The sequence below is a fragment of the Ignavibacteriales bacterium genome, assembly GCA_016709765.1.
In the GTDB taxonomy this organism is placed as follows: domain Bacteria; phylum Bacteroidota; class Ignavibacteria; order Ignavibacteriales; family Ignavibacteriaceae; genus IGN3.
In genome coordinates this window covers 1,211,102-1,268,772 of record JADJMD010000013.1, presented here as the reverse complement: position 1 = coordinate 1,268,772, position 57,671 = coordinate 1,211,102, and the positions used below count along the sequence as shown (strand labels likewise).

The 57,671-nt window shown below is 35.0% G+C and carries 45 protein-coding genes and 1 pseudogene (2 of these 46 running past the window's edge); 29 read left to right on the top strand and 17 right to left on the bottom strand.

Translation table 11 applies throughout. The features are described 5' to 3' along the window. A protein-coding gene (locus tag IPJ23_15240) for an ATP-dependent DNA helicase RecQ (GenBank protein MBK7632030.1) crosses the window boundary here: on the top strand, window positions 1–951 show its 3' portion. It extends 516 nt beyond the left edge of the window; the window shows 951 of its 1,467 coding nt (coding positions 517–1,467); its start codon lies beyond the left edge, outside the window; it ends in the stop codon at window positions 949–951. Between the two features lie 14 nt (window positions 952–965). Here the strand turns inward: IPJ23_15240 and msrA are convergent, their stop codons facing one another. Both msrA and IPJ23_15230 read right to left on the bottom strand, forming a co-directional pair. Next, window positions 966–1,631 (bottom strand): peptide-methionine (S)-S-oxide reductase MsrA, encoded by a 666-nt coding sequence (msrA, locus tag IPJ23_15235; protein MBK7632029.1) that lies wholly within the window; start codon window positions 1,629–1,631, stop codon window positions 966–968. Window positions 1,632–1,680: 49 nt separating this feature from the next. Beyond that, on the bottom strand, window positions 1,681–2,325 hold the full coding sequence (locus IPJ23_15230) for an NAD(P)-binding domain-containing protein (GenBank protein ID MBK7632028.1): 645 nt from the start codon (window positions 2,323–2,325) through the stop codon (window positions 1,681–1,683). A 241-nt stretch (window positions 2,326–2,566) separates the two neighbouring features. On the opposite strand from IPJ23_15230, the gene IPJ23_15225 reads away from it, so the two are divergent. The 14 genes and pseudogenes from IPJ23_15225 (at window position 2,567) to IPJ23_15160 (ending at window position 16,694) form a co-directional block, all read left to right on the top strand. Further along, window positions 2,567–3,349 (top strand): ParA family protein, encoded by a 783-nt coding sequence (locus IPJ23_15225; protein MBK7632027.1) that lies wholly within the window; start codon window positions 2,567–2,569, stop codon window positions 3,347–3,349. A 102-nt stretch (window positions 3,350–3,451) separates the two neighbouring features. Continuing rightward, window positions 3,452–3,919, top strand: coding sequence for a hypothetical protein (locus tag IPJ23_15220; GenBank protein ID MBK7632026.1), 468 nt, complete (start codon window positions 3,452–3,454; stop codon window positions 3,917–3,919). A gap of 174 nt (window positions 3,920–4,093) precedes the next feature. Beyond that, entirely contained in the window at window positions 4,094–5,476 is a 1,383-nt protein-coding gene (locus IPJ23_15215) for a hypothetical protein (GenBank protein MBK7632025.1), read from the top strand. A 7-nt stretch (window positions 5,477–5,483) separates the two neighbouring features. Further along, on the top strand, window positions 5,484–5,750 hold the full coding sequence (locus IPJ23_15210) for a hypothetical protein (GenBank protein MBK7632024.1): 267 nt from the start codon (window positions 5,484–5,486) through the stop codon (window positions 5,748–5,750). A 61-nt stretch (window positions 5,751–5,811) separates the two neighbouring features. Further along, window positions 5,812–8,220 carry a tetratricopeptide repeat protein gene (locus IPJ23_15205; protein ID MBK7632023.1) on the top strand — a complete coding sequence of 803 codons (2,409 nt, stop codon included), beginning with the start codon at window positions 5,812–5,814 and terminating at the stop codon, window positions 8,218–8,220. Window positions 8,221–8,267: 47 nt separating this feature from the next. Then, the gene (locus IPJ23_15200) at window positions 8,268–9,380 is read left to right on the top strand and encodes an alpha/beta hydrolase (GenBank protein ID MBK7632022.1); all 1,113 of its coding nucleotides are present in this window, start codon (window positions 8,268–8,270) and stop codon (window positions 9,378–9,380) included. Between the two features lie 24 nt (window positions 9,381–9,404). Next, window positions 9,405–10,184 (top strand): hypothetical protein, encoded by a 780-nt coding sequence (locus tag IPJ23_15195; protein MBK7632021.1) that lies wholly within the window; start codon window positions 9,405–9,407, stop codon window positions 10,182–10,184. A 12-nt stretch (window positions 10,185–10,196) separates the two neighbouring features. Further along, window positions 10,197–11,204 (top strand): hypothetical protein, encoded by a 1,008-nt coding sequence (locus IPJ23_15190; GenBank protein MBK7632020.1) that lies wholly within the window; start codon window positions 10,197–10,199, stop codon window positions 11,202–11,204. A 192-nt stretch (window positions 11,205–11,396) separates the two neighbouring features. Next, window positions 11,397–11,729, top strand: coding sequence for a YbjQ family protein (locus IPJ23_15185; GenBank protein ID MBK7632019.1), 333 nt, complete (start codon window positions 11,397–11,399; stop codon window positions 11,727–11,729). 172 nt (window positions 11,730–11,901) lie between these two features. After that, window positions 11,902–12,078 (top strand): hypothetical protein, encoded by a 177-nt coding sequence (locus tag IPJ23_15180; protein MBK7632018.1) that lies wholly within the window; start codon window positions 11,902–11,904, stop codon window positions 12,076–12,078. Between the two features lie 73 nt (window positions 12,079–12,151). Beyond that, window positions 12,152–12,845: pseudogene (locus IPJ23_15175) on the top strand (aspartate/glutamate racemase family protein). A gap of 120 nt (window positions 12,846–12,965) precedes the next feature. Next, a complete protein-coding gene (locus IPJ23_15170; protein MBK7632017.1) occupies window positions 12,966–13,952 on the top strand; it encodes a radical SAM protein in 987 nt (328 codons plus the stop codon). A gap of 81 nt (window positions 13,953–14,033) precedes the next feature. Beyond that, a complete protein-coding gene (locus IPJ23_15165; GenBank protein ID MBK7632016.1) occupies window positions 14,034–15,938 on the top strand; it encodes a hypothetical protein in 1,905 nt (634 codons plus the stop codon). Between the two features lie 120 nt (window positions 15,939–16,058). Beyond that, entirely contained in the window at window positions 16,059–16,694 is a 636-nt protein-coding gene (locus tag IPJ23_15160; GenBank protein ID MBK7632015.1) for a DUF3667 domain-containing protein, read from the top strand. A gap of 349 nt (window positions 16,695–17,043) precedes the next feature. Here the strand turns inward: IPJ23_15160 and IPJ23_15155 are convergent, their stop codons facing one another. From IPJ23_15155 to IPJ23_15125, 7 genes are all read right to left on the bottom strand, one after another. Beyond that, complete coding sequence (locus tag IPJ23_15155; GenBank protein ID MBK7632014.1) at window positions 17,044–17,553, bottom strand: hypothetical protein; 510 nt, start codon at window positions 17,551–17,553, stop codon at window positions 17,044–17,046. Between the two features lie 771 nt (window positions 17,554–18,324). Further along, on the bottom strand, window positions 18,325–18,915 hold the full coding sequence (locus IPJ23_15150; protein MBK7632013.1) for a dihydrofolate reductase family protein: 591 nt from the start codon (window positions 18,913–18,915) through the stop codon (window positions 18,325–18,327). Between the two features lie 93 nt (window positions 18,916–19,008). Next, the gene (locus tag IPJ23_15145) at window positions 19,009–19,386 is read right to left on the bottom strand and encodes a nuclear transport factor 2 family protein (protein ID MBK7632012.1); all 378 of its coding nucleotides are present in this window, start codon (window positions 19,384–19,386) and stop codon (window positions 19,009–19,011) included. After that, the gene (locus IPJ23_15140; protein MBK7632011.1) at window positions 19,383–19,781 is read right to left on the bottom strand and encodes a DUF1801 domain-containing protein; all 399 of its coding nucleotides are present in this window, start codon (window positions 19,779–19,781) and stop codon (window positions 19,383–19,385) included. The genes IPJ23_15145 and IPJ23_15140 overlap by 4 nt, the downstream gene beginning before the upstream one ends. 3 nt (window positions 19,782–19,784) lie before the next feature. After that, window positions 19,785–20,681 (bottom strand): VOC family protein, encoded by an 897-nt coding sequence (locus IPJ23_15135; GenBank protein ID MBK7632010.1) that lies wholly within the window; start codon window positions 20,679–20,681, stop codon window positions 19,785–19,787. A 33-nt stretch (window positions 20,682–20,714) separates the two neighbouring features. Next, window positions 20,715–21,365: a dihydrofolate reductase gene (locus IPJ23_15130; protein ID MBK7632009.1), complete on the bottom strand. Its 651-nt coding sequence runs from the start codon at window positions 21,363–21,365 to the stop codon at window positions 20,715–20,717. A gap of 10 nt (window positions 21,366–21,375) precedes the next feature. Then, window positions 21,376–21,804: a VOC family protein gene (locus IPJ23_15125; protein ID MBK7632008.1), complete on the bottom strand. Its 429-nt coding sequence runs from the start codon at window positions 21,802–21,804 to the stop codon at window positions 21,376–21,378. A 256-nt stretch (window positions 21,805–22,060) separates the two neighbouring features. Here IPJ23_15125 and IPJ23_15120 point away from each other — a divergent pair, with 256 nt between their 5' ends. From IPJ23_15120 to IPJ23_15100, 5 genes are all read left to right on the top strand, one after another. After that, a complete protein-coding gene (locus IPJ23_15120) occupies window positions 22,061–23,707 on the top strand; it encodes an amidase (GenBank protein ID MBK7632007.1) in 1,647 nt (548 codons plus the stop codon). Window positions 23,708–23,813: 106 nt separating this feature from the next. After that, a complete protein-coding gene (locus tag IPJ23_15115) occupies window positions 23,814–26,807 on the top strand; it encodes a CotH kinase family protein (protein ID MBK7632006.1) in 2,994 nt (997 codons plus the stop codon). A 951-nt stretch (window positions 26,808–27,758) separates the two neighbouring features. After that, window positions 27,759–28,349: a T9SS type A sorting domain-containing protein gene (locus IPJ23_15110; protein ID MBK7632005.1), complete on the top strand. Its 591-nt coding sequence runs from the start codon at window positions 27,759–27,761 to the stop codon at window positions 28,347–28,349. A gap of 2,335 nt (window positions 28,350–30,684) precedes the next feature. Further along, a complete protein-coding gene (locus IPJ23_15105) occupies window positions 30,685–31,149 on the top strand; it encodes a T9SS type A sorting domain-containing protein (protein MBK7632004.1) in 465 nt (154 codons plus the stop codon). A gap of 151 nt (window positions 31,150–31,300) precedes the next feature. Then, window positions 31,301–34,369: a CHAT domain-containing protein gene (locus IPJ23_15100; GenBank protein MBK7632003.1), complete on the top strand. Its 3,069-nt coding sequence runs from the start codon at window positions 31,301–31,303 to the stop codon at window positions 34,367–34,369. A 183-nt stretch (window positions 34,370–34,552) separates the two neighbouring features. Here IPJ23_15100 and IPJ23_15095 read toward each other — a convergent pair whose 3' ends face one another. Beyond that, on the bottom strand, window positions 34,553–35,368 hold the full coding sequence (locus tag IPJ23_15095; protein MBK7632002.1) for a zf-HC2 domain-containing protein: 816 nt from the start codon (window positions 35,366–35,368) through the stop codon (window positions 34,553–34,555). 46 nt (window positions 35,369–35,414) lie between these two features. Beyond that, on the bottom strand, window positions 35,415–35,993 hold the full coding sequence (locus IPJ23_15090; protein MBK7632001.1) for a sigma-70 family RNA polymerase sigma factor: 579 nt from the start codon (window positions 35,991–35,993) through the stop codon (window positions 35,415–35,417). A gap of 989 nt (window positions 35,994–36,982) precedes the next feature. Here IPJ23_15090 and IPJ23_15085 point away from each other — a divergent pair. The 4 genes from IPJ23_15085 to IPJ23_15070 all read left to right on the top strand — a co-directional run bounded on the left by IPJ23_15085 (window position 36,983) and on the right by IPJ23_15070 (window position 44,311). Continuing rightward, a complete protein-coding gene (locus tag IPJ23_15085; GenBank protein ID MBK7632000.1) occupies window positions 36,983–37,828 on the top strand; it encodes a T9SS type A sorting domain-containing protein in 846 nt (281 codons plus the stop codon). A 51-nt stretch (window positions 37,829–37,879) separates the two neighbouring features. After that, the gene (locus IPJ23_15080) at window positions 37,880–38,968 is read left to right on the top strand and encodes an IPT/TIG domain-containing protein (GenBank protein MBK7631999.1); all 1,089 of its coding nucleotides are present in this window, start codon (window positions 37,880–37,882) and stop codon (window positions 38,966–38,968) included. Window positions 38,969–39,159: 191 nt separating this feature from the next. Beyond that, entirely contained in the window at window positions 39,160–43,173 is a 4,014-nt protein-coding gene (locus tag IPJ23_15075; protein ID MBK7631998.1) for an FG-GAP repeat protein, read from the top strand. Further along, window positions 43,166–44,311, top strand: a complete 1,146-nt coding sequence (locus IPJ23_15070; GenBank protein MBK7631997.1) for a T9SS type A sorting domain-containing protein — start codon at window positions 43,166–43,168, stop codon at window positions 44,309–44,311. Before IPJ23_15075 ends, IPJ23_15070 begins: the two co-directional genes overlap by 8 nt. Window positions 44,312–44,354: 43 nt before the next feature. Here the strand turns inward: IPJ23_15070 and IPJ23_15065 are convergent, their stop codons facing one another. The 3 genes from IPJ23_15065 to IPJ23_15055 all read right to left on the bottom strand — a co-directional run bounded on the left by IPJ23_15065 (window position 44,355) and on the right by IPJ23_15055 (window position 47,437). Then, entirely contained in the window at window positions 44,355–45,761 is a 1,407-nt protein-coding gene (locus IPJ23_15065) for an MATE family efflux transporter (GenBank protein ID MBK7631996.1), read from the bottom strand. A 147-nt stretch (window positions 45,762–45,908) separates the two neighbouring features. Continuing rightward, on the bottom strand, window positions 45,909–46,475 hold the full coding sequence (locus IPJ23_15060) for a cupin domain-containing protein (GenBank protein ID MBK7631995.1): 567 nt from the start codon (window positions 46,473–46,475) through the stop codon (window positions 45,909–45,911). A gap of 542 nt (window positions 46,476–47,017) precedes the next feature. Further along, window positions 47,018–47,437 (bottom strand): hypothetical protein, encoded by a 420-nt coding sequence (locus IPJ23_15055; GenBank protein ID MBK7631994.1) that lies wholly within the window; start codon window positions 47,435–47,437, stop codon window positions 47,018–47,020. Between the two features lie 89 nt (window positions 47,438–47,526). Here IPJ23_15055 and IPJ23_15050 point away from each other — a divergent pair, with 89 nt between their 5' ends. The 5 genes from IPJ23_15050 to IPJ23_15030 all read left to right on the top strand — a co-directional run bounded on the left by IPJ23_15050 (window position 47,527) and on the right by IPJ23_15030 (window position 53,355). Then, window positions 47,527–48,657, top strand: coding sequence for a DUF1624 domain-containing protein (locus IPJ23_15050; GenBank protein MBK7631993.1), 1,131 nt, complete (start codon window positions 47,527–47,529; stop codon window positions 48,655–48,657). Between the two features lie 835 nt (window positions 48,658–49,492). Next, window positions 49,493–50,020 carry a T9SS type A sorting domain-containing protein gene (locus tag IPJ23_15045; protein ID MBK7631992.1) on the top strand — a complete coding sequence of 176 codons (528 nt, stop codon included), beginning with the start codon at window positions 49,493–49,495 and terminating at the stop codon, window positions 50,018–50,020. Window positions 50,021–50,030: 10 nt separating this feature from the next. Further along, window positions 50,031–50,936, top strand: coding sequence for an OmpA family protein (locus IPJ23_15040; protein ID MBK7631991.1), 906 nt, complete (start codon window positions 50,031–50,033; stop codon window positions 50,934–50,936). A gap of 35 nt (window positions 50,937–50,971) precedes the next feature. Next, window positions 50,972–51,628, top strand: a complete 657-nt coding sequence (locus tag IPJ23_15035; GenBank protein ID MBK7631990.1) for a hypothetical protein — start codon at window positions 50,972–50,974, stop codon at window positions 51,626–51,628. A gap of 56 nt (window positions 51,629–51,684) precedes the next feature. Beyond that, window positions 51,685–53,355 carry an SBBP repeat-containing protein gene (locus IPJ23_15030; protein ID MBK7631989.1) on the top strand — a complete coding sequence of 557 codons (1,671 nt, stop codon included), beginning with the start codon at window positions 51,685–51,687 and terminating at the stop codon, window positions 53,353–53,355. A 106-nt stretch (window positions 53,356–53,461) separates the two neighbouring features. On the opposite strand, the gene IPJ23_15025 is transcribed toward IPJ23_15030, so the two are convergent. From IPJ23_15025 to IPJ23_15015, 3 genes are all read right to left on the bottom strand, one after another. Next, entirely contained in the window at window positions 53,462–55,621 is a 2,160-nt protein-coding gene (locus IPJ23_15025; GenBank protein MBK7631988.1) for a hydrolase, read from the bottom strand. Between the two features lie 209 nt (window positions 55,622–55,830). Continuing rightward, window positions 55,831–56,691 carry a sigma-70 family RNA polymerase sigma factor gene (locus IPJ23_15020; GenBank protein MBK7631987.1) on the bottom strand — a complete coding sequence of 287 codons (861 nt, stop codon included), beginning with the start codon at window positions 56,689–56,691 and terminating at the stop codon, window positions 55,831–55,833. Window positions 56,692–56,830: 139 nt separating this feature from the next. Continuing rightward, window positions 56,831–57,671 carry the 3' portion of an MBL fold metallo-hydrolase gene (locus tag IPJ23_15015; protein MBK7631986.1) on the bottom strand. It continues 560 nt past the right edge of the window, so only the last 841 of its 1,401 coding nucleotides appear in the window; its start codon lies beyond the right edge, outside the window; the stop codon is at window positions 56,831–56,833.

Here is a 57,671-nt window from a genome sequence, read left to right as displayed (position 1 = left end):
ACTGCAACCGCAACACATAGTGTTCAAGAAGACATAATCAAAAAACTTCATATCAATAAAGATGATATAAAAATTTTCCACCAGGGAATAGAGCGTCCAAATCTTAGATTAGAAGCTGTTGATGTTTTTGATGATAAAGAAAAGTTAAAAGAAATAATTTCAACCTTAGAGAAATATGATGGATGCGGAATAATTTATTTTGCACTAATAAAGACTTTAGAAAACTTTTCTGAGATTCTTGGTGATAAAGGATTTAAACACGGGGTCTATCACGGCAAACTGGAAGACAGACAACGCAAAAGCATGCAGCGAGATTTTCTGAATGGAAAACAAAAACTTATACTTGCAACAAATGCTTTTGGAATGGGAATAGATAAAGCAGACATTCGGTTTGTAATTCACGCAGAATTGCCTTCCTCAATAGAATCTTACTACCAGGAAATTGGCAGAGCAGGGAGAGATGGAAATGATTCTGTTTGCGTTTTACTTTACAATCAAGAAGATCTTTACACACAAATGCAATTTATTAAATGGTCTAACCCAGATGCTAATTTTTATTCTGCGATGTATGATATTTTAAAACGTGAGATCGGATTAATAAATTCAAGCGGGGTCGACTACATCCGAGAACTAATAAGTTTTAAAAATAAAAGTGATTTTCGGGTTGAAACTGCGCTCGCAATGCTTGATCGCTATGGTGTTACTGAAGGGGAAATTGAAAAACAAAACCTGCAAATAGTAAATGAACTTCCGGATATTTTACAGGATGAAGATCATCTAAAAGAAAAACTTTTAAATGACAATAAAAAACTTTTATCGGTTGTTAATTATTTTCGAGGGGAAAAATGCCGGAGAGTTTTTATTTCAGATTATTTTGGTTTTCCCGGTGAAAAACCCTGCGGCAATTGTGATAGCTGCACTGTTAACGGAGTTATAAATGGTGAATTTTAGGATCATAATACTTATTACTTCTTCAACTTATCCTTAAAAATCTTTTCAAATTTTTCTACTTTTGGTGTGATAACATAAGCACAGTACCCCTGGTTAGGATTGTTATCATAATATTCCTGGTGATAATCTTCTGCAGGATAAAACTTTTCAAACTTTGTTATTTCTGTAACAATTGGTTTATCCCAAATTTTTTCATCATTTAATTTTTTCTTATAAAATTCCGCTTTTTGTTTTTGATCATCATTATGATAAAAAATAACGGAGCGGTATTGTGTGCCTACATCATTACCTTGCCTGTTTAATGTTGTTGGATCATGCATCTTCCAAAAAATTTCAAGAAGTTCATCGTATGTTATAACAGCGGGATCAAAAGTAATTTGTGTACATTCTGCATGTCCCGTAGTGCCATTACAAACTTCTTTATATGTTGGGTTCGCAACACTTCCACCCGAGTAACCTGAAACAACAGAACTAACTCCCTTTACTCTTTCAAAAATTGCTTCCGTACACCAGAAACATCCGGAACCAAATGTTGCAGTATCTAAGTTTAAATTTTGTTCATTCATTATTTTATTATTCTTTTGTTTTATTTCTGATTTGCTTTCTTTGCAGCCTATTAAAAATACTGTTATAAATATTAGGGTATATACTACACTTAATATTTTTTTCAATCCTATCATAACTCACAATTTCCTTTACCATCTAATACACAATTAAAAATGTGATCAATTATTTTTTTAACAATTTAAATGCATGCATCCATCTGTTTTCTAAAAATCCCGGAATGCACCAAAGAATACAAAGCGGTTCAATTGCTCGTGCAGCTTCTGCTTTTCCCATATCTTCAACATCCCAACCAAAGGTATTTAAAATATTTTTAACCGCACTTTTAGAATCATTGTTATTACCTGCAATAAACATCGTTGGTTTCTGTCCACCAAAATTCGGATTAACCATAAGTGCATTACCCACACAGCTAAATGCTTTAACAAAATTTGCTTGAGGATATTTGTTTTGCAGTTCTTCCATTAAAGATGAATTTATATTTGTAAAAAACTGTAATACTCCATTAACGGGAGGAACTTCTGCAATTGGATTTGTTGCATCCATTATTGTTTTATCTTTAAGATTTTCATTCCCTGCTTTTTCTAAAACGTTAAGAGCTGCGGTTCCTTTTACAGCTAGAACAATAACTTCACCAAATTTTGCTGCATCAGCAAAAGAACCACGCGATCCATTTGCTCCTGATTTGCTGAGCCATTCACTAAGTTTGTCCGGATTACTTGTTCCAATCCTAACTTGATGACCATGTTTAATAAATCCTGATGCTAAAGTTTGTCCAACTACACCGGATCCCAAAATTCCAATTTTCATAATGCCTCCTGAATACTTCTTAACTACTATTAATTTTTTAAACGAATTTGCCCAATCGTTTTGCTGTTGGTAAACATATAACAATAAAATTATAATATAAATTCACTTTCTTTTTCTGCTTTCAATTTATGATTGTTATCACATTCAAATTGGTAATTAGAAGGTTGCTTAAGCAAAAACTAATTTATAGATTCAGAACAGTATCTTAATAAAACATTTTATTTTCACTCTAAAGGCATCTGTGAGCAAGAAAATTGCAATTGCTGTTCCAAAGGGCGGAGTTGGTAAGACAACAACTGCCGTAAACCTTGCGGCTGCATTTGCAATTGCAGAAAAGAAAACTCTTTTAATCGACTTTGATCCTTCAGGCGCTTGTTCTGTTTCTCTTGGTTTTGAAAATGAAAAACTTAAAGGAGATATTTTTCAGGTTATAAGTTTTATTAAGTACATCGATTCTGTCATTCATCCAACAGATATTCAGACTTTAGATTTTATTCCCTGCAGTATTAATTCGGCAGAAATTGAAGAACGAATCAGCCGATTAACAAGGAACATTTATTTGTTTGAAAACATTCTTAACCAATATGCCCTTGGCCTCTATGATTATATAATAATTGACTGCCCACCTTATCTTAAAGGATTAACTACTGTTGCTCTTACTGCGGCGGATTCTGTTTTAATCCCAATTCGTGCTGGGCAATTTTCAATTTCGGCACTTAAGAAAATGTATAGTCATATAAACTGGGTAAAAGAAAATCTTAATAAAAAATTGTCTGTTGAAGGAATTTTGCTCACAATGTTTGAACCAAATACAAAAGCGTGGGGTTTAACTAAAAAAGCATTGTTTGGAAATTTTGGTAATGATATTCTTCAAACTGTAATCCCTAAAAGCATTACAATTACTGAAGCCGAATTTTATGGTAAGCCAACAATGTTGTTTGATGTTAGATCGAGCGGCTCAGTTGCTTATTTACAATTAGCTAGCGAACTTATGAATAAAGGATTACTATTAGAGGAATCATAATTATCAATATGATACTCAATGAGATAGTAAACGATTAATATGTTTTTTTGTAACTAAATTTTACCAACCTTAATTGTGCATTCTACATTGTAAATTCGTGTAATGAAATTTATTCCATCTTACATAGAACTTTTACAAAACGGTGAGCTAAAAACTCGTGCAGAAAAAGCCGTATGGCGTACAGGTTTCTTTAATATGTTATTTATGGGAACCATTATGGTTTTGTTTTTTCTTTTTGGAGATAACATTGCTTCGTTCTTTACAGATGAAAAAGAAGTTATTGATAATGCCTCAAAGTGTTTAAGCATTTTTGCAATGGGATATTTATTTTACGCTTTTGGTATGGTGCTTGTGCAGTCATTTAATGGTGCCGGCGATACAAGAACTCCAACGATAATGAACTTTTTCGTGTTCTGGGTACTTCAGATTCCGCTTGCATACACGCTTGCAATATATCTTGGTCTTGGTGCAGAAGGGGCCTACTACTCAATTGTAATTTCCGAATCAACATTTTCTATTGTTGGATATTTTCTTTTTAAAAGAGGAAGATGGAAAACAATTAAGGTTTAATAATAATTACACCCAGAAGCATAAAGTTATATTTTAAATTAATGAACGATTGCTAATATTTGCTTATTAATTCGCCGAACAAATTATTTTCACCCCATTTAACCTAAAAAAGAATCAGCCACATCTTTTTTTATTATATTATGTTATAATTTTCTAACATCAGTGAGAAGCAAAATGATAAAGTACATTTCATTTGCTCTATTACTGGGAATGTTTCTTTTATTTCAGACCAAAGACTACCAGCTTATAAAACATTCCAAATCTTTTCTTCCATATCCGGAAGATACTTTAGATAAAAATCATGACAATGATAAAGTATTCAGTAAAGAAGAACTTCAGAAAGATTTTTTACAACTCAGATCGCTATATGAAAACGAGCACTGTGCCTTATACGAATATACATTCGAGGAAAAATTTGATAGCCTGTTTGATCACCAATACGCTTTAATAAATCGATCAATGCAATATCACGAATTCTTTCAGATACTTGCACCGATTAACAATAATATAGGATGCATGCACTCAAGTATTTGGATGCCCGGAAGTTTTTGGGAAACAGGGAAAGACAACTTATTTCCACTTCAAATTAAATTGATTGAGGGTTATGCTGTTGTTGCGGGGTATTACAATGAGACTTCTCAGGTCCCTTTTGGAAGTATAATCCTGGAAATCAATTCGCTTCCAATAAAAAAAATAATTAGTGATTTAAAAAGTAGTTACTCCTCTGATGGATTCATTGAACAATTTCAATTTGCACAAATCGAAAAGAGATTTCCAATGGCTTACGCAAGATATTATGGATTTCCTGAAAATTACGTTGTTACTTATGCTTTACCAGGAAGAAAGACGAGTGAAACAAAAAAGATGATCCCAGCAAAACTAGAAGCGGTAAGATCAGTTGTCTTTAAGAATTTTAATCATCCTCCATTAACTCTTAAACTTGAAAAGGAAAATGGCATAGCAATCTTAAAAATCCCATCGTTTATCTTTTATGATAAGGTGGATTATTTCAAATCATTTTTAGACAGTGCATTTGTAGAAATTAAGAAAAGCAGTATTAAGAATTTGATACTAGATTTACGCGGTAATGATGGTGGCGACCCATTCTGTGCTGTCCCGTTGCTTTCATATTTAGAAAAAGAACCTGTTCCATACTTTGCTGAAGAATACGGGAGATACGCTGAATTTGCAAAACCAATTCCCGTGGCAGAAAACCATTTCGAAGGAAATCTTTACACTTTAATTGATAAACACTGCGGATCAACAAATGGACATTTTTGTGCTTTAATCAAATATCACAAAATAGGAAAACTTGTTGGTGAAGAAGGCGGATCAACTTACAAGTGCAATGCTAAAACTAAAGAGGTAAAACTTGATAACACAAAAATGTTAGTTTATGTCCCTCAAGAAACATTTTCCGCTGCTGTTGAGGGAATGGATAAAACAAAAGGAGTAGAACCCGATTACTACGTTGAACAGACTTACAAAGATTTTTTAAGTAGAAAAGATACAGCAATGGATCTCACTTTAGATTTAATTAAAAAGAATAAGGAATAAAACCGATATGACAATTTTCTTAGCGATAATAGCATTTATAGCAGTTGGCTGGTATATCGTTTCAGGTATACTGATATTCAACGAGCTTCAGAAAAGGGGAGAAAAGGTATACTTCATTGTCCTGAATTTTATGCTTCCGTTTTATGCAAATAAATACAAAAAGATAACCTTAGAAGAAACTGGAAAAGTCGGTTCGCTATTTTATCATTGGTTAATTGCTATTAATACAGCACTTGTATTCGGAATAGCAGCAATTATTTCAAAATCATTTTAGTATGGTGGTTATTGACGAATTATGAAGAGCAATTGTTATTAAAAGAATAAAGGAGTAATAAATGAAAACATTAAAACAAATTCAACTTCTAATATTTGGCATGCTACTACAAATCTCCACAATTTCGTTGTATGCATGTAGCCAAAACAATTATTCGCCTAAAGACACTTCTGCGGCAAGTAAAGTTTACTATGCAATTGAAATTAATGATGTTGTATGCGGTTATACCGAATCATCAGAAACCCCTATTAGAAAATATGATCAAGATTTAATTGAGCAGGATATAAATATTTTTATTATGCTCTCTCTCCTTGGCAGTGAATTCAATATGGAAATGAGCTCTCAATCTATTGTTGATCCCGTAACAAGAAGAGGCGTAGATATAATCACTGATATTAAGCAAGGATCAACAGAGTTCAATATTTCAATCAAAGTAAAAGATGATAAGGCTACAATAAATTCTACCTTGAACTCCACTGAAAAGGTGATTGAAATTACTCCTGAGACTGTTATTGGTTCTGATGAAGCATTTACTAGATTGAAAAAAGATCTGTATCTCGAAGGGAAAACCGAAGCAGAATACAATATACTTGAGGTAATGGAGGGAGAAATTCAAAAATCAAAATTCAAAAAAACAGGCGAAGAAACAGTTTCACTTGCCGGAAAATCGTTTAACACAATAATTATTGAGCAAACAAATACAAAAACGGGATTAAAAACAACTTACTGGCTTTCACCGGATTATGGTTACTTTGTAAAGTTTGAAGTGTTAAATAGAAAAATATATTTATCCGATCAAAGTGTTATCGATAAAATAAAAGTTGCTAATATGGATGCAAGCATTGTAACAAAAACCAATGTTGCAATTTCTGATGTTCAATCCTTAACATATATGAAAGTTGATGCGGTTATTGAACCTATCGGACAAAACTTTACAGTTGAAGATTTAAACGTACCAGGACAAAAATTTACTGGTACTATAAAAGAAAATCTTATAGAAGGTATGTTTGAAATTTCACACCCCAAATATGATGGTAAAAATGCACCTCCATTTCCTCCAAACTTTAAAGATGCCTTTCTGGAAAAATATCTTATAGGGGATGGAAGAGTAGAAAGTGATGATCCTGTGCTAATCAAAAAAGCCAAGGAAATAACCGAAGGATCTAAGGATAGCTGGGAGGCAGCAACAAGGTTAAGTAAATGGGTTGCAGAAAATATTCACTATGCAATTCCTGGAGGTGGTACTGCAAGAAAAACATATGATATTCGTGCTGGCGAATGCGGCGCCCACTCTTTTTTACTCGCTTCTTTCTGCAGAGCAGTTGGAATTCCTGCAAGAGTAGTTTGGGGCGGAATGTATGTTCCAAATTATGGTGGAGGATTCGGGCAGCATGGCTGGAACGAGATATATATGGGAGAAGCAGGCTGGATTCCCGTTGATGCAACAGCATTAGAGATTGATTTTGTTGATGCGGGTCACATACGTATTTCAGAGTATCAATCCACTTCAAGCAGCTTTAATGGAAAAAATTTTGAAATAATAGATTACAAGCTGGCCAATAATGAAAAAGAAACTATAAGCTCAGATTATTCTGAGTTTTATGGAAAATACACAAATTTGGAAACCGGGAGAACCTTTGAGGTTTTGGATAAAGAAGGTAATCTCTCAGTTGACATTCCTGGACAAATGGTACTTCCATTTAACAAACCAGATGAAAAAGGGAAATGGTATTGTAAGCTTAGTCCCACTCTTTATCTGGAGTTTACGAGAGATGAAGAGAATAAGATTAAGGAAATGTTTTTGCACGAAATTGCGCAGATGACAAAGAAATCTTCCCCCGAAACAATTGAAGCAAATGTTCCTGAAAACATGAGACCATATTTAGGAAAGTATTTATTTTCAGCAATTAATCAGGAGTTTACAGTTTTTTATAATGATGGCGTACTTATAATTCACGATCCTACAAAAAATGAAGATATAAAGTTACAATCTCCAAACGAAGAAGGAGGATGGCTTGATGAATTTGATAAAAATTTAATTTACTTTGATAAAGATGCAGAAGGAAATGTAACCCTTCTTAAAGTTGATGTAGCAAATAAATTTACAAGGGAAGAATTTGCCTCTGCCGTTATTGAAAGGACTATCCGGGAAGAAGGGATAGAAGCGGGATTAAAAAAATTCAATGAGATTAAATCAGATTCTGATTCAAAGTTAGTTATTTCTGAAAGCAGCTTTAATCTGCTTGGTTATAAATTCTTGAATGAGGGGAAAAACGAGGAAGCATTAGAAATATTTAAACTAAATGTTAAAGAATATCCAGAATCATTTAATGCCCATGGTAGTCTTGCTGAAGCATATATGAAATGCGGGAATAAAGAAGAGGCAATTAAAAATTACCAAAAATCACTCGAACTCAATCCCGAAAATGCAAGAGCAAAAATGATGTTGGAAAAAATTAATAACAATTAATAATTTGTTGAACGTTTTAATTCGAAATACGCCCTGAGGAAATGATATTGAAAGAAAAGATTGGTTTTATATTATTAGTCATTTTATCTTCTTGCAGCCAGGATCGCAGACCCCAGGAACCCGTTTCACCATTTCCTTATATAGTTGAAGAAATAAAATTTAAAAATGATTTGGACGAAGCTATTTTGGCCGGTACCTTAACAATTCCGGATAGTGGGGGTAATTTTCCAGCTGTCGTTCTTGTCTCTGGTTCCGGGCTTCAAGATCGAGATGAAACAGTATACGGACATAAACCGTTTAAAGTTTTATCAGATTTTTTGACCCGACATGGTATTGCTGCATTGCGATATGATGATAGAGGAACAGGTGAATCAAAAGGAAAACTTGAAGGCGCAACAACGGAAACATTTGCCGGTGATGCTTATGCCGCTGTTAAATATCTTCGCGCACATAGAAATATTAATCCTCATAAAGTTGGTGTTATAGGCCATAGCGAAGGAGGGATGATAAGCAACATTCTTGCAAGCCGTTACTCAGAAATATCTTTCATTGTTATGCTTGCTGGTCCGGGAATTCCGCTTGATCGTGCTTTGATAACAGCAAATGAAAAAAAACTTAGATCACAAGGAAAAAGTGAGGAAATTGTGCAAGCAGGCACAGACCTGTTTGAGAGAATGTTCAAAGAGATTAAAAAGAAAACTGATTATCAGGTAAAAAAAAGGAGGTTATCAAGCATTATAAATGAGTGGAAATTATCTTTAACGGGTCTCGCAAAAAATGACATAGAAAATTTTATGGCTGAAAACCCAAAACACTTTGAAATGATGGCAGATGAATGGGCAACACCTTGGTTCGAGTATGCTGCAAATTTTGATCCCCGTATTCTGATCAGAAATATTCGATGTCCGGTCTTAGCTCTTAACGGTGATAAAGATTGTCAGGTTCTTGCAGAAATAAACTTACCTGAAATAGAAAAAGCGCTTACTGATGGAGGTAATAAGAATTTTAGAATTGAGTATTTAAAAAACATTAACCATCTTTTTCAAAAATGTAACACCGGTTTTAGAGATGAGTATCCTAAAATTGATGAATCATTTAATAAAAACGTAATGATACTTGTAGCTGATTGGATAACTCAACAAACAAGTGATGCCAAATAATTGTCAAATAATATGGAATCAGAAATGAACAATATCTTCATCTATTTAGTATCAATCACGTTTGTATTTTTTCTCACCCAATATCTGCAAGCACAAGATTCTTTAGATAATAAAACAATATTCCCGGAAGTCGTTACAATAGAATATGGCATTGGTAGCTATGCTGTTACTGATGAATATATCTCAAAAGAAAAATATTCCGGCTCATTTCCGTACTACAGTATAACCTGGGCAAATCAGCATTCAAATTATGTTTACCATTTAAAGTTAGATTTTGGCAATTCATCAGGAATAAAAAATTACAACGTAAGTGCCGACATTTATCAATTTACACTTAACCAGGGATTTAGTTATGCTTTACCAAAATTTACGATGTTCAACAAAGATGCCTACTCGTATTTAGGTCCTTCTACGGAATTACTCTTTTATTACAACAAACAAAACATTGCAGTCTCTGGTTTCGATTATTCTCAATCATTTGCACTTCTTATTTCTGCAGGCATTACTTCACACATGTTTTATAAGCTATGGAATGATTTCAATATTGAGGGGGCTTTAGACTTTAATGTCTTTTCTCTTGGTTTCCGTATGGTAGACATGGAAGAAAATGACGAGTCTCCGGCAAAAATTCTAACACTAATTTCAGCAAACAATGTTGTATTTACTCTTGGTCCAAGATATTATTTGCTGGATAACTTATCAATAAAAGCCGCCTACCTTTTTCATCTAACAAGAATCGATTCATGGGAACCGCTTCTTTCTGCCAGTGATAATGTAGTGTTTACATTAACCTATGGATTTTAGGAGGAGAATAAGATGAAAAGGACTATTTCAATTTTATCTGTTCTATGCCTTCTATTAATTCTCTCCTGCAAAGATCTTGTTGTAACTGAACCTGACTCAAATCTGAACGTTGAAGATTTTGAAGCAGCATGGAAAAGAATTCAAGATGTTTATCCTTACCTTGAATTCAAGAAAATTAATTGGGATTCGATTTACACAATTTACCGCCCTCTTGCAGAAGCTGCGCATGGAGATGAATTTTATCTTGTGCTTCGGGATTTGTTGGCTGAACTTAAAGACGGACACGTTTACTATCGCACAAAAGGCGGCGGAGAAGTTTATCCCTACTATCCGCAAAGACATTTTAAGGACAGACATGCTTATAGTCCATTTGTTGTAAGAAAATATTTTGACAGAGAGTTACGATTAACAGAAAGCAGTAGTATCGAATACGAAATCTTACCCGGCAACATTGGCTATGCTTTCCTTTCGGATTTTCATAAAACATATATGATGGAAGAATTTCCAATTGTGTTGGAATATCTCAAAAACACCGGGGGATTAATTCTTGACATTAGACAAAAACGCGGAGGCAGTTATCAAAATATCGAAGCAGTTATCACACGTTTTTTAACAGAGCCACTTGAAAGAAACGATGCTTACACTTATGGTGAAAAATGGGTTCTACCTCCTTTCCAGCCGGCAGGCCCATTTCAGTATACAAATCCGGTTGTGGTATTAATAAATGGTTCAACATTTAGTGCCGGAGAGTTTACCACAGAAATTTTAAAACAGCTTCCGCACGTAACTGCGGTTGGCGATACAACCGGTGGTGGTTCTGTTGGCGGCGGTGATGAAGGTCTGTTTTTTCTGCCAAGCGGAAAATCAATTGATATTGGTTTTATCGATATCAGACGTTACGATGGTCTTCCGTGGGAATGGCTCGGAGTTCCTCCGGATATACGTGTTGAGCAAACAGAAGCAGATATTCTTGCAGGAAGAGATAAACAATTAGAGTATGCGATTGGGATGCTGAAATAAAGAATGCATATGTTATAAATTTAAATTAGATCTTTCCCAAAATTAAAAATATTGAAAGGCATAAAAATGAAATGTGAAAAATGCGGTCAGGACTTCCCCTCTGTTTACTACTTTAAAACCGATACGGTTTGTATTGAATGTTTCAAAAAAATGACACCCGATGAACAGCAGGCTGCCGTTTATAAACAGCTAATGAAACATCCAATGACAACAACAACATTTACAATTGAAGGATATAAAATTATTAAACAACTTGGTGTTGTTCGCGGAATTACTGTTCGGTCTCGCTCAATCTTTGGTACAATCGGGGCAGGGATACAAACTATTTTCGGTGGCAATATTTCATTATTTACTGAATTATGTGAAAAATCCCGCTCAGAAGCCTTCGATATGATGGTTGAGCATGCACAACAAATCGGAGGCAATGCACTTGTTGGAGTAAGATACGACACAACCGAATTAATGAGCGGTGTAACTGAAGTTTTATGTTATGGAACCGCGGTTGTTCTTGAAAAACTAGATTAACCGTTAAATACTTAAAATATTATATTGGTTATAGTAATTTACGAGCGGTTAATTTATCTCTTTAAAAAGCAACCCAGAGCATCTATTTTTTTTGTTGAATTTAAAATTAATTAATCCCAAATAGCCGCTAAATTTTTTTATAATGTTCAAGAATGAGATTAGGTTAAGAAATATGAATAAAAAACAAAGACTAGCATTACTTGGAATTATAATAACAATGGCTGTCGGTGCATTAACAGCATATTCAATGATTGGCAACGTGGCAAAGTTACCAAATCTAATAACTTTGTACGCTAGCGGCTTTGCAAGCGGAGTTTCGCTTTTGGCGTGGATAAAAAATCGTAAATAAGCGTACGACAAAAAACGATGTAATTTTGTACCAAACTATTTTTCAATAATGCTTTAGCAATCGAAAGATAAATATGAAAACAATCGGACTAATCGGTGGAACCGGATGGGTTTCTACACTTGAATACTACCGTCTTATTAATGAAGAAACAAATAAACAACTTGGTGGGCATAATGCCGCTCGCTGTATTCTTTATTCTTTTAATTATGCGGATATAAACGAATTTAATCTTCGCGGAGATCATAGAAGGCGTTTATAAATTTGTTCTTGATGCAGCAAGAAAACTTAAAAGTGCTTCAGCGGATTGCCTTGTTCTTTGTGCAAATACATTGCATCAATATGCAGATAGAATTGTTGAGGAAGTTAAACTACCAATAGTACACATTGCTGATGCAACTGCGGTTGAAATAAAGAAGCAGGGATTATCCACAATCGGATTGCTGGGAACGAAGTTTACAATGGAGATGGATTTTTATACAAAGAAATTAAATGATGCCGGTATTAATTCTATTGTGCCGGAAAAATCCAAAAGATTATTTATTCACGACACAATTATGAACGAATTGCTTAAAGAAAATTATAAACAGGAATCAAAGAAAAGTTTTTTAGACATAATAAATGGTCTTGAACAAAAAGGCGCGCAGGGAATAGTTCTTGGCTGTACAGAGATTCCTTTGCTAATAAAACAATCAGACACTCATTTGCCTGTTTTTAATACTTTAAAGATTCATGCAAAAGCGGCTGTTGATTTTGCAGTTAAAGATTAACCGACCTTATGTTATAAATTCATTCTTTCATTGATAATCAAAAGATTGAATATTTAATATCAGCACATCCTCTGCTTTCTTCATTGTGCAGTGTTAAATATACACTGTAAATTAAACGCAATGAATTTCATTCAATCATATATTGAACTTTTGCACAACGGCGAACTTTATAAGCGAGCAGAAAAAGCTTATGCTAATCTGGAATCCTGCACAAGCTGTCCGCGCGATTGTAAAGTAAACCGACTTGATAATGAATTGGGAATTTGTACAAGCGGACATTTACCAATCGTATCTTCTTATACAAAGCATTTTGGAGAAGAACCTGTTTTATCCGGAACAAATGGAGCCGGAAATATTTTTTTTGGTAACTGCAATCTTAAATGTATCTACTGCCAGAATTTTGAGATCAGTCAGAATCCAAAAATTGAAAAGCAAAAAGAAGTTTCGCACGATCGTTTGGCTGAAATAATGATTGAACTGCAAAATAAATCTTGCCACAATATCGGACTCGTTTCCCCAACACATTTTTCAGCAACAATTTTAAAATCTATTTATTTAGCTGCTCAACAAGGATTAAAACTTCCGATAATCTATAACACAAATGGATATGACTCTGTTGATATGCTAAGACTTTATGATGGTGTGGTTGATATTTATTTGCCGGATTTAAAATATGGCAATAGTGAATATGCAAAAACGTATTCGCTTGTTGATAACTATTTTGAAAAATCTAAGGAAGCAATTAAAGAAATGTTCCGCCAGGTTGGTGATGAGCTTGTTTATGACGGTGATGTTGTTGTACGGGGATTAATTATCAGGCATCTTATTCTACCGAATGATTTATCAGAAACAGAAAAAGTTTTTAAGTTTATTGCGGAAGAATTAAGTCCTAAAGTTCATATTTCTTTAATGTCGCAATACTATCCCACTAACAAAGCGTATAAAGATATTTTAATTGATCGTGCTTTGCGGAATTCTGAATATGAAAAAGCCCTTGAGTTGTTAGACAAATACGGTTTACACAATGGCTGGATACAGGAAATGGAAAGTGCAAATAATTACAAACCGCATTTTAATGAGGACAGACTAAATCCTTTTAGAGATTAAGTCATTTCATTAATTGTATAATTAAAATATTATTACAATATTTTATCAACTTTTCTCCCGAAATTATATAAAACATCATTTATGAAAAAGTTTTTTAGCCTTTACATTATTATTCTTATGCTTGTCGGTGGATTATCTACAACAAAAGCATGGGTTTATCCTGAACATAGAGACATTGCGCTAATTGCAATTCAAAACCTTAGTCCCGAATATCGTAGTGTACTTGATGCTCTTTGGGCCGAAGCAAGAAAAGGATACGAATTCAGATTAACTGAAGCAGTAATTGATGCAACACAAAGCACGAACCCTGCTCAACTGGATTATGCCTCCTGGCCAGCAATATCTGGCGATCATTCTTGTTCAGCGAAGAACATGCTGCACAATGTACTTGAAACAGAGTGGATATTAAAAGTTGCTGATATTACCGCACAATTAAAGATTGACATCTCAAAAGCAAAAGACAGAATTGCAAGAATTAATGCTCTAAGAGAATCCGACCTTAAATTACAATCCGCTGACCCGGAGTATGCAACAAGAGCAGGATCAAACAATGTGCACTTTCTTCTACCATTATCCGATCCTTCAATTAAACTTGATACTTACATTTTTCGCTGCCTTGCCGAAGGAACAGAACTTAATGCCTTGGGTATTTATTCCTGGTATCATTCCCGAGCGATAGCAAAAATTTCAAGAATAAACTCAAACAATCTAACTCCCGAAGAACGCTCTGTCCTGATACTTTCAGCACTTGCCGATGAAGCTTTTGCTTTGCACTTTCTTCAGGATGTTTTTGCTGCCGGCCATGTTGCAGGAACCCGTGGTGATGCTTCACAGAGAAAAGGTACCCATGACTATTACAACGAATACGGTCTTAAAGTAAGCACATGGGAAGGAGAGAGCCTTGTATTAACAGGCGATGCCTGGATGCGACATGAGGACAGCGAAAGAGCATCCATTGCAGTACGAATGAGTCTTGAAGCTTTTCTTAAAGCGGCAAGCAATAGTTTTAATGATCAACCCATTCTTAAAGAAATCAATCTAACCACGCCGGAAGACTTTAATGTGTGCACCAATAATTTTATACCTGCAATAAAAACAGGCACTAAATTTATTTTGTCATTGCAGCCAATATTTATGAAAACCCCTATTCCCGGGTTATCACAAGGCTTGGGGGAGTTTCCCAGATTTAGAGCCGAGCTGGGTGCTTTTGTCGGATTTTCACCCGCAATGCGCGGCTGGTTATTTTCGGGAGGTTTTGGAAATGGACAAGAAACTATCGGTGTTTCAGGTGGATTGGAGGTAGCGGCGCGTTTAGGAATAGGATTAGATGGTGTATTAAATGAATCGGGAGACGGTCTGGCTTTTCTTGATTTGGGCTGGAGACAGGATGGTTCTTCATCCACAGAAGTGCTGGATGTTGAAGAGCTAAGAGCATATGGAAATATATATTCAACAATTCCAGGAAGATCTGCTTTCAGTGCCAGATTAAGACTTCCATTTTATGCATTACCGGGTGATCTTTTAATTCTTGGTCCATTATTATTTTTTATTGATCAGGAAGCATTAACCAGTGTTGGAGTTTCTGCGGTTAATGGCGGGCTTATTCCGTGGCAGGCAGGAATCGAAACTTCATTTGGTCGTTTCCAATTTGTTCTTGGGAGAGAAATTGCGGTTTACCTGTATGGCAGAACAAAAACACCGGATGCACTAGTTACTTATTCTACTGGTGAAAACGGCATTGAGGATCTATTTGTTATCTCCTACCGTTCTACAATGGTTGAGTTTCCTATTTTAGAATACAGACCATTCAGATCATTCGATGCAGATCAAAGATCATCACTTTTTATTCAGCTTTACGGTGCTGCTGATTTTCCTCATAATGTTCAAGTCCTTGAATCGCTTTCGGGAACGACAATACCACCGGATCTAAAAACAGTCTGGCACCTTGGTTTAAGATTGATTTTTGATTGGAGACATTATTTATAGTTTTAATCGAAAATGATAACCTGTAAAAACTGTAATAATACTTTTGATGGAAGGTTCTGTAACAACTGCGGCCAAAATGCAGACACAAACAGGCTTGATTTTAATTTCCTGATAAAAAACTTGCGTAAGAATTTATTAAAATATTTTCACGGTGGAATCTTTTATTCAGCAGGGCAGTTGTTTACAAGACCGGGACACACAATAAGAGAATACATTGAGGGTAAACGGGTAAAACATTTTGAACCGATTGCTTTGTTATTAACTCTGGCAACTTTGTACGGACTGCTTTATCATACTTTTGGTATTAATTTATTTGTTGATGTTTCTAATAGCACTGCTTCTGTTAATAACACTAACCTGAATATTATTAATGATTGGATGTCAAATAATTATTCATTAGAAACGTGTTTGTTTGTTCCGATATATGCTTTGGGATCATTTATTGTTTTCCGAAAACAAAAATACAATTTTATTGAGCACGTATATTTAAATACATTTTTAGGCAGCCAGAGAATTTTTCTTCACCTTCTGATATTTCCTCTGTTTGTTGTTTTTAACGGAACCGCACAGCTTAAAGTGGTTATGGATGTAAGCATATTTTTAGATATTATACTTCTCATCTGGAGTTACACGCAATTTTTTAATAGGCTAACAAAAACAAAAGCTATACTTCTTTCTGTATTAAGTTATCTAATCTTTTTAGTTTTCTTTTTAATAATCAGCTCGGCGGTATTGTTAATCTTTAATTTAGTTTAATTATAAAAAACTTTTTCTGCCTAATTGTTTTTAAGCATTTCTTTTTTAAGCTCATCAATTTTACTTGGCCTAATTGCCACCTGAAGACTTAATATTATAAATTGCCTACTACTAACTGTGGACTGAAAACCGGTTTTATTTGTTATTCGTTAATTGAGTTTACAGCCTTTTTGTATCCCGATATTTCTTTTTCCCTGAGAGAGTACTGGTTGGTGGTTTTAGAATTGGTTAGTAATAAACATGAGCAGAGAAAAGAAATTCTAAAGTACTGTTTAATTAAATTTGTATGTTATTATTATATAAAATGCCACAGCGTACCGTGGCATTTTAATATTAATTTTTTAAGTAATTAATAGTCTACTAATGAAATCATAAAAAACTTGTACCTAAGACTCCCATCGTCATCGCGATCTTTCCTTAAAGTTATGTTATAATCACCTGCTTCAAATTCAAATCCTTCCTGTCCACGTCCATTATCCCATGTATCTTTGGGCTCCATATCGGCTTCAGCTAGAGTCAGTACAAAATAATCCCATCTGGCAGGATTGCTTGAATATTCCCCCGCCGAATAAATCTCTTCATCATAATCACCAATCACACGTATATAATATTCGTCATCCTCTAAATGTTTAACAAAGTCTATCTGGTAATGCGTGGTATCATCTTCGTCATCATCTTCTTCAAGTAAATAATCCAGGTTATAAAATTCAAAACCTTTCATTTTTAGAAACTCTTCTACCTCTGCTCTATTTTTAGCAAGCTCAAGCAATTTAGTTATATCGGTAAATTCCACATATTGGGCATATGAACTGCCGATGCTTAATATAAAAACAAAAAGGAATGTGAAATGTTTTAACATGTTAATTTCTCCCTTGTAATAATTGATGAGGGTTTTTGATTTGAATAAAAGATGAGCCGTACTGCATTTTTATACTATACATAAAAAATATTTTTATTGCTGATGAAAAATTAAAGGTTGTTTTGATTTAAACAAATTGGAAGGATGTTTTTAGTTCATATGCCTTACTAATTTTTTTTGTTTCACTACTTATTTGCTACGACGCAAATTATTTTTAGAAACAAAACTTTCCAAAATTCGTAAACAGTATAAAATAAATCCTATTAAAGATTTGCGCCCGGTTTGTCCAAATTGTCATGCAATGATTCATAGATACTAGGTTGCAATGGATATTGATGTTCTTAAATCCCATCTCAAATCATTGGTTAAATAATTTACTAGTCTGTCACAGCTTGCCCTGATATATCGAGGGACCTCTCCGTTACAGAATCAATGCGCACCCTCTCCAAATCAAACTATAAAAAAACTAAAAAACCGTCTCTTTATGCAAAAACAAGCTAAATTCGCATAAAAACACATTGTAACACCGCAAAAACGCAATGTAACTTCTCAAAAATGAAAAGTAACCTCACAAAAACGCTTTGTAAGTTCATAAAAACAGAATGTAACCTCACAAAAACACAATGTAAAATCGCAAAAACAAAAAGTAAAACTCCAAAAACAAACTGCCTTTCTTTTACATTAATGCTTTTCTATCCCCTTTTATTAAAGCGTCTGTCCTGCACTTATTTCGGGAGGCTGGTAAGTTTTAAAAACATACCTCAAAGCGTTCTACATCTTTTCATACTTCAGCAAATTTATTCCGCACTTAAATGTTGTAGAGTTAGTTAGCTTTAATTTCATCATTTCGGGCAATGTATTAAAAATTGTCAGTCCGGTTTTTAAAGCAGTGGGATTAACAAACAAATAATATTCATCAATAAGGTTTTCTTTTACCAAAGCAGAAACAAATTCAGCTCCGCCGTAAACAATAATACCTGCCTGTCCGGCTGGCAGGTCATTTCCATCCTGTTGTTTTAGTTTATTTACCTCTTCAACAACATTGCCCTTAGCAAGCACAGTATTATCCCAGGTACTTTTATCAAGCGTTTTAGTAAAAACAACCTTATGATAGTCCACCATCTTTTTTGCAAACGGATATTCTTCGGTGCCCTGTTTGTTCTTAACAATATCAGACCAATGAGTGATAAAGCCATCTGCCATTTTTCTTCCGAGAAGAATAGTATCAACAGAATCAGTAAGGTTGGTAACATAATCTTTAATGTCATCAGTCCAATCCCACATCATCCAATCAAGCTCACCATTTGGTCCGCCAACAAATCCATTAATAGTTGTCTGCATCTGTAATTTTAATTTTTTCATTTACTTGCCTTTGCTTTTATTTTTTAATGGTGTTGGCTTGTTGTGCAACATCAGCAAAAACTTTGTGCATTGCTGCTGCATATGCACTCTTTCTTAAAACATACCATTTTCGTTAATCATATCTTCGGGTATCTGCTGATTCAAATCCCAAAACTCCACAATTTTATCATTAGAAAATTTAAGTATATGAACCACAGCTAACCCTGCATCATTATTTGTCTGCTTTATGTAGGAATGATAGGCAACCAGATCCCCATCTGATATACAGTGTTTAATTTCAAAAATTCTGTTAGGATTTACCTTGCTACTATCTTCCATTGCAACCATCAATGAATAGGCATCCCCTTTAAAGAACGGATTATGATGTTTGAAATTATTATTTGTATATAATTTAAATGCTTGTCGCGATTTACCTGCAGCACAAAGAGTTAAAAAGTCTTTACCGATTTCTTTTAATTCTTTAGCAGTCATTTTATACTTTTCCCTTTTTTACTTTTATTCATTTGCAAGATGATGTCCTCTTTAACTCTAAACTTTGTGATCTTTGAAACTAAAGCTAATGGAATCTTTTCATCCAGCTGAAATTGAATCGCACCTTTTGATGTTTTATACACCTCAAGTTCTTTGCTAAAAACTTTTATAGGATTTGCAGTCGGGTAAAACCCGATATGATTTTTATTAACAGCAAAGTAAACAAGCACTTTATTTTGTTTAAATGCCGGCATTCCGTAGCTGATAACTTCAGTAGCTTTTGGTGCGGCTTTCATTATTGTTGCACGAATAGTTTTCAGCTTTGATTTTATCTCGTCTGGATATTGATTTATATAATCATCAATTGACTTTATTTTATCTGTATTCTGTTTCATATTTTATTCTGCTGCTTTTTCTAAATCAGTAATGATGATCTTTTTCATTTGCAGCATTGCCATCATTACTTTTTGCACTTTTACCGGATCAGGGTGACTTAATAGTTCCATTAATTTTGTTGGAACAATTTGCCAGCTTACTCCGTATTTATCCTTAAGCCAAGCACATTGGCTTTCAACTCCGCCATCTGAGGCAAGCTTGTTCCAGTAGTAATCAACCTCTTCCTGATCTTTACAATTAACAACAAATGAAAAAGCTTCATTAAAATCAAATTTATGTTCGCCTTGTCCGCTCATCGCGTTAAAGAGGTAATCGGATAATTTAAATTGTGCAAAAAGCAGCGCACTATCCGGCAAACCTAAAGATTTATCATAAGGTGATTCCATTACTAATTTTGATTGAGGAAATACTGATGTATAAAAAGAAATTGCTTCTCTCACTTTTAATACTTTTTCATTAACAAAAAGCAGGGCGGGAAGTATTTTCTGCGGATTGTTGATCTTATCTACATCAAGCTGCCAGGACAAACCAAATTTATCAATTACCCACGCATACTTAGGGCTCCAATCGTATTTATCCAAAGGGAAAATAACTTTACCACCATCTGATAGCTTATTAAAAACTTTTTCAATTTTTGCATCAGATTCGCAGTAAACAAAAAAAGAAGTTGACTGATTTAATTTAAAATGTGGCCCGCCGTTAAGTGCAGTAAAGTTTTGTCCTTCAAGTTGAAATGAAACGGTCATTGCTGATCCGGGTTTTTGCCCTGAGGCTTTAGCACTTTCTTCATTGTAACTGGAAACGTTGAGAATTTTAGAATTATCAAAGACGGTTATATAAAAATTTGTCGCTTCTTCAACTGATTTATCAAACCATAAAAATGGGGTTATTTTTTGCATTTTATTTCCTTTTTGTAACTTTAATGTGACCCTTTAGAAATTCACTTTTTTAATTATTAAATGTGTCGCATTTTCTGTTGCGGCTTGTTCTACGCATTTATATCCTAAGGAAACCATATTTATTCCAGAAAAAAGATTTTCTCCCGAACCCAAAAAAATAGGTGAAACAACAATATGCATTTCATCAATTAGCTTTGCGTTTAGATACTGACGAATTACATTTGCTCCTCCACCAATTCGTACATCTTTTCCTTTGGCAGAATCAAATGCACGTTCAAGTGCAGCGTGAATACCTTCGGTAACAAAATGAAATGTGGTTCCTCCTTCCATTTCAATTGATTCACGCTTATGATTGGTTATGATAAAGACAGGAACGTGATATGGCGGATTATTACCCCACCATCCTTTCCAATTAAGGTTTGGTAGGCCGCGATATGGACTATACATATTACGCCCTAAAATCCACGCTCCAATATTTTTAAAACCTTTTTCGGCAAAATCATTATCAACTCCTGATGTTCCATCACTCTTTCCTAATACGTTTTGTTGAAAAGTTTTTGTGGGCAAAAACCATTGGTGAAGATTTCCACCCCCAACACCCAATGGATTTTCCAGGTTTTGATTTGGTCCCGCACCAAAACCATCAATTGAAATTGAAAAACTTTCTACTCTTAATTTTTGCATAATTCCTTCTTTAATAATTTTCTTTTGTAAAACTTATCATCCATTCAATACCAAATTTGTCTCTAAACATTCCAAAGTATGAACCCCAAGGACTGTCGGAAATAGGCATTTCAATATTGCCACCTTCCGAAAGTCCGTTAAATAATTTGTCTGCTTCTTCACGACTTTCTGTGCTAATTGATATTTTAGATCTGTTTTCATTTTCATTTACTTGTCCCATGCTTTCTGGAACGTCATTGCCCATTAAAATGTTTTTACCAATAGGCAAAGCAATATGCAGTATTTTATTTTTATCATTTTCTGCTACTGGAAATTCAGGGCTTGATATCTCCTTTAAGCGAATAATTTTTGCAAACTCTCCACCAAATACTGATTTGTAAAATGTGAATGCTTCTTCGGCATTTCCGTTGAAGTTAATGTGAGGATTAATAGATACCATATGTTACTCCTTTTTAAGGATATATTAAATTGAGGATTAGTTTGCTCAGAGCAATTATAAAAAATTGTCATCTAACAATAAATAACCAAATTAAAACAATGTGATTTTTAATAATAATTTTTTGAGATCTAAATTGAACGATGCAGTAATCAAGTTTTCACTCTTTTGTTGGTCCGCTCAATTTTCTTTTCTTAAAAGAGAATTAGCATTAGTCAATTATTAGAAATAATTTTCTCCAAACTAGAAGGAATTTATTATGAAATATTATTGCTTATTTATTCTTGCAACCATTTTCTTTATAACTCAGCTTTCTCTTAATGCTCAAGGTGTATCTAAAGAAAATATTGAGAATGCTGAAAAAATTATCGATCTCCATTTTACAGATGCTGAAAGAGATTCAATGCTTAGTTCTCTTGAAGAACAAAAAGGTAATTATAAAAGAATAAGAGACGTTGAACTTGATAACAGCGTAATGCCATCATTACTTTTTAATCCAATACCTGTTGGATTTATTTTTCCCCAAGAACAAAATCCAATAAAGTTTAGTGATTACTCAAATATAAAAATGCCATTTAATAAAGATGAACTAGCTTTTTATACAATCGGACAACTTGCTGAACTAATTAAAACAAAACAAATATCCTCAACTGAATTAACAAAGTTTTTTATTGAGCGCTTAAAAAAGCTTGATCCAACTTTATACTGTGTTGTTTCTTTTACCGAAGAAAGAGCTTTACGCGAGGCTAAAATAGCGGACGAAGAAATTGCTTTAGGAAAATATCGGGGTTTACTTCATGGAATTCCGTTTGCAGTAAAAGATTTGCTTGCTACTAAAGATTATAAAACTACCTGGGGTGCAATGCCCTATAAAGATCAGATAATTGATGAAGATGCAACGGTAATAACAAAATTAGAAAATGCTGGAGCGATACTTATCGCAAAACTTTCTATGGGTGCGCTTGCCTGGGGAGATGTATGGTTTGGAGGAAAAACGAGAAACCCTTGGGATACAACAAGCGGCTCAAGCGGTTCTTCCGCAGGTTCTGCTGCCTCTGTTTCAGCCGGGCTGGTTCCATTTGCAATCGGAACAGAAACTTATGGGTCTATTGTGTCTCCTTCAACTGTATGTGGCACAACCGGACTAAGACCAACTTACGGAAGAGTGAGCCGGACAGGGGCAATGGCTCTTAGCTGGTCTATGGATAAGATTGGTCCTATTTGCAGATCAGCCGAGGATCTTGCTATTGTTTTTAATGCTATTTATGGAGTGGATGGTGTTGATCAGACATTATATGATGTACCGTTTACTTATAATCCGGTTATAGATATTGAAGGATTGAAAGTCGGATACCTTAAAAAAGATTTTGATAAGCTTTACGATTTTCACAATAACGACTCAATTACACTAGCAAAACTCAAAGAACTTGGAGTTGAGTTAATACCGATTGAACTTCCCGATTATCCTGTAAATGATCTTACTATTATTCTGTCCGCAGAGGCGGGTGCAGCGTTTGATGAATTAACACGCAGCAACAAAGATGATTTATTAGTAAGACAAATAAAAAATGCATGGCCAAATTCATTTCGTGCTTCCAGATTTATTCCTGCAGTAGAATATATAAATGCTAGCCGCATAAGAACGTTGCTGATTCAGGAAATGCAAAAACTAATGAGCAAAATTGATTTATTCATTGCCCCCTCCGATAATGGAGATAGTAATATTATTACAAATTTAACCGGACATCCATGTGTTGTCTTACCAAACGGTTTTTCTGATAACGGAACCCCAACAAGCATTACTTTTATTGGAAGACTATTTGACGAAGGTCGATTAATAGCCTTTGCAAAACTCTATCAGGATGCAACAGATTTTCATAAAAAACATCCGGCTATGTTTAAATAATTAACCTGTTTTTATAAAAGGGATATAGCCATAAAGTGAAAACATTATTAGAAATCTTACACACATTATACGTAATTTTACTTTATATAATAGGACAAATACACCAATGATATTTTCTTTTACACATCTTAAGAAACTAACGGCAATTCTCTTTTTATTTTATTCTTGTTCTTTAAATGCACAAGGACTTTTTATCAATGAGTTTATGGCTTCAAACTCAACTACAATTACTGACCCTGATTTTAATAACTATGCGGATTGGATTGAGATTTATAATTCCGGTTCCACCTCGGTTAATTTAAAAGATTATTACATAACTGATGATTTATCACAACCACAAAAATTCCAACTCCAAAATGACCTTATTGTAGAAGCCGGCGGATATGTTTTGATCTGGGCCGATGATGCTAACACCGGCAATCATGCAAATTTTAAATTAAGTGCTGATGGTGAAAGTATTGGATTGTTTAATTCAATTTTAACATTGGTTGATACAGTAACTTTCGGTTTGCAGCAAACCGACATTTCTTTCGGTAGGTTTCCAAATGGAACAAACGATTGGTTCCAATTTTCTCCTGCAACACCAGCATCGGCAAATTTAGAAGTTGGCATTTTTAATATTCTTCCCGTGCCGATAATATCAATTCAAAGTGGATTTTACTCTTCATCAATTAGTGTTTCTGCGACACATAGCTTAGCAGATGTAACAATTCGTTTTACAAGCGATGGAACAATTCCAATAGCATCAAGTGATGTTTATTCTATTCCTTTGCAAATTGATTCAACCTTTGTTTTAAGATTCCGTGCATTTAAAGATGGCTTTTCACCAAGCACAACCGAAACAAGAACATATTTCATTAATGAAACAACTGATCTTCCCGTATTCTCTCTTGTTACCGATCCTGCAAACTTTTTTAGCGATACTTCAGGAATTTATGTTATCGGCACAAACGGAATAATTGGTAATTGCAGTACACAACCAAGAAATTGGAACCAAGATTGGGAAAGACCTGTTAGCTTAGAGTTTTTTGAGTTTGACAAATCACTTGCATTTAAAGTTAACTCAGGGGTTAAAATCTTTGGCGGATGTAGCCGCCTGTATCCGGAAAAATCTCTTGCATTTTATTTTCGAGGAGAATATGGAAATGATAAACTCCGCTATCGTTTGTTTGATGATATCCCAGTTTACGAATACAATAATTTTATTTTACGAAGTTCTGCTCAAGATTGGTGGAGGACAATGTTTAGAGATGGAATGGTGCAAACGTTAATTGAGCAAGGAATGAAAGTCGATTATCAGGATTATCGTCCATCAATTTTATTTATTAACGGTGAATATTGGGGAATTCATAACATCCGCGAAAAGTTGAACGAACATTATGTTTTTTATCATCATGGGGTTAATAAAGATAATATTGACTTGATTGAGATTAGTAAAGGAGTTTACGCAAACAATGGTGATTTAACTGCTTATAATGATATGATCACTTTTCTTTCCACAAAAAACATGGCGCATCCACCTAATTATGATTATATAAAATCAATAGTAGATATTGATGAGTACATAGATTATCAGATTGCACAAATTTATTCTGCAAATGGCGATTGGCCCGGATCAAATATGAAGTTGTGGCGGGAAAGAACTGAAGGTTCAAAATGGCGATGGATGATTTACGATCTTGATTTTACTTTTGGCGGCAATTCACAGGGGTTGGCAACAACAAATACATTAGCACAAGCAACTGCAACAAATGGACCTGATTGGCCAAATCCGCCTTGGTCAACTTTAATGTTAAGAAAGCTATTAGATAATCCGGAATTTAAAAACGAATTTATCCAGAGAATGGCTGCACACATTAATACCACTTTTGAACCTAATCATGTACTTTTTGTAATCGATAGTATGGCGCAAAATATTGCTTCGGAAATTCCAAGACATAAAGAAAGATGGCCTCAATCAATTTCTTTTGGCGATACCTGGGAGGAACTTATAGATATGATGCGCAGCTTTGCTGTTGACAGACCTGTAAATATAAGAGGACATTTTTATACTAAGTTTGGTATTACGGGCTCGGCTTCCCTCGTTATTAGCAGAAATAATCCTTCATGGGGAAAGGTTTTTACAGCAGGGGTTGAAGTTAAAGAAAATGCTTCAACAAATGTTTTCTTTGATAATATCCCTTTAACAATTAATGCATTACCAATGCCGGGTTATCGTTTTGTTGGCTGGGAAGGTATTTCAAATGCAACCACTCCAGAAATTTCTGTTTTACTTGAGCATAATTCAACTTTAACTGCTTTGTTTGAGCCAGACGAACTAACGGTTACTTCAATTGTGATAAATGAAATTAATTACAAATCATCTACTGTATTTGATACAGAAGATTGGATAGAATTTTATAATCCCGATGATGCTGCGGTTGATATATCTGGATGGAAGTTTGGCGATGATAACTTGGCGAATCAATTTGTTTTTCCTGCCGGAACAACAATTTATGCGAAGGATTATTTAGTCCTTTGCCGAGATACAATAAAATTCAAACAACTTAATCCAAACCAAAATAAAATTTTGGGCAACATAATTTTTGGTTTAAGCAGTGATGGCGATCATATAATGCTAAAAGATAATTCGGATAATCTAATTGATGAAGTATCATACTCATCCAGTGGAATCTGGCCAACTCTTCCAAACGGAAATGGACCAACATTAGCATTAATAAATCCACAGAGGGATAATTCTCTCGTTGAAAGCTGGAGTGCATCAGGACTTTATGGAACGCCTGGATATTTAAATGATATCTACACGAAAGTCGAAGGTGAAGAAAATTTAATTCCGAGTGAATTTACGTTATTTCAAAATTATCCAAACCCGTTTAATCCAAGCACAAAAATTAGTTGGCAGTCACCAGTCGGCAGTCAACAAACATTAAAAATATATAATCTACTTGGAAGTGAAGTTGCAACATTGGTAGATGAATACAAAACAGCAGGTACTTACGAGGTAGAATTCAAGGCAACAAAATATCCAAGCGGAGTTTATTTCTACCGTTTACAAGCTGGTAGTTTTGTTGAGACTAAAAAGATGCTCCTCCTAAAGTAAATTACTTGAACATCAGGGGCGGATTGATTCTGCCCTACGTTATAATCAACAATATTTTTCATTCCCCAACTAATGCCCATCAAAAAACATTAATTGAATTCTATTTATTATTTTAAATGTTACTTAATAGCTTATAGCTTTTTATAATAAGTATGAGGATGGATCATGAAAATCATATCAACCCTGATAATTATTCTATCACTCTATTCAACGCTTGCTGCTCAATGGCATTTTTCAAATAGTTTGCACAAAACAAGATCGGGTTTTGGTACCGCTTACAAATCAGAAAACGGGGGGATGGAAAATATAACAAACGTCCCTTATGAAGATTTAGCATGTAAAAAGTGTCACTCAAGTACGGGCTTATATCAAAATGGTGAACCTATACCCCCGCAAATTTATACTCCCATCTGCTTTGATTGCCATAATTTTCAAACCACGCTTAATGTTCCTGAAGATGCTTGTCTAAGCTGTCATCAAAGGCAACTAAGGGAAAGAGAAATCTACTCTGGAATGGATGTTCACACAAATGAGGGGATGACTTGCTTATCTTGTCATACCAAAGAAGAAGTACATGGCGATGAAAATATTCTTTATGCTTCCCTAAAAGATTCCGGGGCAGTAAAAGCAAAATGTACAAATTGTCATACACAGCTTAGTAATAATGGCTCTCACAATCGTCATCGTTATAAGGTTGATTGTTCAGCTTGTCATGCTGTTTCGGTTTATAGTTGTGCAGGTTGTCATTTTGAAAGTTTTATAACAACAGGAAAGAAAAGATTTAATAATGAATTCACGGATTATCGTTTGCTAATTAAAAAAGATGGAATGGTTAAACTGGGTGCTATAGTTACACACAGTTATAATAGTAAAACTAATTATATAATTTCATCAACGCATTCCCACATAATTAAAAAAAATGCAACATCTTGTTCAGATTGCCATCGCGGAATGGGGCAGATTAATCAGGCTATTCAAGAATATAATGACACAGGATTTATTACTCTTACAAAATGGGATTCAACAAATAAGAAGGTAATTATTCCGCATCAAGTAATTCCAATTCCAAGCGATTGGATGCAATCATTAAAAATTGATCATTCAACTTACACTGGGGATTCAACAATCTATCCATCAAATCCTGATTTATGGGAATTCTTAAAATCCGAGACAGATAATGCACATTTGTATTATGCTGAGCCTTTAGATTCATCAACATTATCTAAACTCGGATTCACAAGATTTCCAACTAGTGTTGAATCAAAAAAACAAATCCCAATGGAATTTATTTTATATCAGAATTATCCAAACCCATTCAACCCGGGGACAAAGATTCAGTATGCAATAAGCAGTACACAATTTGTGCAATTAAAAATTTATGACTTTCTTGGTAGAGAAGTAACAACATTAGTTAGTGAAGAAAAAGTTGCAGGAAGTTATGAAATAAACTTTGATGCATCTCAACTTACAAGCGGAATTTATTTTTACCGATTACAGGCCGGTGATTTTATTCAAACGAAGAAGATGATCCTGATAAAATAACTCCAGCGTTAAAAATTCAATAACGCTTTACTCTTAAAGCAGGATTTGCTTTATTAGTAAAGCATTTTTTCCAAATATTGGTGTTACTATGAAATCGCTCATACTCATGCGAAATTCCTTCTTAATAATTATTTCAATTATCACGTTCATATTACCACAAGGCAAAGTATATCTTGTACTCGGTTCAGATACCGCGATTTGGGATGGAATGAATACAGCCAAATATAATTGTTATTACAATTTAGATTTATTTACTGCGGCAAGCAGTAATACTTCTGTTGTGATGAGCGATGCTTTTCGGAATCAAATTGTGGATTCTTATGGCGACAAACTAAAAATGACCTGGTGGATGATGGCGGGTAATATTTTCCGATATGCAACTAATAATAATGTTCCCATTAGCAATACAATGACATTATACTTAATGAAAAAATATTTTGGTGATAAAATAGAAACATGGAATGATGAGCTATCTTTACATTATCATACTTTCTGGTGGACAGATTATGACGCTGATGGTAATTACTGGTGGAATCAAGCACACACATTTTTAGAAACAAAAGATGATTTTGATTTTACTCTTGCTCAATATCTACTTGAAGAAAATGTTTTTCCTGTTTCATTTAGAAGCGGATGGCATTACATGGATAATGATTGGCAAAATTATCTAAATGATTTATTGCCATATAGTTTGCATAACGATTATCCCGCTGTGCGCAATGATATCACCGAACCGATTGATAATGTCTTTAATTGGTCTCTGTCATCTTCAGAATTTGTTCCCTTTCATCCGGCAACTGATAATTATCAGCTAAGTGGAAATGGGAAAGGATGGAATGTAAGATCAAAATATATGGGTTCTGTAACGCAGCAGATGATGGATCAGATATTTCAAAAAGCAAATCAAGGTACTGATCAAGTAGTTTGTTTTTGGTCGCATCTTCCCGATCAAAATTTCTTAACAGAAATTCAGCAGGTAAATAACATAGCTCATCAATCAGCAACTAATTATCCTGCAGTGCAGTTTAAATATTGCACAGCCATTGAAGCATACCAGCTTTGGCTGCAGAGTAATGATACACAGATACCAAACTTGCAATTAACAGAAGAAGTAACTGGAACGGAAGTAAAATTTTTAATAAACACAAATGAAGAAATTTTTCAGTCGCAGCCGTTTGTAGCGATTAAAGACCGATATGAAAGGTACTTTAAAGTTAATTGTGAAAATGTATCACAAAATATCTGGCGAACAAGTACCTCTTTTCCTCTTAGCGAAATTGGTAAAGTTGGTGTGGCAGTTACGGACACAGTGGGAAATTTAGCAACTTCATTCATTAAATATTTATCTGACGATAAATTTATTGATAATGGAGATACCGGTTACAGTGAAATTTATGGCAACTGGGCAACATCTACATCTACAGCATGGAACCTTGATTCAAGAGTCGCAAATCTTAACAGTAGAGATTCAGCTAAGGTAAAATGGAATCTGGAAAATGAATCGACAGGCATGTATAATGTGTTTGTTCAGTTCCCTGAAATATCAAATCACATTGATACTGTCTATTTTGAAACATATGTAAACGGAATAGCTGAAGATACTATCGTTCTCTCCATTTCTGATGAATTTAAAATATGGTTATATGTTGCAACAGTAAATCTTGTAAGCGGCGAAAATAATTTTGTGGAAATGTCAGCAAAAAACAATCAACAAATAATTAGGACGATAGCAGCCGATGCATTAAAACTTACAGCCTATCTGCGGGACAGACAGTTGATCGCTAATACTCAGTTTATAGATCTGGGCGAAGTTAGTGTTGAAGACACTGTTTTGTTTGATCTTGAATTAAGTAACATTGGCATTGATGATTTAGCTGTTACCAATATATATTCCATTGGCGGCAATGTTGAATCATTCTCCGCTTTTCCAATTATTATTTCCGGAATGAAGAATCTAAATGTTCCACTAAGATTTATTGCTAATAATATTGGAACACTTGAAGACACTATTGTTATAAATAGTAACGATCCAATAAATCCAATCCAAAAAATACCGCTTGCTGTTTTGGTGGAAAACTATTTTAAAATAGTAGATAATGATGACCTTGGTATTTATTCTGAGACAGGCGCATGGTTTACAAGCGTAACACAAAGCTATGGTACTTCAAGTAGGTATGCATACATTCAATCGAGTCCCAATGGTCCAACAGCAACATTTACATTTGAGTTAAATAAAGATGGATTTTATGATATCTTTGAAACTCTGCCCACAACCATAAATTCTGCCAATAATGCCTTATATCTAATTATCAAAAATGGTGTTGTTATTGACTCGATGTATCTAAATCAAAACGAAGGAAGCGGAAACTGGAAGAACATTGGGAGATATCTTTTGCCTGCGCAAACCACACTTGCTATAAAAGTAATCGATTCGGGTGAAAGCTCATCTGGACCGGTTTTAAGAGCAGATGCTTTTAAAATATTATTGTTTGAAGAGTCAACTAACATTGTAGATGATAACAAAACACCTATACCAACAGAGTTTGCACTGTTTCAGAATTATCCAAACCCATTTAATCCAAGCACGAAAATTGGCTGGCAGTCACCAGTAAGTGGTCATCAAACATTAAAAATTTATGATGTTCTTGGAAATGAAGTAGTGACTTTGGCAGATGAATACAAACCCGCAGGAACTTATGAAGTTAATTTTATTGCTAAAAATATTTCAAGCGGGATATATTTTTATAAACTTCAATCAAGCAATCTTATTGAAACTAAGAAGATGATTCTTCTAAAGTAATTTTCTACATAAATCGTAAAAAGAGTTGTTACCATTTACAAATTGATTTTGTGAGTGGTTGACAACTCTTTATCTAATAGTTAACTTCGCTTCAAAAATTTTCCCTCAATTATTTTTCCAATAATATTAATAAATAAGATATCTTGATTTTATGAATTATAGGATAAATTTATTTGCAGCTTTACTCTTTGTAATAATTCAGGGCAATCTTATTGCTCAAAACGATATTATGAATCCTAAATCCAACTACACATTATCTGACACAACAAAAGCATTAGAATACTATACTGATGGAAGAGGATTATTATATAAAGCAAAGTATGATAGTTCAATTATTCTATTAAAAAAAGCGATTGAAATTTATAAAAGTATATTAGAACAAAATGACGAACATAAATTTTGGGTAAAATATATTCAGGCAAAAAATTATATTGGATACAACCTTTGCTTTCTCGGCAAATATGATGAATCAATTAAATATTTATCAGAAGCCCTAACATTATGTGTTGATAAATTAGGCGAGAACAACTTAACAGCGGCACAAATTTATCAATCAAGCGGAATTTATTACGACTATACGGAAGATCTAAACAAATCCCTGGAGATGTTTCAAAAAGCATTAGAGTTAAGGATAAATCTTCTTGGTGAAAACCACTCAGATGTTGCGGATACATATAATAGTATAGGCATTATCCACTCGAAAAGATCCAACAAAGAAAAAGCACTGGAGTATTTTTTAAAATCACTCAAGATTAAAAAAAATATTTATGGTGATGAACATTCTTCAACTGCCGCTTCTTACAATAATATTGGCATCAATCACTTTGATAGAGGTGATTATGGGAAAGCACTTGAGTTTTATCAAAGATCTTTAAATATAAGATTAAAGGTTTTTGGAGAGAAGCATCATCTAACTGCTTCAAGTTATAACAATATTGGTAATTGTTATCAGAATATGACTGAATATGATAGGGCTGAAGAAAACCATTTAAAATCTCTTGAAATAAGAAAGAGTGTGCTTGGAGAAAAGCATGATCTTGTTGCTACAAGTTATAATAATCTTGGTTTGGTTTATTGGAAGAAGAAAGAACTTAAAAAAGCATTGGACTATTTTACTTTGGCGCTTGATCTAAGATTGGAAATATTTAAACAAAATCATCCTTCTATAGCTCAAAGCTATATGAACATCGGTTTAATATATAACGACAATAAAGATTTTGACAAAGCGATTGAACAATACCATAAATCTTTAATGGTATGGAAGAATCTTGGCGAATCTAAGCGAACAGACATTTCAAAAGTTTATCAAAACATTTCTGATACTTACTTTAATAAATCGGAATATGATTCCGCATTAATTGCAATTCAAAAATCTATTATTGAGTCTGTTCTGAATTTTAATGACGATAATGTTGATGTTAATCCACATTTAAATTTTGTGCAATCCGAAGTTCAATTACTTAATTCTCTTAAGATAAAATCAAAAATTCTGCTGGCAATAGCGGAGTATAAAAATCAAGGCAAGGAAAAAGAAACGGAAACATTAAAAAAATCACTTGCAGTGATGAGTTTAGCTGACAGCTTGATCGATAAAATGATTCAGGGTTTTAAGAATGAAAACTCAAAATATTTTCTGGGTGAAAACTCTTCATCTATTTACGAACAGGCTGTTGAAACTTCATTAAGGCTTTATAATCTGACTGGAAATATTATCTATAAAGAAAAAGCTTTTTATTTTATTGAAAAAAGCAAAGCGGCTGTTTTGCAGCAAGGGATTCTTGAATCAAAAGCTAAGCAGTTTGCAAATATCTCTACTGAAATTTTAGAAAAAGAAAAAAAGATTAATGAAGATTTGTTGTTTTATGATTCTCAACTGCAATTAGAACTGCAAAAGAAAAGTAAGCGGGACAGCTTAAAAGTATATGACTATCAAAACAAAGTGTTTGAACTTAAAAATCAACACGAAAAATTAATTGGCGAAATAGAATACAGTTACCCCGTTTATTACAACCTTAAATATCAATCAAGAATTCAAACAACGTCTGATATTCAAAAACTTTTGTTTGATGATTCTGTGATTCTGGATTATTTTGTTGGCGATAAGTCAATTTATATAGCTCGAATAGGAAACGATGACTTTGAAATATCCGCAATTGATAAGCCGGAGGATTTTAATAACAGGATAAAAACTTTTTATTCGTCTATTATCAAAGCAGATAACACTAATTATATAAATAGCTCAAATCAACTTTCGGAATTACTCATAAAGCCGATTGAATCCTTGATAATCAATAAGAAAGAATTAATAATTATTCCGCATGATGTTTTATTTAAACTTCCGTTTGAAGCTTTGTTTACAAGACCGCAAAAAACCTCAACAAAAAATTTTAGTGAACTGGAATACTTAATTAAAAAATATGATGTGTCGTATCATTACTCCGCTAATCTCTATGCCGATAAGTTTGATGATAGCAAAAACAAGCATGCAGAAAATGAGTTTAGTAAAAACTTTATCGGCTTTGCCCCGGTGTTTCCTAAAAACGATTTAATTGGTTATACAATCTCGAGTGGTAATCAAACTGAACTTTTGGCACTTTCAGAAGAAGTTGTTCGATCATTATCGATTGACGGAAAAACGTTTGATGAATTAAAATACAGTGAGTGGGAGATAAGTTCTATTATAGATCTTTTTGCTGCTAAGAAGCCGGAACAGATTAATACCGCATACTTCTATTCGGATGCGAAAGAGGATTCTTTCAAATTAAACGTTAAGGATTATAAAATTGTTCATATTGCTTCTCACAGTTTTATGAATGAAGAGCGGCCGGATATTTCGGGAGTAATATTTGCTCAGCCAATCGATTCAAATTATACCGATGATGGAATTTTATACGCAAGCGAAACATATAATTTAGATTTAAATGCAGATCTTGTTGTTTTGAGTAGCTGCGAAAGCGGCTTGGGAAAATTATTTAAAGGCGAAGGAATGATTGCGCTTACTCGTGGGCTATTGTACTCCGGAACGTCCAATATAATTTTTTCTTTGTGGAAAATTTCTGATAAGCATACTAGCGAATTAATGGTTGAGTTTTACAGGCAAATGACTTCGGGGAAATCCTATTCGGTATCATTGAGAGCCGCAAAACTTAAGTTGATTAAAAATCAGGTTACAGCAAGACCAAGATCGTGGGCGGGATTTTTATTAATTGGTGCAAACTAAATGGAAATGCGATGGAATTTTAATTTTATGTATGCGGCCATTAGGAGATTCTTACAAAAGTCAAAATTGTAGTGTCATTCCCGTGAAAACGGGAATCCAAAAAACTTGCAAAAAGGTAGATTCCCACCTTAGTGGGAATGACACTATTACTTCTAGACTTTTAAAACATCGATAATTCGTTCACTATTCCCTTTTAATAAAATAAAATTTACCCAGATAAAGTACTTCTATTTCATCTTCTATTCGCCAATAATATAATCCGGACTTCCCAATGTCACTCTGGTTTACGGAGAATGAATATTCAGGAAAATTATCTGCAGAAACTTTTGAAGTAAATATTATATCATCATCGTTATTCATAATTACCAGATTAACCGGAACATTTTCATTCATCAGCCATTTAAATAAAACAGCTTTGTCTATATATTTATCATTATTCTTCGGCAGGATAACTCTATCAACTAAAATATTTCCTGAGCGTACAGTCTCATTAATCCATTCTTCATAGTAGGGATTTTGTTCAAACGCCGGACCGGAAAGACTTGCTAATAATTCCGATTCTTTTTGCCTTGGACTTATTTCATCTTTGGGTTCTGATGGTTCTTGCTCAACAAATTGTTTAACAGAATCCTTGCCATCATCAGCAAGAATAGGTTCTGTTTTGTTACTGCTGTTTGGATTGTATAACACATAAAACAAAACAAATATTAGAGCAATAGCAGCAAATGCTATCCCCGCACGGGCTGGACTTACAAATCCCGAAAATATTTTATCTAGAAAACTTTTAGCACTTACTTTCTCAACCTTATTATTTTTTTGCAAAAGAGCGGAGCCTTCATTCTTAATAAGAATTAAAGCATCTTCTGCGGCTCTCAATTCTTTAAAGCAATCTTCACACTTAAAATAATGCTCTTCAAATTTTAAGCTTTCATCCTCAGAAAGTTCATTCATCAGGTATTTGCTGATTAAACTTTCTCTATTTATTAAATCGCATTTCATAATTGATAATTTTACTTTCTAATATCTATTTGCAAAAAGCATGTATTTATTGAAAATAATTTTGTTTTTTTAATTCCTTCAAAATCAGTTTTAGTGCATAGTTGATTCTTTCGCTCACTCTACGCTTTTCAATTCCAATTTTATTTGAAATCTCTTCAATGGAAAGTTCATCATAAATTCTTAATAAAAGTACATCTTGATATTTAGTATCCAAACAAGAAAGCGCATACTTTAACTTTTCTTTTTTTTCAGCATCAATAATTTCTTTTAACGGATTGTCCGGGGATTCGATTGAATGATAAGAATCAATATCTGCAGTTGGTTTTTCTTTAGAAAGATTTCTGAAATACATTGCAACTACATTGCTTACAATACCTGCAATGTATGCTTCCAACGGCTTCTCTTTTGAAGGATCAAACCCACCCTTTCTTAGGCTTAAAAGTATTGCTTGTTTTGCTTCACTTATAATATCCTGCTGATCATCGGAAGAAACTTTATTTCTTAACCTGGCACGAACTAAAAATTCTATCTTTTCTTTAAAATGTAAAAACAGTCGATTCTCCGCATCGGTATCACCAAAAACAATTTGGTCTATTAAGAATTTCTCATTCTGTTCAAATGCCATAAGGAAATATTATCAACAAAATGAAAAAACCCAAAAATAGTTTCAATATTTCACCTCAATCTGCAAATAGGAGATAGAATAACTACCAATCCAAAATCATTAAAAGGAAATTTATGAAAATCATTTACGCAGTTTTGTTACTTGTTCTTTTCGCCGTGTCATTTATTAAAGCTCAATGGAGAACGACAGTAGAGGAAAATAATATCATATCGGCTGTCCCTGGTGCTCAAAACTACCCCTCGCTGTCCTTAGATAGAAAAGGAGGATTTTTTGTTGCTTGGACAGATGCACGAAATTCTGCTAATGGAAATGATATTTATATTCAGAGATTTGATAGTCTTGGCAATACATATTTCGCCGATAATGGTATTCCGGTTTGTATCGCAGATGGGAACCAGCAATATCCGTTTGCAGTTGGTACAACTGACAGCTGCGTAATTGTTTTTTGGTATGATGACAGACCTAATTATACTAATTCCACAGATCTTTATGCGCAGAAAATGGATCTTGATGGAAATTCCCTTTGGGATTTAAATGGTGTGCCGGTCAGTCAGTACAACGATCCAACACCCGGTGCTTTATCCGAATATAGTGTTCTTCCAGATGATAATGGCGGCGCTTATGTAAGCTGGACAAGATCTTATTATGGTTACGGACAGCTTCGTGCTCAAAGGATTGATAGAAATGGAAATATTATGTGGGATTCAACGGGTGTCATTTTAACTGATGGCGCTGTTGATACACGAAGTCCGAGAATGGTAAAAAATCCAATGGGAGTTTCAGTTGTTTACAGACATACTACTGCCAGCTACTCCATTTATTACCAGATTGTTGACTCAACAGGTAATCTTAAATTTCCAACGCCGGGGAAACTTGTAGCCGTAGATGGACCACAAATAGGTACCAGCGTTACATTGGGAGATACTGAAAATGGAGAATCAGTTGTTATTGCATGGGCAGCTAATGGTGGAGGTTTATTTGCTCAGGCAATGGATACAACCGGAAATCGTTTATGGGGCGAGAATCATGTTGCCATCAATAATGTTCCCGGCGGACATACTGATTTTAAGATTATTAGAAGCAGAACCAGTTCAGATTATTATTTGATATGGAAAGACGGAAGGAGAATTAATGTTGCTTACGATATCTATGCACAGAAACTTAACAATCTTGGTCAGCCTCAGTGGACACCTAATGGAATTAAAGTAAGCGGTACGCCTTATACTTTTACAAACACAAGTATATCAACAAATAATAACGGTGTTTATGTTTCCTGGTCTGAAACCAGTAACCCGCAAGGACCAGGAATATATGCTCAACGAATAAATCCGGATAGTTCTTTTGCCTGGCAAAGTAACTCTGTTAGATTAACAGATCAATTTGTTAATGCTGGAATAGTAACATTAAATCCCGATATAAATAATGGCGGAGCAATAGTTATCTTCTCTCATGCTGGTCCGCCATCTGGAACCGGTGAAAACTTATATGCTAAGTACATTGGTGCAAATGGATTGTTGGGCGGCGTTACTTCAATAGAAGATGAAAACCCTTATCAACCAAACAATTTTTATTTAGCACAAAACTATCCAAACCCATTTAATCCATCCACAAAAATTAATTTTAGTATACCAAATGTAGGGACAGGGCTTGCCCTGTCCGTGTTAAAAGTTTATGATGTCCTTGGAAATGAAGTTGCAACTTTAGTGGATGAATACAGATCCGCCGGAAGCTATGAGGTAGAATTTGATGCAAGTGAACTTTCAAGCGGAGTTTATTTCTATAAACTTCAAACAGGTACGTATGTTCAATCAAAAAAAATGATCCTAATTAAATAAAAAGCTATTACAAATAATTAATTACAGAAAATTCAAAAGGTGTTTGGCTTTATGAAAACAAAAAATAAAAAATTCATTATTACTTCTCTTGTCATTATAGGTTTGTTCCTCTTTCTGACTTCCTGTTCAAAAGAAGACAGCGTATCTAATCCTGATGATAATAATCCACCAGATCCAATAACTCCAACTGAAGTTAAGATTAATAGTTACACTCCTCTAAAACCAATGTGGGGAGATGTAATAACTATCGTGGGAGAGGGATTTGGAAGTTCCAAGCAGAATGTGGAAGTCTATTTCCCGGGTAATTATGTTCCCATTACAGATACGATAAAAAGCAAGGGTGAAGTTTTAGAAGTAAGTAATACTCAGATTAAAGTTAAAATCCCCTACCATACAGAAATAAAAACAGACGGATATGAGTACCCGGTTGGAATACATAATGGTTGGGGAAACATAGTAATTAAAGTAAAGGACAAGCCTACTTACACCTCGCCAGACTACTTTGTCTATTACAATGCAGTTCCGTTTATCAATAATAATGGAATAAACCCTTTAGGTATAAATGGTGTGTACGTCGTACCGGGTGAAAAGTTTAAAATTAGTGGTAAAGGATTTGGGCTTACAAAAACTGAAGGAACACTAACTATTAATGGTAATTCTGTTGATATCGATTCCGTCTGGTACAATGTTATAGCGTTTGGTGAAGGGTCATGGAATATGATAGGGAAATTACCAGCTTCATTAGGCAGCAAATCCAAGGATCTAAAAGATTATGCTTTTTCATATTCAAGATCCGGCAGAAGCTACAGCAGAACAACGAAAGGCGAATCACTACCCAGGTTGAAAATATTCTCCAACACACTTCCGGGTCAGGTTTTAGGCGGCACTTCTAATACTGACTTTTATATAAATGGAGAGAACTTATTCGCAAATACTATTCGATTTTCAGATGGAGTATTTACAACCACTGTTGCAGTAACAGGTGCATCACTCGATGCCACTCAGGTTAGTGCTTTTGTGCCTCTTTCAGTGCTATTACCTAGGGGGGACAGGCTCTACACAGTTACATTACTTGATACAGAAGTTGGCTCGCAGGTAATTGGCGGATGGTTTCTTGGGTATGTGAGAGTTACACCATGATTTCCATAGACCAAAAACATTTATAAAATAAAAGAAGAGAACATTCTATGCAGAAAACTTTTGATGAAATAAAAAAAGCAGAAAAAATTAATAATCGTATTATTAAAACGATAGGCTTAACAATTGGTTTTTCGTTTTTAATACTGGTTCTTGCACTAATAAGAAATTTATAATCAAGTAAAGGAACAATAATGAATAAACATCACCATAAACTGATAAGAACTTTGTGCTTACTGTTCTTATTTACGATTACTGTTAACGCACAATACCTTGAACAAAAATCTCCAGTTAATGATGAAACCAAGAAACGGATTGACATAACCAGCAAAGCAAATGAACTTGGTATAAGCACAAATCAACTGCAGGAAATCTTAAACTCTGCTTCAAGCAATAGCGGCGGCGATCCGCTGCCCGATGCAATGCAGGAAAGATTTTTTACCGGACAGGCTGCGGGCGATAACTTCGGCTATTCAGTTGCAAGTGCCGGTGATGTTAATGGCGATGGTTATGATGATATTATTGTTGGTGCCCCATTCAATTCTTCATCTCAGGGAAAAGCATATCTGTTTTTCGGCGGCTCTGTAATAAACAGCATTCCTGATGCTGTGTTTTCAGGTTCCAGCAATGGCGCACAATTCGGATTCTCGGTTTCCTCAGCCGGCGATGTTAACGGTGATGGCTTTGATGATATAATTATTGGTGCACCTCACGAAGATGGAACTTCTGGCAGGGCAACAATAATATTTGGCAATTCTACAATGAACACATATTCAACTTTAAACATCTTTAATCCTACTCCAGATTATGATGATTATTTTGCATTTAGTGTAGCTGGAGGAGGCGATGTGAATGGCGATGGCTATGCGGATGTTGTAATCGGGACTCCATTTGATGATGTCTATGGTTTAGATATTGGCGTAGCTTATGTTTTTTACGGCGGCTCTTCAATGAATTCGACTCCAGATGTAACATTAGCTACTGCACCTAATGTTGGTTCAGGTGAATATGGACAATTTGCATCGTTTGCCGGTGATGTTAATGGTGATGGTTTTGCGGATGTACTGGTTATGGCACCCGGAGATGGTTCTGTCTTTCTTTACCTTGGCGGAACAAATATGAACAATGCGTATGATCTCATTTATTCTGGTGCATATGCTGATGGTGCCGGCGATGTTAATGGTGATGGTTATTCTGATGTAGTATTTGGCGGTAATGGTGAAGCCCATATTTGTTTTGGAGGGGCAGTTCCCAATAATAATCCGGACATAACTTTTGCCGGGGAAACAAGTTTTGATGCGTTTGGAAATGCTGTTGCCGGGGCGGGAGATATAAATGGAGACGGCTATGATGATATTATAATTGGAGCCTTTGTAAATGATGCCGGCGGAACAGATGCAGGAAGGGCTTATGTTTACTTTGGAGGCGAGCAAATGGATAATATTAAAGATGCTATACTTACAGGAACTGCCGCAGGTGATTGGTTTGGATTTTCTGTTTCATCTGCAGGAGATGTAAACGGAGATGGCTATGCTGATATAATTGTTGGCGCACCAAGAAACGATACCAATGGTAGCAATGCTGGCAGAACATACCTTTACACTAATACTTTAACCGGTCGCGATATATCCGATGAATTTTTTACTGGCAACAGCAATGATCAACTTGGTTCATCAGTTTCAAATGTTGGTGATGTAAATGGTGATGGTTATGATGATTTTATTATTGGGGCATCTTACAACGATGCAGGAGGTACAAATTCCGGGGCCGCTTATATTTACTTCGGTGGAACAATAGTGAATAACGTTGCTGATGTAACATTATTAGGTGCAAATACTGAGGATCGTTTTGGTTATTCAGTCTCCACAGCTGGAGATGTAAATGGCGATGGATATGATGATGTGGTTGTCGGAGCACCAGGTTATGATTTTTTAACACTAACCACTGTGGGAAGAGCATATATTTTTTATGGGGGTTCATCAATGGATAATATCGCAGACGTAATACTAACAGGCGTTGGAGATGGAGATAATTTTGGTTATTCAGTCTCAGCAGCTGGTGATGTAAATGGCGATGGGTATGGCGATATAATTGTTGGTTCACCTTTTAGTGATAATGGTGGAACCAATGCCGGCAGAGCATACATTTATTTCGGAGGTCTAAGTATGAATAATATTGCAGATGTCATTAGGAACGGTGAATCTGCTGAAGATCGTTTTGGTAATTCAGTTTCAGCGGCAGGTGATGTAAATGGCGATGGAGTTGATGATGTAATAATTGGTGCTTCACTGAATGATGCAGGAGGAGCAGATGCTGGCAGGGCATACCTTTATTTCGGTGGTCTAATTATTAAGAGTGTCGCAGATGTAATATTAACAGGAGAAGCTGCTGGTGATTATTTTGGCAGTTCTGTATCCACTGCTGGCGATGTGAACGGAGATGGTTATTCAGATGTAATTGTTGGGGCGCCATATAATGATGCCTTTGGGACATATGCTGGCAGAGCATACATTTATTATGGCGGATCGGCAATGGATGACTTAGCAGATGTAATATTAACCGGTGAGGCCGCTACTGATCAATTTGGTGCCTCAGTCTCCAACGCAGGTGATGTGAACGGTGATGGTTATGATGATATAATTGTTGGGGCTTCTTACAATGATGCCGAAGGATCAAATTCGGGGAGAACATATATTTATTTTGGAGGAGTTGTTTTGAATAATGTTGTAGATATAGTATTAACCGGTACTGGGGATAGTAATTATTTTGGTTGGTCTGTATCTTCGGTGGGCGATATAAATAGTGATGGGAATTCTGATATAATTGTTGGAGCACCCGGAAATAGTGCCGCAGGTTTTCAGTCAGGCAGAGCATATTTATATTTATCTTCTCCGCCACCAGTAAAACCAAGAACTATGTCAGTAAAGGATGTTCCTTTTGATCAGGGTGGAAAAGTTTATTTGAATTTTGTTAGAAGCGCTTATGATGCTTTAAATGAAAGTAACATTGTTACTGAGTATGTTGTAGAAATGAGTACACCACCGGGAGTAAATGGTTTCTCCTGGTCGCAGGTTGGTTCTGTTCAGCCAATGCAAAATGTTTATTACACATTCATAGCAAACACGCCAAACGATTCTATGACAAACAACAGCGGAACCTATTACTTCCGCATTACCGCAAGAACATCAAACCCAAACCAATACTGGAGATCAAACATAATCTACGGACACAGCGTAGACAACCTTGCACCGATTGCGCCCAATAATTTCTACGCAAATTTAAATGGCGGCAACATTCATCTTGGCTGGAAGGCTAACACAGAACAAGACTTTAGAAACTATAACATTTACAGGAGCGACACACCCGCGGTTGAAGACTTAACTCTTATCGCTACAACAACAGACACTACATTTGTTGATAGCTCTCCTCTTGCTGGTAATGCTTACTACTATATTCGGGCATTCGATGTTCACGATAACGGAAGTCCGCTTAGTGTAGATAGTATAGAGGTTGTACTTTCTGCAAACATCAGAATATTTCTTGAAGGTGCTTACGTTGGCGGACAGATGAGTACATTCCTTAACTCTTCTAATTTGATTCCCCTTACACAGCCATATAACACAAGCCCCTGGAACTACACTGGAACAGAAAGTGTGGCTTCAATGCCTCAAAACATTGTTGATTGGGTTCTTGTTGAGCTAAGAAGCAGCGAAACAACAGTAGTTGAAACAAGAGCAGCATTCCTTAAGAATGATGGAACACTGGTGGATCTGGATGGAACAAGCAACATAAAATTTCCATCAACTCCTGAAGGTGATTACTTTGTTGTGATAAAACATAGAAATCATCTGCCGGTTATGACAGCAAATAAAGTTGGGATTAACTTTAGTCCTGCTTTGTATGATATGCGTACGGATTTAACCAAAGCATACGGAACAAATGCACTAAAGAATTTAGGTGGTGGATACTTCGGAATCTTTACCGCAGATATAGACGGAAGCGGGACAGTTAATGCCGCTGACAGAAGTAATGCCTGGAATCAGAGAAATCTTTCAGGTTATTATGGAACGGATGTGGACTTAAGCGGTACCGTTAATGCCGCTGATAGAAGTGCTGTGTGGAACAACAGGAACACAACTACTCAGGTTCCGACTTTAACCGATAAACTATCAACAGTAAACACATCAGGAGTATATGAAAATGAATAAGATATTTTTAATTCTAATATTGCTTGGCAGTCTAACTTTTGCACAAGTCAGCGCAGATCTTACAATTGAAAACCAGCAGGTAGTAGGAACAGACTTCTTGTTTGATATATATCTGACAAGAACAGGAACGAATGATCTTTATCTTGGCACATCGGATTTTGTTCTAACCTTTAATGCTGCGGCTTTTACAAATCCCGCATTAGTAAGAGAGAGTTCTGCATTCTGGAATCTTACATCAACAAGTGGAAATCCTGTAGGAAGTACTTACCGTTTAGCGACAAGTCCCGCACCAATAAGCGGCAATGAAATCATCATAAATCTTAACCAGATATCTTTTGGAGATCAAAGCGAATTTGATGATTTTGTGGCTAGGATAAACAATACATCAAACACGCACAGAATGGGAAGATACAGAGTAAGCGGAATAAATAATTCTTCGGCTTTTATGAATTTGCAGTGGAAGACAACGGGCACTGGAGTAACGACTCAGGTATTTGCGCTTGGTCCGGTAACACCCTGGAACTCAAATCAGGTTATTATAAATGCAATAAATCCTGATGAAGAACCATTACCAGTTGAACTTACTTCTTTTACTGTTGTGGCCAAACACAATAATGTAACTCTTAACTGGCAGACAGCAACTGAAATAAATAATTTTGGATTCGATGTTGAACGCTGTGCGCTAAGTGCTGAGCGCCAAGAGTGGGATAAGATCGGTTTTGTTTCCGGGAGTGGTAATTCAAGCTCTGATAAAGAATACTCATTTACAGACAAAAATATTAGCGGCGGAAGCAAGTTTCTCTATAGGTTAAAACAAATAGATAATGATGGGCAGTTTGAATATTCTGATATTATTGAAGTTGAAGTTGTACCACAACAGTTTGAATTGTCACAGAACTATCCTAACCCATTTAATCCCAGCACAACAATAAGATTTTCATTGCCTGTTCAGACGCAATTAAAAATAAACATCTACAATATGCTTGGTGAGTTAGTTAAAACAATTTCAGAAGAAATGTATGAAGCTGGATATTATAACATCACTTTTGATGCCTCAGAACTATCGAGCGGAACATATATCTATAGATTAGAAAGTAATGATTTTGTTGAAACTAAGAAGATGATTTTAATGAAATAAATTTGTTGTATTGCAGAGGCATATAGAACTGTGCCTCCGCAATTTATACTTTAATTGTTTTCCACTTCCCTTTTTTAAATAAAAAATAGCCCACTATAGAAAAAACAGATTCTGAAATTACAATTGAGTAGTAAGCTCCTTCTGCGCCAAAGCCAAGATGTATTGCAAGCGTATATGCAAGCGGAATCTGGAGCACCCAATAAATAAATAGATTCATTATTGTTGGTGTTTTTGTATCGCCTGCACCGTTAAACGATTGAACTAAAACCATTCCAAATGCGTAAAACAAATAACCAATTGCAAAAATATTTAGACATTTTGATGCATTATCTATTACTTCTTTTTCGTTTGTAAAAAAAGAAGAAATGTTATTACCAAAAAGAAAAAAGATAATCATTACAGTTCCCATAAAAATCATATTAAAAAAACCTGTGCGCCAAACAGCTTTTTCAGCACGCTCTGGCTGATTGGCCCCGAGATTCTGTCCAACCATTGTTGCGGCGGCGTTTGAAAACCCCCAGGCAGGCATTAAAGTAAAAATCACAATTCGTATTGCAATTGTATATCCCGCAAGTGCTGTACTGCCAAAAGCGGAGATGATCCGCATTAAAAATATCCAGCTTGCAGAACCTATGATAAATTGGGCTGTAACGCCCGCAGAGAGTTTTACAAGTTTCAAAATAACTTCTGGTTTAAATTGCCAGTTGTCTTTGTGAACTTTTATTAATCCTTTCCCTTTCTTAAGATGATAAAGCTGGTAAAGTATTCCGGTTGATCTTCCAATGATTGTTGCGACTGCGGCACCTTTAACACCAAGTTCCGGAAAGAATGCAATACCAAAAATAAAAAGCGGGTCAAGTATTATATTTAAAGTATTTGCAACCCATAACGATCTCATTGCAAGCGCTGCATCCCCTGCCCCGCGGAAAATACCATTGATAAGAAATAAAAGTATAACAATAAGATTGAATGTGAGTGAAAGTTTTGTGTAAGCTGAGCCCTGTGCAATTACATCTGCTGATGCGCCCATCAATCTTAACAAATCGACTGAAAAGAAAATGCCTGTAAACATTATTGGTATAGAGATTATTAATGCAAGATAAATCGACTGTACTGCTGCAACGGATGCTCCATCGTTATCGTTTTCTCCCACTCTACGCGCAATCATTGCGGTTGTGCCCATTGCTAGGCCCCAGCCAAGCGAATACGTAATTGTTAACATTGATTCGGTTAACCCAACAACAGCAATCGCGTTTACACCAATCTTGCTAACAAAAAAAATATCCACGATCGCGAACATGGATTCCATTATCATTTCAAGTGTCATTGGAATGGCAAGCAGAATAATTGCGCGGTTAATGTTGCCCTGCAGAATATTTGTATCGTTACCTGCAAGGGCTAAACGAAATATATTAATTACGTATGATATTTTTTTTATGATAAAATTCATAAGAATTTTATTTAAAGATATATTTTTGTTCTCTTAACGGATTGACGATTTGATTTTTCTGTTGCGAAAATATGAAATGATTTTGGAAATATTACAGTTATTTCTTCAATCTTTTATTTCTTATTTAAATATTTCCAAAATCAATTATTAATCTAATTTAAGCGGTGGGCCAACAATCTGCATATCATTGTCTGCAAACATTTTTGCTATTTCACTTTGTGATGGTTCATGATCAAGCCCAGACATCGTAACAAAAAAGTCTTCAAGCTTTCCGGCGGGTTGTAAAATCACAGTCATTTTACCTTTTTCAGAAACTTGCGTCCAGGCATGGGCAACTTTTCGTGGTAAAAAAATACTGTCACCAACTGTCAAATTGTGTTTTTTTTCACCAACCTGAAAGTAATATGCACCTTCCATAACAAAAAAAACTTCATCCTGCGAATTGTGAATGTGCAATGGAGTTCCTCTTCCTTGAGAGAGCGAAGTTTGTTCAAATATTGCAAGTTCTCCATTTGTATCGCTTCCGGATACCTTAACATCCAGTATGTTGGAGTTTACTCCTTTTAATTTTATATGCCCGTGTATTCTTCCTTCGCCGGCATTTATTTTAAACCCTTTGCCCATTTTGAATAATCCTTTCTGAATTTGTGAAAACAAAAATGTTGGTGCTGCCGCTAAAGCCATAAGTGAGACAATAAATTTATTTCTTTTCATACTTAGCCTTTGAGGTTAGGGTTTGTTTTTATTTAACGCAATTCACTGACTATTAGGCATCAATAAATATTTATATCGAAATGATCGTTAAAAACTTTAAGTAATTCTTTGGAATCTATTAGTTATGGAATTAAATCTACTTAAAGGATTGTTAGCCAGCAAGAATAAAAAACAACTCTCTTTGATATGATAACAAACAGTAAAACAAAGGAAATGAGGACAAACAAAACCCAATCATTATCTTTTCAGCACCTTTCACCAATCAGTTCTTGTCAACTATTTATTTTTTTAGCACTGTTTATCAAGTTTATTTATGACTATAGTACGGCCGAAGTAATTTAAAACTAAATTAAACGGAGAAAGTAATGAGTAAAAGTCAGGATAGTAAGAAGAGCACAAAGAAAGAGCCTGCAAAAACAATGAAAGAAAAAAAGGCTGCTAAGCGGGATAAGAAAAATGAAAAGAATGGTTCCAGTATTCTAAATAAGTAAGGCAGTTTACTTGCTTACATAAAAACTATTGTTAAGCAGAAGTTAAACTATTCAGGGTTTGGGTTGTTGAGAATTAAAGTTAATAAACCGTCTAACCATTACGCCGGTTCCAAAACCCACAGCAGAGACAACAAAAGAAAATATCCCAAGCTTAATAATTGAGTTAAGTGTGTCTGGGTGAAGTGTATCGGGCAAATTAAAAAAATATTTAATTAAATGTGTGCCTGGTATAAAAAGCCACATAACAAAAACAGTAAACCATCCATCCCAACCAAATAAAAGCCCCGAAAAACCGGAAGCGGCTAATAACATAATAACTATTACAGTCGGGCTTACCTCACCTTTAAATGCATAATTATCTATTATAGAAATTGTCAGCCCTACAACTATACCAATTACAATTTGTCTCTGCCAGCTATAAATAAAAATTTTTGAAATCACGTAGTTACCTTTTGATTTTAACTGTCTCAATAAAGTTAAATAATAAAAAGTTTTCTTAAAAAGTCTTTTAACTATGATTAGATTTTACTTTTTTTGTTCTAACAATTTTTCAGAAAAGTATGAAAGAAAAAGTTAGATACATATCAGCAGATTTACTTCGTGGTCTTGTAATCATAATAATGATTGAAGTGCACGTGTTTAATGCTTTTCTTATTCCAGAGTTGCGACAATCCGGATGGTTTGGCATTTTAAATTTTATAAATGGTTTGGTTGCGCCATCATTTTTATTTGTATCAGGATTTGCATTTCAGGTTTCATCCGGCAGTAAGCTGGAAGAAATGAGAAAACTTGGTAAAGCTTTTTGGAAAAAGACAGGCAGAATTTTTCAAATAATAATAATAGGTTACACACTTCACCTTCCGTTTTTTCCGTTATCTAAAATCATTAACGAAGCTACTCCGCAATTATTAGAAAGTTTTATTGCTGTGGATGTTTTGCAATGCATCGGAGTTGGGCTGTTATTTTTGTTTTCAACGAGACTATTAATCAAATCTGACAGGGTATATCATAACTTTCTACTTGCCTCTCTCATTGTTGTAACTTTTATCTCTCCATTATTATGGAACATAGAGTTTTCTAACTTCCTTCCGCTGATAGTGGCAAATTATTTTAATCGATTGCACGGTTCCCTATTTCCAATATTTCCCTGGTTAAACTTTTTATTAGCAGGAGCAATCTTTGCAAAATATTTTGTTGATGCACGCGAAAGAAATGAAGAGGAAAATTTTATAAAATACATTACAATAGCTGGATTGGTTACTCTGCTTTTTGGTCATCTGTTTTACTCGGGAGTGTTTTCTAAAACTCTAACCTCAATAATGCCAAACCCAATATTTTTTCTTGAGCGATTAGGTTACATTTTGGTTTTGTTTTATCTATGCTGGATTGTTGATAGAAAAACAAAAATCAAAAACAGTTTTATTATGGATGCAAGCCGGGAATCGTTGCTTGTTTATTGGCTCCATTTAGTAACAATTTTTGGTGCATTCTGGGCCGGTAAAAGTTTAGCGGAACGAATTGGAATGACTTTAACTACTTTTGAAGCAATTGGTGTAACCATCATTTTAATATTCATAATGATTCTTGCCGCAAAAATCTGGGGCTGGGTAAAAAAGAAATACCCAAAGTTTGCTTCAGTAGGTGTAAAAGTTTTCGTTGGCGTTTTGTTGATTGTCTTTATTCTCTTGTAAAACCCAAGGCTTTATTTGCGCCTAACAAGTTTATTTTACTTGCCATTGGTCAAATAATAATAGATATTAAACAATATAACTAATTCACCTCCTTGAGGAAGGATATAAATATTAAAGATTTTATTTTCCCATCCTCAGATTCATTCATCTCTCCTTAAGTGTGAATGCGGTTCTCTGATCGAGTGCTGTGTTCGCTAAAGTTCCAAATCAATTTAGAAAATAATTAATTACATCTTCTAATAGTATCATCTTCAATAATTATGGAGTTCTAATGAAAATATTATTTACTGTCCATTTATCTCTATTTACATTAATTTTATTTGGTACAGTAACTCTGGCCCAAATAACAATTACTTCAGCAGATGCATCCGCAATTAATGTTGTTGGCAATGTGCTTACCAATCATATTGATTCATTAACCACTTCTGTTAATATTGGATCACCTGGAGCCACCTCCTGGGATTTCTCTGCACTCAATTCTCAATTTACTAATACATTTACCAGTGTGGTGCCTTCGTCATCTCCATATATATCAGACTTTCCAACAGCAAATGTTGTGTTTAGTTATGATGAAATAATAGATACCACCATTGCTAGTGGATGGCAATATACTACCCAAAATTCTGGGGCCTATTTAATGAATGGAGTTGTAATAAAAACTGATCTTGGCACAGACGAATTTCTTAATAAAGCTGTTTATTCTCCTGCTCAAGTATTTTATCCACTTCCATTTACTTATAACAGTCAATGGAACAGCAGTTTTACTATTACTAACACATCCTATTACAATGGCATTCCATTATTTAATACGATTGCAAATCATACAGAGTCGGTAATGGTTGATGCGTGGGGTAATATGACAATGCCGGGCGGCGCTGTTTTACAAGCATTAAGAGTTAGGAGCGATGACATATATACTTCACCTTCTCCTCCTTTTTATAGAAGAGTAATATCTTATTCCTTCATTACTAAATCCGGAGCCAGTATAGATGTTACAGCTATTGACACCACAGCACCAAACAATGGTATAATATCTACTGAAGGAGTTACTTGGAGAAACGTTGGTCCCGTTAGTGTTGAAAATCAAGAACTAATTCCAACTAAATTTTATTTAAGTCAAAACTATCCAAATCCATTTAATCCAAACACAATTATTCAGTACGCAATAGGCAGTAGAGAATTTGTACAATTAAAAGTTTATGATGTTCTTGGGATCGAAGTAGCAACTTTGGTTAACGAAGAAAAACCTGCTGGAAATTATGAAATTAACTTTAATGCATCACAACTGTCTTCGGGAATTTATTTCTACAAACTGCAGGCTGGAAGTTTTGTTAAAATTAAAAAGTTAATTCTAATTAAATAGGAAAACAAAAATGCTCAAACGAAAATTATTCCACCCGACAATAATTGCAGCAATCTTCTTACTTGCAGTAGTAATATTCGTTGCTCCAACTGTCAAAGCGCAAAATGTAGGGCATCCGCTGATAAAAGGATTTGAAGGCTCCGTTATCTCAGGCCAGGAAGTTAAAGAGTTTGATGAACAGACTCTTGTAATCGGAAAAGTTCAGGATGATGGTTCAGTTAAAACAGTAAAACTCGAAGGAAAGATTACAAAGATTGATTATAATGATCCTGACAACCGCTCTTCTCTTGAGCGTATACGTAATTACGAACAGGCCTTTAAGAAAGCTGGGTTTGAGATTAAGTTTATGTGTGGCAAGGAAGAGTGTGGACATCAAATTGGAATTGAAACTATAGGATTCTATCCGCCTGAGCGTTACCTGACCGCCTTCCAAAAAAGAAAAGAGGGCAATGTATGGATTGGCGTCTTTGTTTCTGCTGGTCCATGGTCAAAAATTATAGTAGTTGAAGAGAAGCCGATGGAAACCGGAATGGTTAAAGTTACGGCTGATGTTTTTAAATCTAATATTCTTAAAGATGGTCACGCAGCAGTATACGGAATATACTTTGATACCGGCAAATCCGTAATCAAACCGGAATCTGATGAAACGATTAAAGAGATAGCGACTCTTCTTAAAGCAAATTCTTCAATGCAGGTCTATATAATTGGTCATACCGATAATGTAGGCAAGCTTAAGGATAATATGGATCTTTCCCAGAAAAGAGCTGAGGCAGTTGTAAACGAATTAATTACTAAGTATAAAATTCCTACAACAAATCTTGAGGCAGGCGGAGTTGGTCCCCTTGCACCGGTTGCAACCAACGATACTGAAGAGGGGAAAGAGTTAAACAGAAGAGTAGAAATAGTAAAGAAATAATTCATTAACGCATAACTAAATTTATAGGTGCTGATGTGATAGGTGCAATTAGAAAGAATAAACTAAATTTAATTCTATTAAAATCTCTTGCTCTGGTCATTACAATTACAGCGACTCTCATCATTGTCCTTCTTGCTACTTCATCTCCGATAATTGCAAAAGAACAGAACCAGCAAGATTCAGTAACGATTAGAAATGATGAATATCGATTTGAAATAACTGTTCCAAAAAACTGGACTTACAGGAAAGGAATTCAACCTGACCCTGATGAAGGTATGAGGTCTGGTGAAGCAAGCTTCTCAATGTCTGTTGGTGGAAGTGAAGAAGAGCCGGAAAACTGGAACGGAATTGCTTTTAATTCATCCGGTGTATCGGATAATCCGCGGCCATTGGTCAGCGTCTATGCTCACGAAAAACCCAATCAAAACCCTGAAGAGTTTGCAAAGCTTTTTGAATCGATTGTCACCATGTACGGTGGAAAAGTGTTGAATATGAACAAGGAGTTCTCTGTTGGTGATGCGAGTGGTTTTGACTGTAACTATAACCTTTTTGTCCAGTGTCGTTATGTGGCACTCTACAAAAACGGATTGCGAGTTATCATTCAATACTTTTTACCGGCAAGCGATCCTGCTCTTTTTGAGAAGTATGCTTCTGAGGTTGATGTAGTCATCAAGTCATTGCGCATTGAATAGTTGAACATAAATTCAAAAAATAATTAGTGCGATGTATAATATTAAATGGAGTTAAAATGAAAATCTCTAAAATTGTTATTCTTATTGTTGTATTATGTTTTCTTAGCTTAGATTTGTTCGCACAAGTAACACAGGAGTGGGTTGTAAGATACAACGGGCCAGGAAATAATTTTGAGGATGTTTCTTCTATGGCAGTTGATGATTCAGGAAATGTTTATATAACGGGCCTGAGTGGGGGAATTGGAACCTCTTCTGATTATGCAACTATTAAATACAACGCTTTAGGTATAGAGCAGTGGGCTGTTAGATATAACGGACCCCAAAACAGCACTGATGAGAGCAAATCTATTGCAATAGACAAATCAGGAAATGTGTATGTTACAGGAAATAGCGCGGGAGACGGGACAGCGATGGACTATGCAACAATCAAGTATAACTCTTCTGGTATTGAGCAGTGGGTTTCGAGATATAATGGACCGACAAATTCCACCGATCAAAGTAAGTCCATTGCAGTTGACAACTCAGGGAATGTGTATGTAACCGGATATAGCCAGGCGGGTCAAAATGGGTACGATATTACAACGATCAAGTATGATTCTTCCGGGGACTCAGTGTGGGTTGAAATATTTAACACTCCTGAGGTTGGCTCTTCTGATTTTGCAAATTCTCTTGTAATAGACACCCTCGGCAATGTCTATGTCTCGGGATGGAGATATACTTCGAGTTCGACGACAGCTGATAACTACCTAACTATCAAATATAATTCCGCAGGTCTTCAATTGTGGGTAGCGGACTACAACGGACCGGCAAATTCAATTGATATCCCTAGTTCCATTGCTGTTGACGGTAATGGAAATGTTTATGTTACTGGAAATAGTCAGAATTCTCTTGTTTCCGGTGCTGACAACGACTATGCCACAGTAATGTATAATTCTTCAGGTGTTCAGCAATGGGTTTCAAGATATAATGGGCCTGCAAATGGGCAAGATGAGAGTAAGTCTATCGCAATCGATGATTCAGGAAACGTTTATGTAACTGGCCAAAGTACTGATGTAAACGGATCAACACCCGATTATGCAACGATCAAGTATAATTCATTAGGCGTAGAACAGTGGGTGTCTAGATATACTGGAATCCAAAACAACAGCGGTGATGGGGCTGCTTCTCTGGTACTTGACAACTTAGGTAATGTATATGTAACTGGAACTAGTGGCAGTTTCAGTGGAACAAAAGCTGACTATGCTACAGTCAAGTACAACTCGTTGGGCGTTCAGCAATGGGCAGAAAGATACAATGGACCTCCGGGAAATGGAATTGATCAAGCAAAATCAATCGTGCTGGATAACCAGGGGAATGTTTATGTAACTGGATCAAGCGCTGGATCTGGTACTTCGGTGGATTTTGCCACTATAAAGTATTCACAGACACCAACAGGCATTAATCAAACAGAATATAGTCTACCAGAAAAATATTCCTTGCATCAAAATTATCCAAATCCATTTAATCCAAGCACAGTAATAAAATATCAGTTACCTATCAGTAGTCAAGTCATAATAAAAGTTTATGATGTTCTTGGAAAAGAAGTTGCAACATTAGTTAACGAAGAAAAACCTGCTGGCCGTTATCAGGTTAATTGGAATGCTTCTAATCTTTCAAGCGGGATTTATTTTTATAAAATACAATCGGGTTCTTTTGTTGAAACGAAGAAGATGATTCTCTTGAAATAGTGTTCAATTTTCAAGACTCAATAAAAACATCAGATTAAAATAAATTTAACATTGAGCATTTAACACTCAATATTAAAAAGGCGATTTTCTAAATCGCCTTTTTTGTTTAGAAGTAATACAAATATTTAATCTTAAACACACCAGCGCGATCAGTTGTGTGCATTCTGTTTGGAAGCAGGTTTTTATTTACATCGTATTCATCGCTTCTATCCCGGAATTCATTAATAGCAAAGTAGATCCAGCTCTTTGGCAAGAAATTCCAGCTGAATAAAAAGCCTGCTATAATTCTTTCCATTCTATCAGATGATCTTACAAAAACATTATCCACATAAACTCTAAAGTTTAGATTGTTAATTGGTGTTAAAGAAAAATATGGGCGAGCATTGTAAGTAATGTCTTCAGTATTACCCGAAGGATTTCCCTCAATAAACATATCATAAGAAGTTCCTACTTGAAGAACATCTAATGCTTTCCAATCGGCTGAAAAACCAAACCAGGAATAAAATGCTAAATAATCTCTATCAAAATTATAAGTTCTCTGATACCCGCCCCACGCGTTTGCATTCCATTTTTGTGAAACATCAAACCAAGAGCTTAGATTAACACTATAAGAATTATAAATAATTCCTTCATCTTTACTTTTTCCGAAATCAGTATTTATTTCATAACCCCAGCCGTCTCTAAACTGCATATTAAATCCTATTACCGCAGAATAATCAGTGTATAGATCTGCATGTTCATAATTTATAGCGGGACCAAAGTACAAAAACATATTCCTTATAGCGCCATCATTAAAATACCACATCGGTCCTGTTAAACCCACAGAGTTTAAAGTTCCCTGCCATGGTACATAACCAACTTGATCAACATTAAAATCTTTTCCAATCGCTCTTATGCGAAATAGATTTCCCCAATTATCATTAATGTTTCTAAATCCAATTGAAGCTGCATAGTCGCCATTTTCATTTTCAAATGATCTTGCAAACTGATAGGCAAGCTGCCAATCAGAACCCCGAAATGCGCCATCTATATCCAGCACTCCATAAGTATTTTCTTTTGTTTTCTTTCCCACCATTAAAATCCCGATTGAAGAGTTATCAAGGATTTGTTTTTTAATTCTGCCCGAACCAAAATAAGCTTGTGGTTCTTTCGAGTTTACATCATCATCAAAGTAATCTGTTTCCCCGGTCATTGCAACAAAGCCACCATACTCCCAATCGTTTAATCTTCCAAAAGCTTTAGTTCCAAAAATTAATGGAGCTTGATTTCCACCAGGCAAAAGTTTCCCAATTCTTCTGGAATAAAAAAGCTCGAGCGGTCTGTAAAAACCTGAATTTCTTTCCCTGCCTGCCGGATTAAAAATTTCATTACCCTCTGTAAAAAATGGGCGTTTCTCATTAAAATAAGATTCATAACGCGAGATATTAAAATCAAAAGGGTCTGCTTCAATCTGAGCAAAATCCGGATTCGCAGTAAGTTGAAATGTTAATTGCTCTGATGGATTATAAAAAACATCTAATCCAACGGTTGGATCAAAATCATATTTGTTGTTGCCAAGATATTTTATTTTAGAAAGACCAACAGGATAGACTTCAAGATTTAATCCGGTTACTGATGGTTTAAAGTCTTCAAAAATAAGTTTACCAAATTTAGAAATTCTTTGTCCTTCGCTTTGTTCATACTCGCACCAGTAAATATCTTCTTTATTGTAAGATCTCCAGCGATCAAAATCTAATCCCCACTCGGTAAGATTTTTATCATACTTGATTGATTTGTACGGAATCTTCATTTCAACAACAAAACCCCAATCATAAATTTTTGATGCTCCATCCCAAATACCATCCCAGCTATAATCACGGTTACGTGCATCATCAAGCATACGCGAATCAGATTTTACACCTGAAGCATTAACAGCAAATTTATATGCTGTTTGTTTATCATAAAAAGTATCAAACATTATAGAAACAATATCACCTGTGTATGCATCTTGCATGCCGGCGTTTGCTTGAATATTTGTTTTATCGTCATAACAAATCATTAAACAGTAAAGCGCATCATTAGTTGTTAAAACTTTTGCAACTGTTTTTACTGATGTTGGTTCGTTATAATATGGATCAAGTTGAAAGAAGTTTGTTGTTGAATCAGCATAGCCCCAGGTATCCTCTATTACTCCATCAATAGAGATTGGTTTATCAACTTTCACTAAGATTAACGATTTGTTAAGATTTTTGCTTCCTTCAGCAAATAAAATAGATGATAAAATAATTAGCAATAAAAACAGTACGTGTTTTTTCATAAAGAGTATTCTTTTGATACATTAGACAGATTTTACTTTGTAAAGTTACTGCGTGTAACAATAAATAAAATTTTTTTTAGATAAGCGGTTAATTGGTTTTATGAGTGAAGATTAATGGTTGGTTAAAAAAACAAAAGCCCCGGTAAATCGGGGCTCTAAAACCTGAAACGAATTATTTTTTATCCCAAATAAGCTTTCAGTCTGCCGCTTCTTTTAGATTGCCTTAAATTTCTTAAAGCTTTTTCTTTAATCTGTCGTACGCGTTCACGAGTAAGATTAAATCTTTCGCCAATCTCTTCTAAAGTAGCTGAATGGTCTCCATCTATTCCGAAGTATAATTTTATTACTTCTGCTTCTCTTTCAGAAAGAGTTGAGAGAACATTTGCAACTTCTTTTTTCAAAGATTCGGTCATTAAAGTATTATCGGGCAAAGGTTGTTCATCGTTCGGAAGAATATCAACCAATGAGTTTTTTCCATCATCACCTTCTTTTAAAGGTGCATCCATTGATACTTGTCTTCCAGCAATTTGAAGAGCATAAGCAACTTCTTCAGAAGTCATTTCAAGAATTTGTGCAAGCTCATCAGTTGTGGGCTTTCTTTCATATTCCTGTTCAAGATCTCTGTAAGCTTTGCTTATCTTTGTAAGATTTCCAACTCTGTTAAGTGGTAATCTTACAACTCTTGATTGATCAGCAATTGCCTGCATAATAGATTGTCTAACCCACCACACAGCGTAAGAGATGAATTTGAATCCACGGGTTTCATCAAACCTTTCAGCGGCTTTAATTAAGCCAATATTTCCTTCGTTGATAAGATCGCCGAGAGATAAGCCTTGGTTTTGAAATTGTTTTGCAACGCTCACTACAAATCGGAGGTTTGCTTTTATTAATCTTTCCTGGGCTAATCTATCTCCCTTTTTAATTTTGATGGCGAGTTCAATCTCATCATCGGGAGTGAGAAGATCAACTTTACCGATCTCTTGTAAATACTGGTCTAAAGATTTACTTTCTCGGTTGGTAAATTGCTTTGTGATCTTCAAGCGTTACATCTCCTTAATTGTTAATTAAAATTTTTGATTTTCCAAAATGACTCTTCATACTGAAGAATCGAAATGTCAAATTCGCAGGAGGCAAATATAACACTTAATTAGATAAAAGTAAGACAAAAAGGGTTCCTGATTAAATATTTATTATTTCTCCAGATGCTGGAAATTGAACGTTTTTAAAGCCTTTTTTTAATAAAATTTCTCTAAATGGAAGCGCCATATCTTCTTCGCCGTGAACTAAAAATATATTTTTAAGTTTATTTATATCATTTAGACGCAGATAATCTAGCAATTCCCTTTGATCTGCATGGCCGGAAAAGTAATCCATTTTCTTGATTTTAGCTTTGACTTCAACTTCTTCACCGAAAATGTTAACTTTTTCGTTTCCATCCATTATTCGGCGAGCTAAAGTGTGTTCTGCCGCATATCCAACAAATAAAATTAAATTTTTAGGATTTGAAATGTTGTGAACTAAGTGATGCAATATTCTTCCGCCTTCCGCCATGCCGGATGCAGAGATAATAATCATTGGTCCGGTTTTTTCGTTAAGTTCTTTTGATTCTTCTGTTTTTTTTATGTACTTCAACCTGCTAAAACCAAAAGGATCTTCTCCGCTTTGTAAAAAGATTCTATAAGTTTCTCGGTCTAAACATTCCGGATGTGAACGGAATACTGCAGTTGCATCCACAGCCATTGGCGAATCGACATATATTGGAACTTCTGGAATTCTGTTTTCATTAAAAAGTTTATGCAGCATATATGTAATTGTTTGAGTTCTCCCAACGGCAAAAGCCGGAATAATTACTCTGCCACCATCATTTATAACTTTGTTAATTGTTGATGCAAACTCTTCTTCAACATCAGCAGCTGGAGAATGAAACCTGTTTCCGTATGTTGATTCCATTATAAGCACATCTAGATCGCGCAATATATCGGGAGAATTAATAACAGGGGCATCTGGTCTTCCAATGTCA

What these genes read in the sequence shown, in the direction of transcription:
- IPJ23_15080 (MBK7631999.1), top strand. Translation starts at nt 37,880, where the DNA reads ATGAAAACAAAAAATAAAAAATTCATTATTACTTCTCTTGTCATTATA.
- IPJ23_15180 (MBK7632018.1), top strand. Translation starts at nt 11,902, where the DNA reads ATGAATAAAAAACAAAGACTAGCATTACTTGGAATTATAATAACAATG.
- IPJ23_15040 (MBK7631991.1), top strand. Translation starts at nt 50,031, where the DNA reads ATGCTCAAACGAAAATTATTCCACCCGACAATAATTGCAGCAATCTTC.
- IPJ23_15045 (MBK7631992.1), top strand. Translation starts at nt 49,493, where the DNA reads ATGGTTGATGCGTGGGGTAATATGACAATGCCGGGCGGCGCTGTTTTA.
- IPJ23_15130 (MBK7632009.1), bottom strand. Translation starts at nt 21,365, where the DNA reads ATGCAAAAATTAAGAGTAGAAAGTTTTTCAATTTCAATTGATGGTTTT.
- IPJ23_15190 (MBK7632020.1), top strand. Translation starts at nt 10,197, where the DNA reads ATGAAAAGGACTATTTCAATTTTATCTGTTCTATGCCTTCTATTAATT.
- IPJ23_15090 (MBK7632001.1), bottom strand. Translation starts at nt 35,993, where the DNA reads ATGGCATTTGAACAGAATGAGAAATTCTTAATAGACCAAATTGTTTTT.
- msrA (MBK7632029.1), bottom strand. Translation starts at nt 1,631, where the DNA reads ATGATAGGATTGAAAAAAATATTAAGTGTAGTATATACCCTAATATTT.
- IPJ23_15110 (MBK7632005.1), top strand. Translation starts at nt 27,759, where the DNA reads ATGGGGCAGATTAATCAGGCTATTCAAGAATATAATGACACAGGATTT.
- IPJ23_15230 (MBK7632028.1), bottom strand. Translation starts at nt 2,325, where the DNA reads ATGAAAATTGGAATTTTGGGATCCGGTGTAGTTGGACAAACTTTAGCA.
- IPJ23_15135 (MBK7632010.1), bottom strand. Translation starts at nt 20,681, where the DNA reads ATGCAAAAAATAACCCCATTTTTATGGTTTGATAAATCAGTTGAAGAA.
- IPJ23_15070 (MBK7631997.1), top strand. Translation starts at nt 43,166, where the DNA reads ATGAATAAGATATTTTTAATTCTAATATTGCTTGGCAGTCTAACTTTT.
- IPJ23_15185 (MBK7632019.1), top strand. Translation starts at nt 11,397, where the DNA reads ATGAAACATCCAATGACAACAACAACATTTACAATTGAAGGATATAAA.
- IPJ23_15205 (MBK7632023.1), top strand. Translation starts at nt 5,812, where the DNA reads ATGAAAACATTAAAACAAATTCAACTTCTAATATTTGGCATGCTACTA.
- IPJ23_15210 (MBK7632024.1), top strand. Translation starts at nt 5,484, where the DNA reads ATGACAATTTTCTTAGCGATAATAGCATTTATAGCAGTTGGCTGGTAT.
- IPJ23_15030 (MBK7631989.1), top strand. Translation starts at nt 51,685, where the DNA reads ATGAAAATCTCTAAAATTGTTATTCTTATTGTTGTATTATGTTTTCTT.
- IPJ23_15145 (MBK7632012.1), bottom strand. Translation starts at nt 19,386, where the DNA reads ATGACTGCTAAAGAATTAAAAGAAATCGGTAAAGACTTTTTAACTCTT.
- IPJ23_15115 (MBK7632006.1), top strand. Translation starts at nt 23,814, where the DNA reads ATGATATTTTCTTTTACACATCTTAAGAAACTAACGGCAATTCTCTTT.
- IPJ23_15065 (MBK7631996.1), bottom strand. Translation starts at nt 45,761, where the DNA reads ATGAATTTTATCATAAAAAAAATATCATACGTAATTAATATATTTCGT.
- IPJ23_15075 (MBK7631998.1), top strand. Translation starts at nt 39,160, where the DNA reads ATGAATAAACATCACCATAAACTGATAAGAACTTTGTGCTTACTGTTC.
- IPJ23_15050 (MBK7631993.1), top strand. Translation starts at nt 47,527, where the DNA reads ATGAAAGAAAAAGTTAGATACATATCAGCAGATTTACTTCGTGGTCTT.
- IPJ23_15220 (MBK7632026.1), top strand. Translation starts at nt 3,452, where the DNA reads ATGAAATTTATTCCATCTTACATAGAACTTTTACAAAACGGTGAGCTA.
- IPJ23_15150 (MBK7632013.1), bottom strand. Translation starts at nt 18,915, where the DNA reads ATGAAAAAATTAAAATTACAGATGCAGACAACTATTAATGGATTTGTT.
- IPJ23_15095 (MBK7632002.1), bottom strand. Translation starts at nt 35,368, where the DNA reads ATGAAATGCGATTTAATAAATAGAGAAAGTTTAATCAGCAAATACCTG.
- IPJ23_15060 (MBK7631995.1), bottom strand. Translation starts at nt 46,475, where the DNA reads ATGAAAAGAAATAAATTTATTGTCTCACTTATGGCTTTAGCGGCAGCA.
- IPJ23_15125 (MBK7632008.1), bottom strand. Translation starts at nt 21,804, where the DNA reads ATGGTATCTATTAATCCTCACATTAACTTCAACGGAAATGCCGAAGAA.
- IPJ23_15215 (MBK7632025.1), top strand. Translation starts at nt 4,094, where the DNA reads ATGATAAAGTACATTTCATTTGCTCTATTACTGGGAATGTTTCTTTTA.
- IPJ23_15100 (MBK7632003.1), top strand. Translation starts at nt 31,301, where the DNA reads ATGAATTATAGGATAAATTTATTTGCAGCTTTACTCTTTGTAATAATT.
- IPJ23_15140 (MBK7632011.1), bottom strand. Translation starts at nt 19,781, where the DNA reads ATGAAACAGAATACAGATAAAATAAAGTCAATTGATGATTATATAAAT.
- IPJ23_15165 (MBK7632016.1), top strand. Translation starts at nt 14,034, where the DNA reads ATGAAAAAGTTTTTTAGCCTTTACATTATTATTCTTATGCTTGTCGGT.
- IPJ23_15170 (MBK7632017.1), top strand. Translation starts at nt 12,966, where the DNA reads ATGAATTTCATTCAATCATATATTGAACTTTTGCACAACGGCGAACTT.
- IPJ23_15155 (MBK7632014.1), bottom strand. Translation starts at nt 17,553, where the DNA reads ATGTTAAAACATTTCACATTCCTTTTTGTTTTTATATTAAGCATCGGC.
- IPJ23_15085 (MBK7632000.1), top strand. Translation starts at nt 36,983, where the DNA reads ATGGATACAACCGGAAATCGTTTATGGGGCGAGAATCATGTTGCCATC.
- IPJ23_15120 (MBK7632007.1), top strand. Translation starts at nt 22,061, where the DNA reads ATGAAATATTATTGCTTATTTATTCTTGCAACCATTTTCTTTATAACT.
- IPJ23_15195 (MBK7632021.1), top strand. Translation starts at nt 9,405, where the DNA reads ATGAACAATATCTTCATCTATTTAGTATCAATCACGTTTGTATTTTTT.
- IPJ23_15105 (MBK7632004.1), top strand. Translation starts at nt 30,685, where the DNA reads ATGTATCTAAATCAAAACGAAGGAAGCGGAAACTGGAAGAACATTGGG.